This window comes from Embleya sp. NPDC055664 (assembly GCF_053618075.1).
Genome location: NZ_JBSHGZ010000031.1, coordinates 57,672 through 115,342, shown reverse-complemented (window position 1 = coordinate 115,342; position 57,671 = coordinate 57,672). Strand labels below are relative to the sequence as shown.

At 70.5% G+C, this 57,671-nt stretch carries 41 protein-coding genes, 1 pseudogene and 2 CRISPR repeat arrays (2 of these 44 cut by a window edge); of the genes and pseudogenes, 4 read left to right on the top strand and 38 right to left on the bottom strand.

The window, feature by feature from the left end; translation table 11 throughout:
• On the bottom strand, window positions 1–193 hold the start of the coding sequence (locus ACWGR4_RS36015) for a helix-turn-helix domain-containing protein (RefSeq protein ID WP_452131978.1). The gene continues 647 nt to the left of window position 1, outside the view; the window shows 193 of its 840 coding nt (coding positions 1–193); it begins with the start codon at window positions 191–193; its stop codon lies beyond the left edge, outside the window.
• A gap of 465 nt (window positions 194–658) precedes the next feature.
• On the opposite strand from ACWGR4_RS36015, the gene ACWGR4_RS36010 reads away from it, so the two are divergent.
• Window positions 659–2,107: an amidase gene (locus ACWGR4_RS36010; protein WP_452131979.1), complete on the top strand. Its 1,449-nt coding sequence runs from the start codon at window positions 659–661 to the stop codon at window positions 2,105–2,107.
• Between the two features lie 1,053 nt (window positions 2,108–3,160).
• Here ACWGR4_RS36010 and ACWGR4_RS36005 read toward each other — a convergent pair.
• Window positions 3,161–3,913: pseudogene (locus tag ACWGR4_RS36005) on the bottom strand (IS5 family transposase); the annotation flags it as partial.
• 204 nt (window positions 3,914–4,117) lie between these two features.
• Between ACWGR4_RS36005 and ACWGR4_RS36000 the strand changes: the two are divergent.
• Complete coding sequence (locus ACWGR4_RS36000; RefSeq protein WP_452131980.1) at window positions 4,118–5,608, top strand: ATP-dependent nuclease; 1,491 nt, start codon at window positions 4,118–4,120, stop codon at window positions 5,606–5,608.
• A 431-nt stretch (window positions 5,609–6,039) separates the two neighbouring features.
• Here the strand turns inward: ACWGR4_RS36000 and ACWGR4_RS35995 are convergent, their stop codons facing one another.
• The 19 genes from ACWGR4_RS35995 to ACWGR4_RS35905 all read right to left on the bottom strand — a co-directional run bounded on the left by ACWGR4_RS35995 (window position 6,040) and on the right by ACWGR4_RS35905 (window position 28,635).
• The gene (locus ACWGR4_RS35995; RefSeq protein ID WP_452131981.1) at window positions 6,040–6,582 is read right to left on the bottom strand and encodes a hypothetical protein; all 543 of its coding nucleotides are present in this window, start codon (window positions 6,580–6,582) and stop codon (window positions 6,040–6,042) included.
• A gap of 1,249 nt (window positions 6,583–7,831) precedes the next feature.
• The gene (locus ACWGR4_RS35990; RefSeq protein WP_452131982.1) at window positions 7,832–8,218 is read right to left on the bottom strand and encodes a hypothetical protein; all 387 of its coding nucleotides are present in this window, start codon (window positions 8,216–8,218) and stop codon (window positions 7,832–7,834) included.
• 1,391 nt (window positions 8,219–9,609) lie between these two features.
• Window positions 9,610–9,870: a hypothetical protein gene (locus tag ACWGR4_RS35985; RefSeq protein WP_452131983.1), complete on the bottom strand. Its 261-nt coding sequence runs from the start codon at window positions 9,868–9,870 to the stop codon at window positions 9,610–9,612.
• A gap of 33 nt (window positions 9,871–9,903) precedes the next feature.
• The gene (locus tag ACWGR4_RS35980; protein WP_452131984.1) at window positions 9,904–11,358 is read right to left on the bottom strand and encodes a peptidoglycan DD-metalloendopeptidase family protein; all 1,455 of its coding nucleotides are present in this window, start codon (window positions 11,356–11,358) and stop codon (window positions 9,904–9,906) included.
• Window positions 11,359–11,451: 93 nt separating this feature from the next.
• Window positions 11,452–12,087, bottom strand: coding sequence for a hypothetical protein (locus tag ACWGR4_RS35975; protein ID WP_452131985.1), 636 nt, complete (start codon window positions 12,085–12,087; stop codon window positions 11,452–11,454).
• Window positions 12,084–12,653 carry a hypothetical protein gene (locus tag ACWGR4_RS35970; RefSeq protein ID WP_452131986.1) on the bottom strand — a complete coding sequence of 190 codons (570 nt, stop codon included), beginning with the start codon at window positions 12,651–12,653 and terminating at the stop codon, window positions 12,084–12,086. Before ACWGR4_RS35970 ends, ACWGR4_RS35975 begins: the two co-directional genes overlap by 4 nt.
• Window positions 12,650–14,485: a type IV secretory system conjugative DNA transfer family protein gene (locus ACWGR4_RS35965; protein ID WP_452131987.1), complete on the bottom strand. Its 1,836-nt coding sequence runs from the start codon at window positions 14,483–14,485 to the stop codon at window positions 12,650–12,652. The genes ACWGR4_RS35970 and ACWGR4_RS35965 overlap by 4 nt, the downstream gene beginning before the upstream one ends.
• Window positions 14,482–16,065 (bottom strand): hypothetical protein, encoded by a 1,584-nt coding sequence (locus ACWGR4_RS35960; RefSeq protein ID WP_452131988.1) that lies wholly within the window; start codon window positions 16,063–16,065, stop codon window positions 14,482–14,484. The genes ACWGR4_RS35965 and ACWGR4_RS35960 overlap by 4 nt, the downstream gene beginning before the upstream one ends.
• The gene (locus ACWGR4_RS35955; protein ID WP_452131989.1) at window positions 16,066–17,547 is read right to left on the bottom strand and encodes an SCO6880 family protein; all 1,482 of its coding nucleotides are present in this window, start codon (window positions 17,545–17,547) and stop codon (window positions 16,066–16,068) included.
• Complete coding sequence (locus tag ACWGR4_RS35950; RefSeq protein ID WP_452131990.1) at window positions 17,544–19,931, bottom strand: hypothetical protein; 2,388 nt, start codon at window positions 19,929–19,931, stop codon at window positions 17,544–17,546. Before ACWGR4_RS35950 ends, ACWGR4_RS35955 begins: the two co-directional genes overlap by 4 nt.
• A gap of 108 nt (window positions 19,932–20,039) precedes the next feature.
• Entirely contained in the window at window positions 20,040–20,765 is a 726-nt protein-coding gene (locus ACWGR4_RS35945; RefSeq protein WP_452131991.1) for a hypothetical protein, read from the bottom strand.
• Between the two features lie 20 nt (window positions 20,766–20,785).
• Complete coding sequence (locus ACWGR4_RS35940) at window positions 20,786–21,169, bottom strand: hypothetical protein (RefSeq protein ID WP_452131992.1); 384 nt, start codon at window positions 21,167–21,169, stop codon at window positions 20,786–20,788.
• A complete protein-coding gene (locus tag ACWGR4_RS35935) occupies window positions 21,166–22,197 on the bottom strand; it encodes a hypothetical protein (protein ID WP_452134298.1) in 1,032 nt (343 codons plus the stop codon). The genes ACWGR4_RS35940 and ACWGR4_RS35935 overlap by 4 nt, the downstream gene beginning before the upstream one ends.
• A complete protein-coding gene (locus tag ACWGR4_RS35930; protein WP_452129265.1) occupies window positions 22,194–22,541 on the bottom strand; it encodes a hypothetical protein in 348 nt (115 codons plus the stop codon). Before ACWGR4_RS35930 ends, ACWGR4_RS35935 begins: the two co-directional genes overlap by 4 nt.
• Before the next feature lie 82 nt (window positions 22,542–22,623).
• Window positions 22,624–23,457 carry a hypothetical protein gene (locus ACWGR4_RS35925; RefSeq protein ID WP_452129266.1) on the bottom strand — a complete coding sequence of 278 codons (834 nt, stop codon included), beginning with the start codon at window positions 23,455–23,457 and terminating at the stop codon, window positions 22,624–22,626.
• An 809-nt stretch (window positions 23,458–24,266) separates the two neighbouring features.
• Window positions 24,267–24,824 (bottom strand): class IV adenylate cyclase, encoded by a 558-nt coding sequence (gene cyaB / locus ACWGR4_RS35920; protein ID WP_452129267.1) that lies wholly within the window; start codon window positions 24,822–24,824, stop codon window positions 24,267–24,269.
• A complete protein-coding gene (locus tag ACWGR4_RS35915; RefSeq protein WP_452129268.1) occupies window positions 24,821–25,291 on the bottom strand; it encodes an NUDIX domain-containing protein in 471 nt (156 codons plus the stop codon). Before ACWGR4_RS35915 ends, cyaB begins: the two co-directional genes overlap by 4 nt.
• A 24-nt stretch (window positions 25,292–25,315) precedes the next feature.
• A complete protein-coding gene (locus ACWGR4_RS35910) occupies window positions 25,316–26,407 on the bottom strand; it encodes an aldo/keto reductase (RefSeq protein WP_452129269.1) in 1,092 nt (363 codons plus the stop codon).
• A 47-nt stretch (window positions 26,408–26,454) separates the two neighbouring features.
• Window positions 26,455–28,635, bottom strand: a complete 2,181-nt coding sequence (locus ACWGR4_RS35905) for a B12-binding domain-containing radical SAM protein (RefSeq protein ID WP_452129270.1) — start codon at window positions 28,633–28,635, stop codon at window positions 26,455–26,457.
• Window positions 28,636–28,893: 258 nt separating this feature from the next.
• Between ACWGR4_RS35905 and ACWGR4_RS35900 the strand changes: the two genes are divergently transcribed.
• Window positions 28,894–30,210, top strand: a complete 1,317-nt coding sequence (locus ACWGR4_RS35900; protein ID WP_452134297.1) for a hypothetical protein — start codon at window positions 28,894–28,896, stop codon at window positions 30,208–30,210.
• A 35-nt stretch (window positions 30,211–30,245) separates the two neighbouring features.
• On the opposite strand, the gene ACWGR4_RS35895 is transcribed toward ACWGR4_RS35900, so the two are convergent.
• Window positions 30,246–31,262, bottom strand: a complete 1,017-nt coding sequence (locus ACWGR4_RS35895; protein WP_452129272.1) for an NAD-dependent epimerase/dehydratase family protein — start codon at window positions 31,260–31,262, stop codon at window positions 30,246–30,248.
• Between the two features lie 100 nt (window positions 31,263–31,362).
• Between ACWGR4_RS35895 and ACWGR4_RS35890 the strand changes: the two genes are divergently transcribed.
• Complete coding sequence (locus tag ACWGR4_RS35890) at window positions 31,363–32,493, top strand: M20 family metallopeptidase (protein WP_452129273.1); 1,131 nt, start codon at window positions 31,363–31,365, stop codon at window positions 32,491–32,493.
• Between the two features lie 1,211 nt (window positions 32,494–33,704).
• A CRISPR array of direct repeats spans window positions 33,705–35,258; the repeat unit is 29 nt; unit sequence GGGACCATCCCCGCGTGCGCGGGGAGCAG.
• Between the two features lie 259 nt (window positions 35,259–35,517).
• Here the strand turns inward: ACWGR4_RS35890 and cas2e are convergent.
• From cas2e to ACWGR4_RS35810, 16 genes are all read right to left on the bottom strand, one after another.
• Window positions 35,518–35,865, bottom strand: coding sequence for a type I-E CRISPR-associated endoribonuclease Cas2e (gene cas2e, locus ACWGR4_RS35885; protein ID WP_452129274.1), 348 nt, complete (start codon window positions 35,863–35,865; stop codon window positions 35,518–35,520).
• Window positions 35,862–36,815, bottom strand: a complete 954-nt coding sequence (gene cas1e / locus ACWGR4_RS35880; protein ID WP_452129275.1) for a type I-E CRISPR-associated endonuclease Cas1e — start codon at window positions 36,813–36,815, stop codon at window positions 35,862–35,864. The genes cas2e and cas1e overlap by 4 nt, the downstream gene beginning before the upstream one ends.
• A gap of 3 nt (window positions 36,816–36,818) precedes the next feature.
• Window positions 36,819–37,529 carry a type I-E CRISPR-associated protein Cas6/Cse3/CasE gene (cas6e, locus tag ACWGR4_RS35875; protein ID WP_452129276.1) on the bottom strand — a complete coding sequence of 237 codons (711 nt, stop codon included), beginning with the start codon at window positions 37,527–37,529 and terminating at the stop codon, window positions 36,819–36,821.
• Window positions 37,529–38,281 carry a type I-E CRISPR-associated protein Cas5/CasD gene (cas5e, locus tag ACWGR4_RS35870; RefSeq protein WP_452129277.1) on the bottom strand — a complete coding sequence of 251 codons (753 nt, stop codon included), beginning with the start codon at window positions 38,279–38,281 and terminating at the stop codon, window positions 37,529–37,531. Before cas5e ends, cas6e begins: the two co-directional genes overlap by 1 nt.
• Window positions 38,278–39,471, bottom strand: coding sequence for a type I-E CRISPR-associated protein Cas7/Cse4/CasC (gene cas7e, locus ACWGR4_RS35865; protein ID WP_452129278.1), 1,194 nt, complete (start codon window positions 39,469–39,471; stop codon window positions 38,278–38,280). The genes cas5e and cas7e overlap by 4 nt, the downstream gene beginning before the upstream one ends.
• A complete protein-coding gene (gene casB / locus ACWGR4_RS35860) occupies window positions 39,468–40,160 on the bottom strand; it encodes a type I-E CRISPR-associated protein Cse2/CasB (protein WP_452129279.1) in 693 nt (230 codons plus the stop codon). The genes cas7e and casB overlap by 4 nt, the downstream gene beginning before the upstream one ends.
• Window positions 40,157–44,902, bottom strand: coding sequence for a type I-E CRISPR-associated protein Cse1/CasA (casA, locus tag ACWGR4_RS35855; protein WP_452129280.1), 4,746 nt, complete (start codon window positions 44,900–44,902; stop codon window positions 40,157–40,159). The genes casB and casA overlap by 4 nt, the downstream gene beginning before the upstream one ends.
• A 460-nt stretch (window positions 44,903–45,362) precedes the next feature.
• Window positions 45,363–47,955: direct repeats of the CRISPR family, unit length 29 nt; unit sequence GGGACCATCCCCGCGTGCGCGGGGAGCAG.
• A gap of 366 nt (window positions 47,956–48,321) precedes the next feature.
• Window positions 48,322–48,837: an ATP/GTP-binding protein gene (locus tag ACWGR4_RS35850; protein ID WP_452129281.1), complete on the bottom strand. Its 516-nt coding sequence runs from the start codon at window positions 48,835–48,837 to the stop codon at window positions 48,322–48,324.
• A gap of 296 nt (window positions 48,838–49,133) precedes the next feature.
• On the bottom strand, window positions 49,134–49,706 hold the full coding sequence (locus tag ACWGR4_RS35845) for a hypothetical protein (RefSeq protein WP_452129282.1): 573 nt from the start codon (window positions 49,704–49,706) through the stop codon (window positions 49,134–49,136).
• Window positions 49,707–49,923: 217 nt separating this feature from the next.
• Window positions 49,924–54,189 carry a LysM peptidoglycan-binding domain-containing protein gene (locus tag ACWGR4_RS35840; RefSeq protein ID WP_452129283.1) on the bottom strand — a complete coding sequence of 1,422 codons (4,266 nt, stop codon included), beginning with the start codon at window positions 54,187–54,189 and terminating at the stop codon, window positions 49,924–49,926.
• Window positions 54,186–54,590 carry a pilus assembly protein TadG-related protein gene (locus tag ACWGR4_RS35835; RefSeq protein WP_452129284.1) on the bottom strand — a complete coding sequence of 135 codons (405 nt, stop codon included), beginning with the start codon at window positions 54,588–54,590 and terminating at the stop codon, window positions 54,186–54,188. The genes ACWGR4_RS35840 and ACWGR4_RS35835 overlap by 4 nt, the downstream gene beginning before the upstream one ends.
• Window positions 54,591–54,874: 284 nt before the next feature.
• Window positions 54,875–55,321: a TadE/TadG family type IV pilus assembly protein gene (locus tag ACWGR4_RS35830; protein ID WP_452129285.1), complete on the bottom strand. Its 447-nt coding sequence runs from the start codon at window positions 55,319–55,321 to the stop codon at window positions 54,875–54,877.
• Between the two features lie 152 nt (window positions 55,322–55,473).
• Entirely contained in the window at window positions 55,474–55,902 is a 429-nt protein-coding gene (locus ACWGR4_RS35825; protein WP_452129286.1) for a TadE/TadG family type IV pilus assembly protein, read from the bottom strand.
• A 1-nt stretch (window position 55,903) separates the two neighbouring features.
• The gene (locus tag ACWGR4_RS35820) at window positions 55,904–56,116 is read right to left on the bottom strand and encodes a hypothetical protein (protein ID WP_452129287.1); all 213 of its coding nucleotides are present in this window, start codon (window positions 56,114–56,116) and stop codon (window positions 55,904–55,906) included.
• Between the two features lie 60 nt (window positions 56,117–56,176).
• The gene (locus ACWGR4_RS35815; RefSeq protein ID WP_452129288.1) at window positions 56,177–57,067 is read right to left on the bottom strand and encodes a type II secretion system F family protein; all 891 of its coding nucleotides are present in this window, start codon (window positions 57,065–57,067) and stop codon (window positions 56,177–56,179) included.
• Window positions 57,067–57,671, bottom strand: the 3' portion of a protein-coding gene (locus ACWGR4_RS35810; protein ID WP_452129289.1) for a type II secretion system F family protein. 322 nt of this gene lie beyond the right edge of the window; the window shows 605 of its 927 coding nt (coding positions 323–927); its start codon lies beyond the right edge, outside the window; it ends in the stop codon at window positions 57,067–57,069. The genes ACWGR4_RS35815 and ACWGR4_RS35810 overlap by 1 nt, the downstream gene beginning before the upstream one ends.

Below are 57,671 nucleotides of genomic sequence, written 5' to 3'. Positions count from 1 at the left end.
CGTCGGCGTACTCGGCCGTCGCGATGTCGGTGCCGGCGCGGATGCGAAACGGCGCCCCGAGGTTGACGATCAGCAGCGCCGCCGGCATCACCGGCAGCGTCAGCCGGGCGTACGGCGGCGCGCCCTCGAGGTAGTAGAGGTCGTCGATCAGCCCGTCCAGCGGCGGCTGCGGCACTTGGGACACGTACTTCACGCGCACAGCATCGCGGACGCCGCGCCGGCACCGCGCGCCGGGACGGGTCGGGCGCGCTGCCGTCGGCGACGAGGCGGGAACGAGGCGGGAACAAGCCGGCGTCGACTCGGGGCCGATCCTGGACGAGCGCCCGGCCGCGACATGTGTGGGATACGCGTGCGGTGTGGTGTGGGCGTTCCTGCGCTCGACGAGGCCGAGCAGTCCTGGGCGCGCGAGGGCGCTCGGTGGACGTGGGACGTCTGCCGGGTCGGGTGCTTGCGCACGTCTCGTGTGGCGGGCGTGGCCGTCGGCCTCCGGTTGCCGCCCCTTGAGTGCCGGACGAGCTGCCGACAGAAGTGACCAAGGCCACACGCCGATTTGATCGCCTACGCACGTTAGTCTCGGCCTTGACCGGCCCTGACCTGGGCTTTTGTGTCGGCCGCAGTGGTGTGATCGCTGCGGTTCGGGTTTTTTTCGGAGGTTCGCATGACCGATCCGGCATTTCATTCCGCAAGCCGACTCGCCGCCGCCGTCGCGGCGAAGGAGGTGTCGAGCGTCGAGCTGCTCGACCACTACCTCGACCGGCTGGAGCAGTTCGGCCCGAAGGTCAACGCCATCGTCGCCCGGGACGAGGAGGGCGCGCGAGCCGCAGCGCTGGCGGCCGACCGCGCGGTCTCGCGCGGCGAGCCGCTCGGCCGGCTGCACGGCGTGCCCGTGACGATCAAGGACAGTCTCGAAGTCGCGGGCATGCGGACCACCGGGGGTTCGACCCGCTGGGGACATCACGTCTCGACGCACGACGCCGAGTCGGTCGCGCGGCTCAGGAACGCGGGGGCGATCGTGTTCGGCAAGTCGAACCTGCCGGCCGACGCCCGGGACTGGCAGACCCACAACGAGATCTACGGAACGACGAACAATCCGTGGGACCCGGCCCGTGGAGCCGGCGGTTCGTCCGGCGGGTCCGCCGCGGCGGTGGCCGCGGGGCTGACCGGCCTGGAACTCGGCGGCGACACGGCGGGCTCGATCCGGGTACCCGCCCACTTCTGCGGCGTCTACGGACTGCGCCCGTCGTTCGGGATCGTGCCGAGGCACGGCAGCGTCTCGGGACACGCCCCCGGGACGCTGGCGGACTTCGACATGGCGGTGCTCGGCCCGCTTGCCAGGCACGCCGAGGACCTCGACCTGGGTCTCGACGTCCTCGCGGGGGCCGACCACGAACGCGCCCCGGCCTGGCGGCTGGAGTTGCCCGCCGCCAGGGCCCGCACGCTGCGGGAATTCCGCGTCGCGGCCTGGCTCGACGACCCGTTCTGCCCCGTCGACAGCGAGTTGGTCGCCATCATGCGAGCGGCGGTGGATGCGGTGCGGGCCGAGGGCGCGGCCGTGGTGGAGGGCGAGGGGCCGGTCGGGCTGGAGGAGACGATGGCCCTGTATCAGCCGTTGCTGATGGCGCAGAGCGGGTTGGTCGAGTCCGACGAGTCGTATGCCGGGCTCGTGGAACTCGCTGCAGCGGAAGGGATGTTGGGTGGGTTCGCGTCGGACCTGACGCTCCGCTTCCGGGACTGGCACGCGCTCGACGAACGCCGGCAGCACTCCCGCCGCCGCTGGGCCGAGTTCTTCCGCGACGTCGACGTACTCCTGTGCCCGGTGAGCCCGACGGCCGCCTTCCCGCACGACCATCGCCCCGACCCCACCTGGTCGGTCCGGACCCTGCGCATCGACGGCGCCGACCGGCCGTACCGCGAAATGCTCACCTGGATGGCACCTTCTGCGGTCAACCACCTGCCGGCGGCGGTGGCACCCATCGGGGCGACCCGGGACGGACTTCCGGTCGGCATCCAGGTGATCGCACCCTACCTACACGACCGCACGGCGGTCCGATTCGCGCAATGTCTCGCGAAGGCAATCGGCGGGTTCCGCCGCCCACCGGGGTTCTGAGCGCCGCCGAGGCCGCTCGCGGCCGGGAACGACGTAGCGGGACACCGGATATCCGGCGTCGAGGGTGCGGTCGGCCTCGGCGAAGGCCGGGTCCTGGACCCGGGCGTCGAAGCGGCTCAGGGCCTTGTCGACGAAGTCGCCGCTCTCGGCGACTGCAGTGGAACCACGTAGTCGTGGCGCTCATGCCGTGCTCGGCCGCACACTCGCGCAGGGCCGCCAGCTGTCCGACATCCCGTGGTTCCCACCGGGCAGTGATTGCCACAGCAGGGCACGCCACGCCGACCTGAGACAACACGGAGGAACGGACACTCGGGCGGAACCCACGGGATTTCGCGCATCCCCTCGTGGTCCTGAACCGGCCGAGAGCCGTCGCAAGCGATGGAGCAGGACCGGCACGTCAGCGGATCAGCCGCAGGGTGGGACGCCGCGTCACGTCCGTCGGTCCGTTCGGGGTAGCGGCGCGCTCGCTGGGCGGCCTCGGCGAAGTACAGAGCCAGCCTTACAGTAGGGGCGCCGAAGTCGGCAAGGAGCTGCCAACCGCGACGTACGTTTGCGTTGTTGCGGCGTTGACGAGGCTCCAGGCAGGTGCCGATCTTGACGGCTCCGTAGCCGGAGTGGTGGATGGCGTACTAGGCGGCCGGCCGATGCGGAACGAGTCCCATGAACGCAGGCACAGCACTACGACACGTCTGCGCCGCCTGGAGCGAAGTCTTCGTCACGGTTGTCGCAGGTGTCCGGCCACGGTCCGCCGGAGGGCAACGCACGCAGCGTCGCGCCCGCGCGGTACGGGCCGGGGGAGGGCGCCGCCCGCTCGCGGCGGGCACCCTCCCCGAACTCGGATTGGCCATGGGGCGGCGATGCCCCGATGATTTTGCCTATTTGGTCAACAGGTGGGCGGTCAGAAGTACCGTCGTGCCCAGGGTCAGCGGGGGGATCAGGCCGGGGTGGCGATACCCCAGAAACACTGCGGCGGCAGCCAGTGCCAGCAGGACGATCGTGCGCAGGTCGAACGGCGGGGAAGGGGGCGGAGGCGGGTTGTTGGGGGCCGGAGGGGACGTCGTCGCGTCGTTCCCAGTGGATGCGAAGGCGACGGAAACCGTGGAGCCACGACAGGGGTGCGTTCCACCACCCATCGCACTCGTCCGAGGCCGGATCCGTGGGGTTGTCCGCGGCGGGCGATCACCGGCCTGGTGCCTCGTGCCCACACGAGGCGACGGTATTTGTCGTGGTCGTAGCCGCGATCGGCGTGGAGGGCATCGGGTCGATGTCGGGGGCGTCCCACCCGTCCGCGGACGTGGGGAACCTTGGCGAGCAGCGGCAGGAGTTCGGTGACGTCGTTGCGGTTTCCGCCGGTCAAAGACACCGCGAGGGGGATTCCGTGCCCGTCGACCAGGACGTGGTGTTTGCTGCCCGGCCGTGCGCGATCGACCGGGCTCGGACCGCTTTTGGGCCCCTTCGGGCGGCCCGGACGTGGCTGGAGTCGATCACCGCCCGGGACCAGTCGAGCCGTTTCGCCGCGTGCAGTCTCGCGAGCAGGATCGCGTGCAGTCGATCCCACACGCCGGCCTCGTTCCACGACGCGAGACGACGCCAACACGTCATTCCCGACCCGAAACCCAACTCCTGCGGCAGGAACTCCCACTGGATCCCGGTGTGCAGCACGAACAGGATCCCGCACAACGCCCGCCGATCAGGCACACGAGGCCGACCCGGCACCGCCTTCGGCGCCGGCTCGGGCAGCAACAGCTCGATCAAAGACCACAGTTCGTCCGAAACCACCCACGGACGCGACTCACCTCTACGCACACCACGCACAACGACCGAACAAGCCGATAGTCACACCAAACTCATAATTTATTAGGATCTATAAGAGGTCCTCGTTGTCGCTCCGCGTACGGCCCTGATGCCGCGCGCTGTATCCGGCCGGGGCGCGAGAGAATTCGCCCTGCCCTATGGGATCTTCCCTGGAAGGATGGATGACTCAACGCCGGGACGAGGGGGATTCGATCGATGGGCGACTACAAGAGCGAGGTCCGCGACAGCGTCATCCACAACTTGGAGGCGAAGGTCGCGAAAGGCAGCTACGGGCAGTACCTGAAGCGGCTCACTCTGCGGAAAGTCCGCGGCTTCGTCGACCGGGAAGTCTCCTTCGACTTCCCCGTGACCGCTCTCGTGGGTCCCAACGGCGGGGGCAAGACGACTGTCCTGGGCGCCGCGGCACTGGCTTACGCGAGTGTCCTGCCAGGGCGGTTCTTCGCCAAGAGCGGCAAGTACGATGCCAGCATGTTGGACTGGTCAATCGAGTATGAGCTCATCGAGAAGAGGCTCAGCACCCGGCTGCCGGTGGCTCGGACCGCCAGCTTCAAGAAGTCGAAGTGGAGCCGCAAGGCGGTGGAGCGCGAGGTTCTCGTGTTCGGGGTCGAGCGGACCCTTCCCGCCACCGAACGAGCCAAGCTGAAGAAGGCCACCAGCACGAAGTTCACCGCTGTGAAGGAAGCACAACTTCCCGCGGAGGTGACCGAGTACGCCGCGAGGATCCTCGGCAAGCCCATAGACGGGTTCCTGCAATTGGACGTGGATCCTTCCGGGCGCGTGACGATGTTCTCCGGGGTCACCCGCAGAGGAGAGCCGTACTCCGAGTTCCACTTTGGTGCGGGGGAGGCGAGCGCCATCCGCATTGTTGCCGAGGTGGAGGCTGCGGGGGACGGGGCGTTGATCCTGATCGAAGAGATCGAGAACGGGCTGCATCCCATCGCCACACGGCGGATGGTCGAGTACCTGATCGAGGTAGCCCGGCGAAAGTCCTGCCAGGTGGTGTTCACCACGCATTCCAACGATGCCTTGGCGCCGCTGCCCTCCAGCGCAATCTGGGCGGCGTACGGCGGGAACGTGCTCCAGGGCAAGCTCGACGTCAAGGCCCTGCGGACCATCACGGGCCAGATCAACGCCCAGTTGGCGATCTTCGTGGAGGACGCGTTCGCCGAGATCATGGTGACCACGGCCCTTCGCACCCACGGCGGAGTGGAGATGGACGCCATCAAGGTGCACGGCATGGGCGGAGCCCAGCCCGCCATGGACGTCAACGCCCAACACGCGCAGGATCCCACCGCGACATTCCCGTCCGTCTGTCTCCTGGACGGCGACCAGGCCCACCAAGCCGACCCCGCACGAGGCATCCTCATTCTCCCCGGAACGACATACCCCGAGGCTCATGTCTTCGAGAGGGTGCTGGAGCGGTTGGACGAACTCGCCGCCAAACTTACGGTCTCACTCCTGCTGCCCACCAACCAGCAGGACAGGGTCGCACGGGTCGTACGCGACCGCGCCCTGTCGAACATCGACCGCCACGTAATCTGGGGACAGATCGGCGAGGATCTGGACTTCACGTCAGCCCACACCGTGACAAGCGCCTTCCTGGCGACCTGGGCTCAGGCGTACCCCGCCGAGGTGGAGAAGATGGTCGAGGACCTCGGCGACCGGATCCCCCGACGCGAAGCATAGGCCGCCCGACGCCACAAGCTCGCCGCCCCCGGCACCGGGAGATCCGGCGGGACGGAGGGCGGATCAGCTCGTGAGGGTGCGGATGCGGGTGGCGACGTCGACGACGGTGGAGCCGCCCTGGGCGACGTCGACCGCGAGGGCGGCCCATTTCGCGGGGTCCGGGTCGACGGTGATGCCCCGGGGCGTCGAGGTAGGAGGCGGCGACCGCGGCGGCGAACGTCGCGTTGTGGGTCTCCAGCGCCGGGATCCGGGCCAGGGAGTGCAGCAGCGCGGCGGCCCTGGACGGGCGCCTTGGTAGATCTCGGCGCCCATCACAACGCCCTGGTGGCGGGCGATGGCCGCGACGAGCGAGCCGAAGTCGAAGATCGGGGGGCGCCGATCTCCTCGGCCAGTTCCAGGAGTTCAGCGAAGGTGACGTAGCGGGACACCGGTTATCCGGCGTCGACGGTGCGGTCGGCCTCGGCGAAGGCTGGGTCCTGGACCCAGGCGTCGAAGCGGCTCAGGGCCTTGTCGACGAAGTCGCCGGGCTCGGCGGCGGTCGCGGTGGACATGACGTAGTCGTGGACGCTCGTGCCGTGCTCGGCGGCGCGCTCGCGCATGGCCGCGAGTTCGGCGTCGGTGAACTTGATGCCGGTCTCGCTCATGGGCCCACGGTAGTCGTCACGGAGGTCGGGTGGGGAGGCGTTCGTCGGGTCCGGCTCGGGCAGGGCTCGCGCGACGGCCGCGACCCGGTCGGCGCGTTCGTGCCACTCGCGGCCGAGTTCGACGTAGAGCGCGAGCGCCCGTTCGACGACGGTGGGGTCGTCGAACGCCTCCGCGAGGTCCAGCCGGGCCGTGCGATACCCCGCGCGCAGGGCCTCGCGCTCGGCGAGCATCTGGAGTCGGGTGACGCGGGCGGCGATCCGGGGGTGGTCGAACAGCACCCGGTGCCTGCGGTAGTGCGCCAGCGCCGCCAGGTCCAAAATTTCGCTCACCCCGCGCTCGATCCACCCGGCCGTGCCGGGTACGGGCACGCCGGTCGGCCAGTGCGGGGGCGGGGCCCTCGTTCGGCTCCTCGTATGGCCTCGTCGACGGGGCGTCCGTGGCGGCCGTCGCGCGGGTGGCCGCGACGCGTTCGGCCAAGGCTCGGCCGCCGCCGAAGGCGGCCTCCAGCGCCACGGCATCGGTACGTCCGCCCGGATCACCCATATTGGTCATGCTACGCCGACATTGGAACGTTTGTTCTACAACGGGGTATCGGGGCTACTTTCCCGCAGGCCCTCGTCACCTCGGGCAGGTGCGGTCGTCGGCGGTGCGCTCGCCCACCGGGTAGGGGGTCTGTCTCATGCGCTCGCGGACGCGGCCCGGGCGTCGTCGACGGCGTACAGCCGAACCATGTCGGGGATGCGGGCGGCGGGCACCCGTGGCGTTGAGCCGTTTACACAACAGAATGAAATCTCGGGCCGGAGCAAGGCAGCATGTCTCCATGACGAAGGAGTACGGGCAACCCATTCGCACGGTCCGGGAAACAGAGTGCCCCGCCTGCAGGAAGCACACACAACTGATCCACGTAAAATTCACCAACGAGGGCTACACAGACGTCAGGCGCTGCGAACGATGCGATACCGAGGTCGAACTCGAGACTCTCGTTACGGCTCCTCCAAGCGAAGCCACGCACCACAACCTCTACTGACGAGGCATCACGCGCTAGTTCAAAGAAGCGGGGACCCTCGCGAAGAGTGCAGGAGCACACTGCTTTGGCTCGCGCGTGCCGGCGACCTCCGCACCCATGACAACGCTTTGGTGGTGTGCGATGGCGGCCACAGCGAGCCGAAGTCGAAGACCCGTGGGCCCCCGATCTCCTCGGCCGGTTCGAGGAGATCGGGGAACGGGATGTAGCGCTGCAACGGCTACACGGCGGCGTCGTGCGGTCGGCCTCGGCGAAGGCGGGTTCCTGGACCCAAGCGTCAAAGCGGCTCACGACCCTATGGACGAAGTCGCTGGTCTTGGCCGCAGTGGACACGACGGAGTCGTGAATGTTGGTGCCACACTCGGCAACGCGTCAGCGCAGGGCCACGAGTTCGGCGTCGGCGAATCGGGCGGTGGCGCCATGCTGGCTGACGCGCGTGTGCTCGGCGCGTGGGGCTGTTGGGGCATTTGCAGGGACGTCGTGTACTGGCAGTGCACGACCGTCGGGATCGTCCAAAAGCGTGTGCATGTGGAACGCTTCCACCGGGCCGATGTTCAATACACGATCCCCCAGCCGTAAGCGGTGGTTGGGGTCCCGGAAACGGCCCCCCTCGCCTTTCCGGCCAGGAGGTCGCCCAGTCCCGGGGCCTCGGGGTTGGTGAGGACGAACGTACGCGTGTTGCGCGCGGGGTGGATTACGTAGTGCCCTTCGAGCAGCAGACGCGCGACTCGCAGATCGATCCGTTCGCCGAGGGTGAGCGCTTCGGGCATGCCGAACGTCGTGCGGCAGTGGCGCTGGACGGCATCCAAGTCGCTGGCGAGAAGCTCGAGACCGTGTAGATGTTCGTGTGTCGTCGGGTCGTCGGGCGCGGGATCGTTCCAGTCGAAGGAGCCCAGTGAGTTCCCGTCAATGCGGATCTCGAAAGACTCGCGGCCGAGCAACGACCGGGTCAGGGCAACGGCCCCAGCACCTCAGAGGTGGATCGGCGGGCCACGTCGCAGTCGTTCTCGACCTGGTGGGATTCCTCTTGCGTCTTGGGAAGGAAGAACGTCAGGTCGGCGCAGTTGTAGAAGCGTGCCTTGAGGGAGTGGCCCCTCGTGCCCCTGCCGAGATCACGAGGGTGCCCTCATGCGAGCTGGTGGTGCGACCGGCATCGTCGGTGAAGCAAATGTCAACGGGGGCAGCGGGATTCGGCTGCGGGCGTTCGAGGGGCAGGATGAAAGCCTCGACGTTCTGGTGTGTCGCGCTGAGCCAGCGCGTCGGCCGCCAGGATCTGCCTGCGGCGTGCGGTGTCGGCCGCGATGTACTGATCGTCGGCGGTGAAGTTGTTCCGGCTCGGGGTCGTGAGGTGCCGTATGACCTCGTCGACACTGCTGGGCCATGGTTTCCCCTTGGTGCGTCCTGGATTCCCCGCCTCGTACCCGGGATACCCAGGCCGGATCCGGGTCACGGCGAGCGTGGTCGCGCGTTCCGACGTTCAGGCGCCGGTGGATGCGGTCTGTGGGTCGAGGGTGGGGTACAACCGCGCAATATGGATGGTGCGGGCGGGAGTGCCATGCCAGGTGACCCAGCGGACGCCGGACGCAGCGTTGCACTGTGGGCAGGCGAGGGCGAGTGGGCGAGCGCCGCGGCCGACCATGGTGCGGGCCTTGGTGAGGATGGGGGTGTCGCGGATGCGGGTGGGTCGATGAGGGCTCCGGCGCGGTCGAGGTGGCACCAGGTGACTTCGCCGGCCCACCAGCGGGCCTGGGCCCGGTCGACGCGGACCTTCACGGCCCGGTGTGCGGGCCTGTTCTGGACGTCGCCGCCCTGGAGTTCCCCGTCCCAGTAGAGGGTCCGCGAAAGGGCTCGTGCGGCCGTGAGGGCGCCGGTGCGGGTGCGGGTGAGCTGTACCAGCCCGAAGCGGCGCAGGTGCCCGAGATGCCGCCCCAGCGTCGAGTCGACGTACCCCGACTCGACCTTCAACTTGTCCCAGCGGCTCGATCCACGCGATGGTGCCGGATACAAGCAGGCCGATGTCGGCCAGTGCGGGGGCGGGAGCCTCTCGTTCGGCTCCTCGTTCGACCTCGTCGACGGGGCGTCTGCGGCGGCGGCCGTCGCGCGGGTGGCCGCGACGCGGTCGGCCGGACCGGGTCGGCCGCCGCCGAAGGTGGCCTCCAGAGCCGCAGCATCGGTACGTCTGCCCGAATCAACCATGGGAATGTTCGTTCGATAGTGAGGTATCGGGAGTGCTTTCCCGGAGGCCCCTCGTCACCTCGGGCCGGTGCAGTGGTCGGCGGTGGCACTCGCCCACGAGTGAGGGTCTCACGCGCTCGCGGACGCGGTTCGGGGGTCAATTTCGGCGAGGGCGGGTGATTTCTCGGGCCAAGGGGCCGTGGGTGGTGATGAGTTCCTCGAGGCGTTCGGCGTCGGAGGTGGGGAGGGAGCGGAGGGCGTGGGTGTACATGTTGGATTCGCGGGTCCAGTGGGCGATCGCGGGGCGGTCGCTGCGGTGTTGTGCGTCGGATAAATGGGTGCGGGACCAGGCTTCGAGGGCGGTGAGGATGCGGGTGGCTTCGGCTCGGCGTTGCCGTAGGTGAGGGGAATTGGTCATTGCGGGTCTCCTCGGTGATGGGCGGTGGTTTGGTTAGGGTTTCAGGGCTTTGGTCTGGAGCCAGGTGTATGGGTCGATCGGGGCGCCGCCGCCTGGGCGGACTTCCAGGTGTAGGTGGGGGCCCGTCACGTTGCCCGTTGCGCCGACCTTGGCGATGGTTTCGCCGGATTGCACGCCGCCCTGGGAGCGGACGAACGAGGACAGGTGGCAGTACCAGGTCACCGTGCCGTCGGGGTGGCGCAGCACGAGGCGGTTGCCGTACGCGCCCGCCCAGCCCGCCTCGACGATCTCGCCGGCGCCCACCGCTTGGACGTTGGTGCCCTCGTCGGCCGCGAAGTCCAGGCCGGTGTGGTTGTTGGCCCAGCGGTCGCCGGACTGGCCGAAGCGGGCGGTCAGGGTGTACGAGGCCAACGGGAGGGCCCAGCCGCCCTCCCCCTCACCGCCTCCCCCGTTCGCCGGTGGGGCGGTGGCGAGTTGGGCCAGGACCGAAGGGCGTACGACCACGCTCTTGGACCAGTAGCCGGAGTCGCGGAAGTGGGCGTAGCGCACGTTGAAGCCGGTCTTGGGCGCCTCGATGATCGTGTCGTCGCCGAATCCGGGGATCGAGCCGACGTACATGCCCACGTGGCCCGTGTTCGGGAAGACCAGGTCGCCCGGGAGCAGCGGCTGCCCGGTGACCTTCGGTCCGGCGTCGATCTGGCCGTATGTGTCCCTGGGCAGCTTGAGCCCCGCCCCGCGCAGGTACGCCATCTGCATCAGGCTGCTGCAGTCGCAGTGGCGGGCCATGTCGGTTCCGTGCGCGTCGGTGCAGTCGCCGCCGTAGGAGTACGAGGTGCCCAACTGCTGCTGGGCCCAGGCGATGATCGACGTGATGCCCTCGCCGGTCGCGGCGAGCGGTGCGGCGAGTTCGGCCGCGGAGGCCTTGATGATGCGCACGTACTCCTGGGTCTGCGCGTATGGCGGGACGCCCTGGTATTTCCGGACCGCGTTCGGGCCGGCGTTGTAGGCCGCCAGCATCAGGTCGATCGGGTCGCCGGGGATGCCGGCGACCTCCTTGACCACCACGCAGTCGTAGTTGGCCATGGAGTGGATGGCGTCGATCGGGTCGAACGGGTCCTTGCGGCCGTCGCCGTTGCCGTCTACGCCGTAGGAGGTCCAGGTGCCGGGCATGAACTGCGCCAGGCCCTGGGCGCCGACCTCGCTCACCGCGCGCGGATTCCACGCGCTCTCCTGTTTCAGTTGGGCCGCGAGCAGTGCCGGGGTGAGCTGCGGGCACTGCTGGGCCGCCTGCTCGATGTGCGGGCGGTACTCGGCGGGGATCTTGGCGCCTTCGCGCAGGGCGCCCCCCGTACCCGCGAACGCCGTGCCGCCGCCACCGTCGTCGCCGAACAGCAGGACCGGAATCAGCACGATGAACAGCAGCATCCCGGCCAGCACGGACACCACGAAACGCACCACCGCCGAACCCCCGATTCCGTGTGCGAGCAAGCAGATGAGTAAGTGGTCGGGCGGTGGGGTGGGTGACAGCCGCAAGAAGCGGATGAGGGAACCGGGTTCACGCCGCCTTCGGTCCGGTGGCGCTCAGAGGGAAGTGGCCCGTGCCACGCGCCACGTGCCGTCGCTCGCGCGGCGCAGTTCGACGCTCAGCGGCGCCGGGTCCTCCCGGTTCACCTCGCCGTCGCGGGCCATCACCTGCCAGGCGCTCACCTGGACGAAGACCGTGTCCGGGCCGTTCGGCGCGGCCGGGACCACCTGGGCGTGGTCGACGCGGACGGTGACCACGCCGCGTTTGGCGGCGAAGGCCCGCCACCCGGCGTTCCCGCGGGCGGAGGTCGCGCCCGAGGGCGGCAGGCTCCGGAGGCAGGCCTCGGTGGCGAAACGCGCCAACTCGCGCTGCCAGGAGGATGGATCCTGATCCCAGCGGTAGGACAGGTACACCTCGGCGAACGCCGCCGCGACCGCCGCCGGATCCGCGAAGTCCACGCCGGACCGCGCCGACACGGGCGGCGGGATCGTCCTGGTGGGCGGCGGCTCGGACGGGATCGACGCCGGCGGGGCGGCCGTCCCGATGGACTCCGGGGGACGGGTGGCCGCCGGCCGGGTCGTCCCGGCGGCGCCTCCGGGCCCGGTCTCCGGTGTACCGCCCGGAAACGCGCACCCGCTCGCGCACACCCCCGCCAGCACGATCACCGCCGCGACGGCGCGCAGCCCCCTCACCCGCCCACCCCCGCCGGCCGAACCCCCGACGCCGCCGCCCCCGATTCCCGGGCCTGCTCGGCCCACCCCTGCGCCCACACCGCCTGCGCGTGCCCCGCCTTGTGTCGCCCCGCGCCCGCGCACTTGTGCTGGTCCCACATCCGCCACCGCCCGTGAGCCCGCTGCAGCGCCTCCATCCAGCCCAGCGGCGCCCCGCGCGGCGCGTCGGGCACCTCGTAGGCATCGGTGAACGCCAGCTGCAGCGCGGTCAACTCCCAGACCAGCACGGGGTGTTCGTACCAGCACCCGGGCAGCACGTCGGCCACCGGGAAGACCGACACCAGCCACTCCACCCAGTCGATCAGGCGCTCCCACGCCTCCCGGGTCGCGTCCGCGTCCAGCACTCGCCAGTCGTAGTCCGCCGCGACCGGCCCCTCCCCCGCGGCCTCCGCGCCACCCCCGCCCCCGGTCGCCTCCAGTGCCTGCAGCCGCGCCACCACGCTCTGCTGCTGTTCGGCCAACCGCAGCAGCAGGCTCTCGAGTTCCGCCAGATACTCCTCGTCCGCCTGCCCCGCCGCCGCGCTCATCCGGCGACACCCCCCGCGATGCCCATGCGGGCGTACATCGCGTCCCGCGACTCCGCGAGTTCCTTCGCGTCCTCGCGCTCCCACCACGGCGTCAGCACCGTCTCGATCGGCGGCAGGTTGCGGGTGAACAACAGCGCGTGTCCGACGGGTAGTTGACGGATGTCGGACCGCTCCAACACCGGCACCCTGCGCACCGAGCGGCTGAACGTCATCCGGCCCTCGTTGGAGCTGTCGCCCGGGGTGTACTCGTCGAACTGCCCGGACATCTCCGCCAGGTTCCCCAGGTCCGCCGGGTCCGACAGGCCGCCCAGGATCAGCTTGACCGAACACGTCTCCCACATCGCCGCCGCGCCCGCCTCCTCCCAGCGGGCCCGCGCCTGCCAGCGCGACTGCATCGCCGCGATCGTGGTGATGCCCTTGCCGCCGCCGTCCGACATCAGGTTCGGCAACGACGGGATCGGCGCGATGTTCGTGCACTCGTCCAACACCAGCGACAGCGGCGGGTCCAGGCGCGAGCCCACCGAGCGCTGCGCGAGGTCCTGCGCGACGCGCACGATGTCCTCGATGAACGCGCAGATCAGCGGCGCCACCGAGATCTGTGAGCTGCGCGAGCCCAGGATGTACAACGTGCCCTTGCGCCTGAGGAAGTCGGCCGCGTCGAAGGCCTCGTTGGAGGCGACGTCGCAGCCGGCCAACACGCGCGGGTCGGCGAACGCGTCGAACGCGCGCTGCACCACCGCCCACACGCTGCCGCGCAGGCGCGGGTCCGAGGCCTGGAGCTCGGCGAGTTGGTCGGCCCACATCGGCGCCGCGTCCGGGTGCGTGCGCAGGATGCTCACCGGGGTGCGGTCGTCCGGGTTCATCGACCACTCCAGGACCGCGCGCACGGTGCAGCCGCCGAGGTCGGCCGCGTGCAGGTAGGCGCGCAGCACGGCGGTGGCCATGCCGGCGAAGAACTCGCCGTTCTCCACGTTCTTTCCCGCGACCCCCGATCCGGCGACGAATCCGGCCGAGCGCTGGATCGCGACCAGGGGGTCCGCGCAGCCGGCCACCGGGGACCAGCGCAGCCGGTCCATCCCGGAGGTGATGTGTTGCGGGTCGAACACGTACACCGGCCCCAGGCGGGCGCGGGCCGCGTGGGTGACGGGGAGGGTGTCCAGGCGGGTGCTCGTGGTGATCACCGCGCCGGGGGCGCCCAGGATGCGGTCGACGATGTAGAACATCGTCTTGCCCATGCGCTCGGCCGCCACGAGCAGTCCCGACCACTCGTACAGCCCCCACAGCGGGCGCCGGGTACCGGCCTCGCGGCCCAGCGAGTACGCCACCTCCCCCGGCTCCACACCCTTGCGGCCCGCGAGCGAGGGCCGCACCACCGCAGCCTTGGCCAGCACCGCCTCCGTCGAGAGCAGGCCGTCGATGTCGGCGGGACTGGCGAATCCCGGACGCCGCTTGCCGATTCGGGCGCGCAGCCGCCACACCACCCAGCCGAGGCCGCCGGTGATCGCGCCCAGCAGCACCGCCAACACCGCGTACACCGCCGCCGGGCCGCCGACGTCGGCGCGGGCCGCGGCGGGCCAGGCCGCCCGGGGGTCGCCCACGTGGGCGACCCAGCGGATCGCGATCGACGGCGCGCTCCCCGGTCCCGCGTCCGGCCAGGCCCCGCGGGTGAACACGCCCGCGAGTTGCCCGGCCAGCCACGCCGTCCACACCACCACCGCGCCCAGCGCCAGCGTGCACAACCCCAACAGCACCCGGGCCCGGATCTCCTCGGGCTCACCGGCGGTGATCTTGCCCTTGGTCCGGCCCTTCGTCCCGCCCTCGGCCCGGTTCACACGCCCACCCCCGACGCCGTCGACACCGCGTCGTTCCCGTCCGCGCCCGGCTCCGGGGCCTGGCCGTCGGCGGTGTCCCCCACGTGGGTCATCCGGCTGTCCGTCTGGACCATCTCCTTCTCGATCCGGCTCAACCGGTGCTTGACCACGTGATATTGGGTGCCGATGTTCCACACCGCGACCCCCTGCTTGAGCCGCTTGAGCAGGTCGGTCACCACATCCGAGGTGCCCAGGAATTCCCGCGCCTGGGCCAGGCTGCCCTCCGACTGCCGATAGGAGATCCGCACCCCGGTGTCCTCGATCAGCCCGCGCGCCATCCGCACGATCTCGCTGTCCCCGTCGCCGACGGCCGCCAGGTCGGAGAAGCGGTGGAACCCGATCACGTTCGACATCCCGTACGCCCGGGCGATCTTGAACTGCTCCCGCAACCGCCGCACCAGCGGCAGATACCGCGCGATCAGCGCGAACTCGTCGTAGACGACGATGCGCTGCTCCCCGTCCGGCCGGGACAGCTCCGCCTCCAGCCACGACTGGGCGCACGTCATCGCCATCGCGGTCATCTCGTCCGAGGAGCGCATCGCGGACAGGTCGAGCACGGTGCCGTCGGCGGTGAAGTCCAGGTTCGACGTGGACGCGCCGTCGAAGATCCCCGACAGCGGGCCGTGCACGATCCGGTACAGCGCCATCCGCGCGTTGGACGCGTTCTCCAGCAACCGCTGCGGATCGACGCTGATCCGCGCCGCGTCCGTGCGCCACCGGTGCGGATCGCTCATGCCCTCCAGCAACTGCCCCAGCGTCGGGTCGCCGCGCCGCGCCGCGCTGGTGCCGTCGTGTTCGCGGGTGAGCGCGTCCATCCCGAAGGTGACCGCGGTGCGCTCCGCGTCGGTGAGGCGCTGCCCCTTCTCGATCTCCAACAGGCCCTCGACCAGGAGCAGTCGGCGGGTGCGCTGGTGGGCCAGCCACGCCTCCTCCGTCTGGCCGGGCGCGCGCCGCACCCCCTGGAGCGGATTCATCCGCGCGGACAGTCCCGGGCCGACCCGCAGCGGGGTCACCCCGGTCGCCGCGGCCAGCGGCCCGTACTCGCCCTTGATGTCCGCGCTGATCGAGAACTTCACCCCGAACGGCACGTTGCGGAACACCAGGCACTTCAGCAGCGACGACTTGCCCGACCCGATCTCGCCGATGACCACCACGTTCGGGGCGGTCAACAACCCGGCCCGGTACAGCTCGTGCACGGAGAACGTGAACGCGGTCCGGGAGAACACGTCGAACCCGATCAGCGGCCCGTCCACCGCCAGACCGGCGTCGTTGGTGAACGGGAACCACGAGCGCAGGTGCGCGGTGGTGGTGGTGTGCGGCTGCACCCGCATGCGCCGGGCGACCCGGCCCGCCGCCCGGCCGAACGTTCCCCGGCCGTCGGCCGGCGGCGGCCCGGTCAGCTTCTCCCACGCCGACTCGGCGCGCGAGCGCCGCCGTTCCAGCCGCCGGCTCGCCCGCTCTTCGTCGCGGGACTCGGCCAGGCGGCGCAACTCGTCGGCCCGATTGCCCTCGCGGACCAGGCCGCGTTCACCACGCGCCACTCAGATCACCCCCCGCATCGGGGCCAGCCCGTACGCCAGCGGCAACGCGCCCGCCAGGAACGCCTGGTCCTGCTCCCCGTACAGCACCACCGACTCGCAACCCGCCTGCGACAACTTGCGGCGCACCACCCGCATCTCCTTCTCCAGCGCGGCGACGTCCACCGCGGTGACCGTGACGAACATCGAGTAGCGGACCCGGGTGAACCCGGCCGCGACCTCCTCGTCCTCGCGCGAGGCGGCCCGCGCCTCCTGACGCTGTCGGGCGCCCTCGACCAACTTGAGCTTCTGCCGGGTACGCCGGTCGCCCTCGTGCGCGACCATCTGCCGCCGTGACATCGCCTCGGCCTTGGCCGTCGACAGCGGCTGGGCGACCAGCGTCACCGACCGTCGGCACGAGGTCTGGTTGAGCACCGGCGTCAGCCAGTTGCGGCCCACCTCGCGCACCGGCAACTGGTGCACCCACACCGTCTGGGACCAGCCCGAGTCGTGCCGGAAATACGCCCAGTGCGACTCGGTCGCGGCGGGCCCGGCCAGTCGCGGGTCGACGCCTTCGGCGGCGCCCTCCCCGTCCACGCCGCGCGCCTCGAGGGTGGTCAGGTCGCCGGGATCGAACTGGGTGCGCAACACCGCGGCCAGGCCGCGCGGGGACAACCAGCCCTCCGTGCCCACACCCGCGTCCAGCACGCCCTGTTCGAGCGCGCCCAACGCGTCCACCACCACCGCCGCGATCGCCGCGTCGGTCCCGCCGGCCTCCTTGACCTGCGCGGACAACCGCGCCAGGTCGAACCGCACCGCGAGGTACACCTCGTGCCGCAGCGTGGACGGGGCCGAGGCCGCGACGAGTTGCTTCAGCGACGTCGCGGCGAGCGTGTCCGGGCGCACCATCCGGGTCCGGATGAAACGTTGCGCCCGGTTCGCGCCGTCGGGGACGGTGCGCTCCATCACCGACCACGACGCCAACGACTCGTCGTCGCCGAACGAGCGCATCACCGAACCCCAGTCCACCACCCGGCGCTCCTGCAACGAGGAGTCCTCCAGGATGGTGTTGGTGCCCTGGCACCGCAGCACCGCCACCACGTGGCGCGCGTGCCGGTCGTGGATCAACCCGACCTCGCGCTGCCCGTCCGGCGCCCGGGCCGGCAACCACACGCAACCGGCCAACGCCCCGGGCAACTCCATGTGCTCCTGGACGGCGTTGCGCGCGAACGGGCCGCCCCGGTAGACGTTCTGGCGCATGCCGCGCTGGGCGAGGTAGGCCCAGATCACCGGCGCCCAGGCGGTGAGGGAACGACCGCTCCAGCGGGCCATCGCGATGACCAGGAAGATGCCGGTGACGGCGATCCAGACGATTCTCAGCGGCCAGCCATCGGATCTGATGATGGCCACACCACCCAGCAGCGCCGCGACCAGCGCGCCCAGCCTGCCGAGGGTGAACCCCATCAGCACACCGCGCGACTCCAGCGGCGAGAACTTGAACCTCATCGCACCCCCCATGCCTCATTGCCGCTGTGGCTGTCGTGTCCGTTGCCCGGGACCGGGTCCGACGGGGGGTCGGGGGTCGGGGAGGACCCGACGGAGAGGCCGCCGCCCGAACTGCCCATGCCTGCCGAGCCGTTCCCGCCGCGGGAGCCGCCGGCGGCTCCGGCACCGGCACCGGCGAGGGCGACGTCGGCGGCCATCTGCTCGTTCTCCGAGGAGGATCCGGAGCCCGGACCCGCGCCGCCGGTCAGTGGGCCCATCGCCTCGTCCGCCATGTCCCCGCCCGGGTTCAGCGAATCGGGATCGTTCCCGTCTTCCGGCACATCCGGTGATTCGTCGGGGCCGGGGCCCCGGTCCTCCTCCGGCGTCGTGCCCAGCGGGTCGGTCGACCCGTCCGGGCCGTTTCCGGCGGATCCCCCGCTCGACGCCGAACCCTCGTCGTCCGTGTCCATGTCGGTGGCGTCGTCGTCGCCGGACTCGCCGCCCATCCCCGACTCCACGTCCGCCACGTTGGCGTCCATCTGCGACGCGGGCGAGGCACCCGGTGCCTTCTCCCCACCGGCCGGCGTCGCGGGGGTGGAGTCGCCCTCGCTGTCCCCGCCGAACGCCGCCTTCTTGGCGGCGTTCGCCATCTTGCCGCCGACGTCCGAGCCGATCCCGGTGCCCTGCGCGTCGACGAAGGAGAACATCTTCATCAGCGCGAACGGCGAGTAGACCATGATCCAGATCATTCCGATGCCGCTGAGGACCGCCACCAACGAGTCGCCCTGACTGATCAGGTTCCCCGCGAGCAACCACAGGGCCGCGATCACGAACTTGCTCCACGCCAGCGCCGTGAAGTTCCAGAACCACTTGCGCGCCCAGGAGCGGGTGTGCGGATGCGCCTGGCCCACCATCGCGATCGCCCCGAACAGCGCGCCCGCGTACATCTCGATGCTCCGGACGAGCATGATCACCATCAGCGCGATCAGCCCGATGATCGCGAAGATCGACGCCAGCAACACCACGATCGCCATGCCCGAGGTGCCCGCCATATCGCCCAGTTGATCCGCGAACGCCTGCGAACTCCACGTGAGCTTCGCGGCGTCCGAACCCAGGAGCGACGTCGTACAGGCATCGGACAACTGCACCATCAGGTCGGCGACCTTGGCCGCCAGACAGATCCCCAACACCGCGCGGATCAGACCGCCCACCGACGCGGGTAGGTGCCCGAACTTGTCCGAGACGATGTTGAAGAGCACCGCCGCGACGAAGAAGACGAACACCAGCGCCAACATCACGGCGGACACCGCGTTGTACACCCTCATGAAGGCGACGCCCTGCAGATCCGGGGCGGTGGCCTTGAAGATGAACTCGGCCACCTTCGCGAACAACGTCGCGGCGCTCTCCGCCGCCGCCCTGACCAGCTGGTCCAAGCCCTTCTTCATGAGCCAGCCGGCGAAAGCCCCGGGGAGTTTCAACAGTTTGCCCGGAGCCGCGACAATCGTCTTGACGGTGTCCTCGACCACGTCCGGAACAAAGTCCCCCAGGCTGATGTCGACCGACTTGCCACCCTTGTCGAGCAACACCGTCTTGAGCTTGACGGGGTCGCACGTCGACGCCAGCGGATCACCCTTGGGAACCACCTCGCAGTGGACGTTCCCGTCCGCGCCCAACAAACCGGGATACCGGCCATACAAGTTGCAGGTGCTCCAGTCCGTCGACGGCCTCGGCGCCTGTGGGCCGCAGGGCATCACGGTGTCGTCCTTGATCCAGGTGATCGTGGGCCAGGCCTTGCTCAGTCCCTCGAACACCTTGCGCAGCTCGGGTTGCGAACCCGGGGCCACGACATTGGGATCGGTCGTGCGACCACCGGTGATCAGCGCGCGGATGGCGGCCGGATCACAGTTCCCGGCCAGTGCGTGCCCGTCCGGCAACAGTTCGCAGTGCACCTTGCCGTCCCAACCCAGGAAGCCGACAGGCGTGAGCAGACCGTACTTCCGGCACTGGTCGTAGACCTCGGGCGAGGAGCCCGCACAGTCGATCGTGTTGACCTTGATCCACGACACGTCCGGCCACGCCATGTTCAGCGCACTGGCGCGGACCGGGAGTCTCGGGTCCGGCGGCGGCTTGGGCGGCGCGGGCGGCGGCGGGTCGGAGTTACGGCCCCCGGTGATCTCCCTACGGATCGCCTTCGCATCGCACTTCTCGAAGAAAGGCTTGCCCTTGGAATCCTTCGCCTCGCAGTGAATCCGGCCGTCCAGGCCCAGAAACCCACTGCCCTCTGTCTTCTTGCCGTACTTCTTACACCGATTCCTCGTGTCCTTGTCCGCCATCATCTCGCAGTCGATGGGCATGCTCACCAACCAGCCCACATCCGGCCACGCGGAATGCAGATCGGGATGCATCGGGGGATTGGGATCCTCCGGCGGATCCGCCGCCCGCGAACTCCCGCCCCAAGCAGCCCGGCCACCAGGACGAACACCAACAACAGGACCACCCGGCGCAGCAGAGCGTCACGGGCCATCGCCGGCCACCCCCGACGCGGCCAACACCACCGTGAACCGATCCGCTGGGTCCGGCTGCCCCAACGTCGCGGGCACCGGCCCCGGTTGCGGCTCGTTCAACAGCACGATCCGCCACCCGTCGTCCACCCACCGCAGGCGGGCGCCCATCGTCAGCCATGACGACATCGGCGTCATCTCCGGCGTATGACCATCGGTCTTCAACCCGACCAGGTTCAGCCCCCACACCAGCGCCCTGACCTGCCCGTCCGGCTCGCTCTGCGTGACCACCCGCAGGGGCACGAACTGGTTGACCGCGCCCGGGCGATCGCTGGAGAACGTCGACGCGGCGAGCCGCTCGATCTGGTCCTGCGGGGTGCCGGCCAGGACGATCCGACGCGCGTACTCCACCCCCGCCGCGCGCGGACCGGTGCTCAATGCGAAGACGTTGCGCAGGTAGGCGGCCAGGGCCTGTCCCGCGCCTTCGGCCGTGTTCGGGTACGACGGCGCCTGGCTCGTCCGCACGGGTATCCACGGCGCGCCGGCCGGAGTTCCGGCGGTCCCGGGTTTGCCCCCACCGGGGCCCGCCGGTCCGGCGACGTCGGACGCGGGGGCGGCGGCCTGCGCCGAACTGCGCCCCCAGTACCAGGCCCCGCCCGCCAGACCCGCGACAAGCGCCACGATCACCAACACCACGAGCGGACGCGGCCGACCGGCGTGCGCGGACGTGTATCCCACGCCCGTTCGGCGCCCGCCCCTCACTTGGTCACCGTGTCCACGACGAACCCGCAGATCGCCCCCGAGGCCCCCAGGATGGCGACGCCGCCCAGGGCCTTCCACATGAACGTCTTGCCCTGCGCGGACACGTGGTGGCTGCCGAAGATCGGTCCGACCATCCACATGATCGCGCCACCGGCCAGGGCGGCGATGGCCATCGAGAAACCGATCCACAACATGCCGTTGGCGATGGTGTCCAGCACCCCGCTCTTCGGGACCGCGGTCTGATCGGGGTGGAACTTGCCATAGTCGAAGTTCGTACCCGTGCCGGTGCCGCCGCTGGGCGCCGGATTGGGCTTGGGGTCATCCGCCGGATACGCCAACGTGGCGTGCACCCGCAGGAAGGCGTGCGTCAGAGAGTTCATGTCGATTCCTTCGAATTCGTGGGGCCCGCCTGCGCGGACGCGGTCGATTCCCAACCCGTCACCACGGCGGCGGCGATCTCCAACAGGGCGCCGCGGGCGGCCTTGCCCAACGCCATCGGACGCACCGGCTCCGGCTTGGCCAACTCGCGGTCGTAGGGCAGCCGCACCACCGCGCGCACCTGCCGCGCGAGCACCCGCTCCCCCGCCCGCACCTCGCGCGGCGGGCCCGGCGCGACCTCGTTGACCACCACCACCGCGCCATCCACCAGCCGGTCGTGGCCCAGCGAGCGCAACCACGCCAGGAATGCCAGTGCGTGCTCCGTCCCGTCGCTGCTCGCCCGCGCCACCAGCACGGCGGTCGTCGAGCGCCGCAGCGCCTGCTCGCACACGGCGTCGCCCGCGGCCGGGGCGTCCACCAGGACCAGCGGATACGCGCCGCGCAGCCGCGCGAGGACCCGGTACAGCGCGCCCGCGCTCATCGGCGGCCGCGCCCCGTCGCGCCCGGGTCGGGACTCGCCGGCGAGCATCTCCAGCCCCGTCGGGCCGAGTTGCATACAGGCCCGCGCCTCGTGATGGGACATCGCCTCCGGGCCCTCTCGGACGAGGAGGTCGTTGAACGTCGCCTCTCCCGGCGAGCCGACGCGCGTCGGCAGCCCGCTCCACGGCCGGGTGCCGGCGTCGATCGCCAGCGGCGGAGCCGACTCGGGGGCCGCCAGCGCCAACAGCGCGCCGAGCGCGGCGGTGACCGTGGACACGCCCACGCCGCCTGCGGGCGCGGTCAGCGCCACCACGGGGGCGCGGGTGGGCAGGTGGGCCATCGCGGTCCAGACCGCGTGGGTGTGCGCGGACATCGGCAGGCCCTTGGGAACCGGGCGGGTCCCGCCGGCGGGCGGGCCGTTCGGCGATACCTGCACCGCCGGCGGCGGAGCGGGCGACGTCGCGCCGACCGCCCGCTCCGCCGGACCGGTGGCCGCTTCCTCCGGCACCGGTGCGGACCGCCGCCCCGCCAGGGACACCGTCTCGCTCACGACCCCTCCCCCTGCCGTCGGGCACGCCGAACCGAGGTCAGGTCGTCCAACCGGCTGCGCAACTCGCGCTCGTCCCGGCCCGCCACGGCCATGTACGACGCCTGGACCTCGCCCGCGTCGTCGAGGAAGTCCTCCATCACGTTCAACGTCTCCGGCGCGAACGGGTCGGTGACCAACCGATACGCGATCCGGTACGCCTGCCGCCGCGCCCGCGCCAGACACAGCTCGTCCGGGTCCAGCCCCTCGGCACCGTCCTCGACAAGCCCGAAGTCCGGCTCGAAACCGTCGGGTTCGAAGCCGTCCCGCTCGAACCCCTCGGGCACCGACCACGTCGGCTCGGTCATCACCACTCCCCCACTGCGCCGGACGAACACCGACGAAGGTGCGCCCACGCGCGGGGATGTGACCGACCCGCGCCCACCGATCTCAGGCGGCGCGCAGGGCGACATGCCCGGCCTCCCGCAACCGCCGCACCGCGCGGCTGTGCCGCTGCCGCAACGACGCGTACGAAATCCCCCGCGACGCCGCGATCTCCGCCACCGGCGGCGCGCTCTCGCAGTAGTCCTGCGCCAACATCCGCGCCTGCTCCACGGTGAGCACGTCCGCCTCCACCGCCCCCACCAACAGCGCGATCAGATCCCCACGCGCGGCATCGACGGCTTGCACACCCACCAACCGCCACTCCGACAGCGCCGAATCACCCGCGTCGATGACCCCCAACCGCACCGCACGCACCAACGCCGCCCCGGTGTCCAGCCGCGCCTCGACCGCGGGAAACGCCGCCGAAGCCCCGGTGTCGGCAGCCGGATCCGGCGTCAACACGAGCGCGACACGCGCCCGCCGCCCCGACCCGGTCCCGTAGACCACCCGGTGCAGGGTGTCGCAGGCCAGATTCGCCGCCACCCGCCCGGTCCGCCGCCGATACGGGTAGGCACGAATCACCTCGTACAAACACCCGAGCACATGCCCGACCGCGTCGTCGAAGCTCTGCCCCACCACCCGCCGCGCCGACGCCAACCGCACCGCATGCGGCAACATCTGCTGCACCAACACCCGCCCGGCCAGCGCATCCCCGGAGTCCGCAAGCGCCAACAACGCAATAAGCAACGCATCCTGCGCGCCCGGCGCCGCCGAACTGATCCCCCGCTGAAGCGCCGCCAGATCCCCGTACGCCCCCAACACCCCGAACTCCCGAGCCCACGCGGCCAACGCGTCACCACCGCGCACCCCGTACGCCAAGCCGTCCCACTCGTCGTTCAACCGCCCAACCAGCCCCGCCCGCAGCCGAGCAGGAGCCTCCGAAGCCCCGTCCCGCAAGCCGTTCCCCGCGCGGCCCGACATCTCGTTTCGCGTCCGCCCTCGTGCCTCGATCACCGCTGCCCCTCCCGTAGCCGATGCCGAGAACACTGGCTCCGCCCCCTCGCCCGATCCCTGGCCCAACCAGGCATCAACCCAGGTCAGGGCCGAGAAAGGACCACGGGCAACGCCAGGGCGAGGAACCGGCAAGGCCCTGTCGGAAGCACGTCGAACAGAAATGGACCGCACGACCGGGGCGAGGAAGCCACCCGAGAAGCGACAGTGCAGTAACGACGAATGGGCCGACACCGCGTGCCGCGCCCTTGCGGCGCCCGTGGCAACCGGAGCGGCCGCAGATGCGTCGCCGTCCGCTACACCACCTCATGCAAACGGCAGCACCACACCGGATCCTGTCGCTCTGCGCAGGATCTGGAACCCCTTACCTTCCAGGTGACCAGCGAGCCTGCCTAACGCCGATCAACCAGGCCCGTGGGCCCATGAGAGCCTGCAGCCGTTGAAGCACAACCCTTCACGCGCGTCGAGACGAGAGCGGCGCCGGGAAAGGCTCCGGAATCGTCCTCTGGGGAATGAAGGCGGTGACGAGAGAACGGCGTTGGTGCGATGGGCACCCGGCGGCGGCACCTTCGACATCACAGGGCTCGGCTGTGGTTGGGCAGCCCTCGGTCGATGCCCGGCTGCACCGGTCTTCGCTGGAAAAGCGCAACCAGGTCCGCCCGTAGGTGGATGGCTGCGCTTTTCCGCGAGTGGGCTCGTCAGTGTTGGCGGCCGAGCAGGATGTGGGGATAGCCGCGGTGGACGCGGTCGCCGAGCGTGGACTTGAGACCTTCGATGAAGGTGTCGATGCGTCGGGTGGCCTCTTCGACGGAGTCGGCTTCGCCCTTGAACTCGAACTCGACGTAGGAGCCGGCCCCGGCGAGGCTGTCGATGCCGATGGCGAGGTCGTCCGTGGTCCATTCGCGGCGGGTCTTGTCCACGGTGACCAGTTCGGTGAAGTCCAGGGCGGCGAGGGTGCGCTTGACGGCTTCGGGATCGGCGATCGAGGTCTCGTACTCGTCGCAGTGGGTCTTGACTGTGGCGTCGAGGGGCAGCCAGCGTTTGAAGTTCAGTGAGGCCCTGCCGTCGTCTTCGATGCGGACCCGCAGCCAGTCGGAGACCACGTCGGGGGCGAGGAAGTCCTTGTGGGGCGCGTTGAAGTACGCGTCGATCTGCCGGGTTTCCCGGCCGCGCTCGGCCCCCAGCGCGTCGAGTTCGTCGATCAGCGAGCGAGGGTCGGGGAGTTCGTATTTCTGCTCGACCTCGGTGTATTTCATGCGGGCACCTCCGGGCGCCATCCGTGGAGTGAGAAGGGGTCGTTTTTGAGGTGGAGGCGGATGATCTCGGCGCTGTAGTCCATGAGCGGCCGGGGAAGGCCGTCGACCGGGGCGAAGATCATGTCCGTGCAGTAGCGTGGTTCGGTGTTGGTCGGGGTGCCGGTCCAGATGCGGGCGATGAAGCCGAAGCCGACGCGGGCGTCGCCGTGCGGGGGGCGGTGATGGGTGACGCCGACGAAGTCGAGGGCTTCGAGCGGGACGTCGAGGCCGGTCTCCTCGTGGAGTTCGCGGGCCGCGGCGGTGAGGACGTCTTCCCCGTCCTCGACGTGCCCGCCGGGCAGGCACCATTGGCCGCCGGCGTACATGTCGCCGGCGCGTTGAAGCAGCAGGAGCCTGCCTTCGGTGTCCGGGACCAGAACGAGGACGTCGACGGGACTGCGGTGCCTGTGTGGGGTGAGGTTGTTCACCCCGGCAGATTAGGCGCGTCGAAATCAGCCGTCGGCCGCCTGACGCAGTCGTACTGCGAGTTCGGTTCGCAACGCTCCGAGGGATTCACGCACGAGGGTGAAATCGTCGGGGTCGAGCGGTGGGCCGAGGCAGTGCACGTCGGTCTCGATCTGGGCGGCGGAGCGGAAGCCGACGAGGACGGGGGCGTCCGGGGCGTGGGCGAGGACGTAGCGGAGGGCGACGCGGGCGAGCGCCTGGGTGGTGTCGCCGAAGCGCTCCCGGATGGGGGTCAATGCGTCGTGGACGAGCCGGAGGTTCTCGGAGAGGAACCGCGGGTCACGGCTGCGGTGGTCTTCACGACTGAACCGTCGTGAGGCGTCGGGGTCGTGGGCTCCGGTGAGCAGGCCCTGCCCCAATGCCTGCTTGACCACGACACCCACCCCTTTTTCTTTGGCGAACGCGAAGATGTCGGTCTCGTCGTTGCCGTAGAGCGGGCTGAGCAGGTTGTGGCGCACGGACAGCACGTCGGGGCGGATCGCCTCGAATCGGTGCAGGAAGCGACGGGTCTCCTCGGCCCGGTGGTCGTCGCCGTGCGCCCATTCGACGGCGAACTCGTGGGGCGCCCGCATGCCGATCGCCTTGATAAGGCCGTCTCGACGAAAGGTCTGCATCTGCCGGACGGCGTGGGTGAAATGCATGTCGTTGGGACCGAAGTCGTCGCTGTGCAGGAAGTAGAGGTCCAGCCGATCGGTGCCGAGGTTTCGCAGAGTGGTGCGGAGCTGGTGGTGCATCTGTTCGGGTTCGTAGGGGTGTGCGCCCGTGCCCGCGAAATACCCGACCTTGCTGCCGACCGTCACTCGATGACGGGGGACCTCCGCGAGCAGATGGCCGAGGAAGCGTTCGGATCGGCCGAGTCCGTATACGTCGGCTGTGTCGAACAGGGTGATACCCAGCTCGTACGCGCGGACGAGAGCCGCGTACGCGGACTCCGGGTCCACATTGTCCCAGCCGATGGGGACGCCGCCGTTGATGGCGCGTCCGCCGATGGTCCAGCAGCCGGCGCCGAGAGCGGAAACCTCCTGGTTCAGGCCGGGGAGGTGCCGCCGCTCCAACGGAGTGGGCGGAGTGGGCTTCATGTGCGGTTCCGTTCGGTCGGGTCCTGTCGGGGGCGAGATCGCGGTTGTCAGGTGCCGCACGGATCCGAGGCGTTGATGAGCTCCCATCCCCTGGCGGACCGCCATCGACGGTGCTCGGCTTCGAGTACGGTGGCGTGGATCTCTGCCAGGTCGGCGCCCACCTGCGGGGCGGCGACGGCCATCCGCCGCTGCAGCAGAGAGAGTTCGGCATCCACCAGGCGGCGCAACCGGTCGTCGAGCAAGTCTCGGGCGGCGGGGGTGCGGGTCTGTCCCGTCTCGCGGGCCGCGTCGAGCATGCCCCCCAGGACTGTGTACGCGGAGTTCTTGATCACCGATCGTGCTCGTCGAACCGCTCGGCGGGGGTCACCGTCGAGGACCTTCTCCAGGGACTTGAGCGTGTAGTCGAACGCGAAGTTCCGATCGATCCACAACTGCGCCCAGGTGCTGCACAGGCCGATGCGCCAGTCGGCGAACTCGGCGTCGCGTCGGCCCATGGAGGGGCGCACGGCGCCCGCGAGTCCGGCCTTGGCGACTTGGTGGGTGTACGCGGCGCCGATGAGGCACTCCATCGACACGAGCATGTAGGAGATGCCGCTGTGGAAGGGGCGGCCGGTGCTGTTCGCATCGACGAACGCCCGATCGCGGACGGCGTCGACGATCTGTTCCGGGGTCAGGTGCGGCTGTGGTCGTAGCAGGAGGTCGGTGCGGCCCTGGAAGGCATGGGTGGCCTCCAGTTCGGCGAGGGTCATCAGGTGGTCGAAGGTGATGTAGGTGTAGCGGGTGGGGACCCCGAGGGCCGACAACGTGCGAATCGCCAGAGCGTTCTGCTCGCCGGTGGTCTCCTTGTTGAAGCGGGTCAGGATGCTGTCGACACCGGACTCGACACCGAACAGGCAGCGTCGCAGTCCACGTTGGACGAGCGTGCGCCACATCGCAGCGCGTTCGGCGTGCCAGCCGACTTCACGGCCGGGGTGGACGACCTGGTCGACGCGGCAGCTCGTTTCCCAGGCGAAGTCGGCGTCGTGGAGTACCGATGCGGTGGCCAGCGCTCGCGGAACGGCGTCGGCGCCCCGGCCGATGAACTCCTCGTCCACCAGGTACAGCGTCCTGGAGACGGACGGGTGGCGGCGGAACACGGTGTCGATCTCGTCCAGCATCCACGGCAGGTCGGCTGGCTCCCCGCCGGCCCATTGTCCTTTGTGGGCGCGGGGGCAGAAGGAGCAGAAGTTCGTGCAGCCTCGGGAGGCTTCGAGCTGGACGACGCCGTGGCTGCGCAGGGTCGCGTCCAGGAGGTCGAGCTCGGGCAGGAAGTCGTCCCGGAGCCGGTTCGGGCTCGCCGGGGTGTGCCGGTGCGGGCCCTGCCGGCCGATGATCATCGTCCCGTTGCCGCGGGACGCGCCCACATAGCCGATGCCGCGTACCCGGTCGAGGGTGAGGTCGTCGTGCCAGTGCGCGATCAGGTCGGCGATGGTGCTTTCGCCGGCTCCGCGGCCGATGAGCAGGTCCGGGTAGCGGTCGAGGAGAAGGGCCTCGTTCCGGGCGGTGAGGCTGCCACCGGCGATCACGCGGGGCGGATCGGGCAGGGTCGACACGGTGTCCAGCAGACGGATCATCAGGTCGTGTTGCCCGAAGGTGGCGGAGATCCCCAGGATGTCCGGCCGGCCCTCGCGGATCTCGGCGACGATGCCGTCGAGCGTGGCACCCAGCTGCATGTCCATCAGGCGCACGTCGCCGAGCAGGCTCCGCCGTGCGGCGCGTGCCAGGTCGGAGATACCAAGCGGGAAGCGCGGCAGCGGGAAGTGCTCGGGGTGGTAGAGGGCGACCAGGAGCACCCTGGGCCTGGCGAGCCGGTGTATGGCGTGCTGATTGACGGCGGCCAGGGACAGCCAGGAGCTCGGGTTCTCGATGTGCAGGTTGCCGTGGACCCACGCGGGCCATTCACGGCTTCGGTGATCGTTCCCGGAGAGGTCGGCAGCCACCCAGCGCTGATCGGTCCGTTCAACGAGGACCAGGCGCCGGTCGAGCGAGCCCCCGACCACGACGCGGCCGACCCGCCCAGCGAGGTGTTCCTCGATGTGCGCGCGTAAGCGCGTGGGGTCGGTCAGGTGACGGGTGGCCGTGACCGCGAAGGCCGCCGCCAGCTCGGAGTCGCCCGGTGCCGCCAGTGCGGCCACACGCATCAGGCGTTCGGTCTTGATCGATCCGACATCCGGTGCTCGAACACTCATGGATGCGCCTCCGCTCACGGTTGGGCTGATGGACACGACCCCGAATGCGCGGTGGGGTGCAGATCAGCTTGAGGTCACCTCGGCGGCACATCTACGGCGTTCGGCGGTCATTCACCGGCCACTTCGAGCCTCACTGGACAGCGCCGCGGACACCGGCCGGACACCTGTCGGCGGATGCCCGAGAACGGTCCGATTCGGTGGAGGAACCGGTCGTGAGCGGTGCACTCTGAAACCGACAACCTGATCAGGGGGGCGGAGTTGACACACGCAACGCTGCTGGCGCAACTGGCCGAACACCAAGGTCTCGACAGATACACCGAGTTCGCGCGGGCGTACAAGAAGGCCGCGTGCGAACTCGCCAACCTCGACCGGAACGAGCGCCTGCGTCGCGAGGAGGTCACCGAACGCACGTGGCGTCGCTGGCGCAACGGCGACGTCCACAACACCGGTGACACCGCCGCCCGCATCCTCGTCCACATGTTCGGGCGAGCCATTCGGGAGTTACTGTCCGCACCGGCGGCCGATGCTCCTGCTCCGTCCCTGATAGACGAAGGCGAGCTCTTGATGACCGCGCACGAAGCATCCGAACACGCCGGGAACTTCGCCGGGCGCCGTATCGCGGGCGCCCAACTCGACCAGATCCAAGACGACATCCTGCAGCTGGCCGGCGCCTACTCGCGTACCTCGCCGCTGCACGTCTACACCGAAGGCAAACGGCTGCACGCGACATCCTCCGCGCTGCTGGACCGCACCGCCGCACCCGCCCAACGCCGTGATCTCCATCTGGCCACCGGCACCGTGTGCGCCCTGCTGGCCCAAGTCGCCTTCGATCTCGGCTCACGAGCGGCCTCGGCCGAGCTTGCCCGAGCCGCGCGTATGCACGCCGAGATCATCGACCACCACCCCCTCCTCACCTACGCCGACTGCACGCTCGCGCTCATCGCCTACTGGCAGGGACGCCCCGGCGTCGCCGTCACCCTGGTCGAAAGGGCCGAGCACTTCCAGGTCGGGGGCACCGGCACCATCCGCCGGGCATCCATCGCTGCCCGCGCCTACGCCCACACGGGAGACCTGGCCGGCGCCGAACGCGCGCTGCGCACCGCAGCACACACCAGCCGCGACACGCGAGACGACCTGCACGACGGCATCGCGGGCGAATTCGCCTTCGACGACGCACGCCGAGCAATGTCCGCCGGGACGACACTCCTGCTGATGGGCGAAGCCCAACGTGCCGGCAGGGCCTCCGGAGAAGCGCTGGACAGCGTCCGCCGCCTCCCCGTGGAACAGCAATCCGCCAAACTGCTCGGCGAGGCCGCAGCCGACCAGGCCCACGCACGCCTTCTGGACGGCGACCTGCCGGGGGCGGGAGCGTCGCTGCAGGTGGTCTTCGACGTACCTCCCGAGCGCCGCGTCGAGGGCATGGTCCAACGCCTCCACCCGGTACGCGCGGCGCTGTCCGGAGCCAACTACCGGGCGGCGACCGGATCACGCGACCTGCGCGACCGGATCGAGTCGTTCACCCTCACCAACGCGCCCGCCTTGTTCGGCTCACCCGGCCCGGCCGGCCTCGCCTAGCCCTTCGCGCCTCCCGAAGAAGGCGGCCCCGCAGGTCACGCGAGCTGCGACAACAACGCCTGCTCCTTCACGGGATCGATGCCGTGAAGAGCGGCCCGGGCGTGATCGACAGGCGTCCCGCCGGAGTGCAGCCATGCCCAGGTGTCCGCGACCGTCTCGGCAAGCGGGCGGCAGCGCAGCCCGTCCTTGACGGCTGCGGTCGGATCCACGGACCACACCCCGGCGTGGGTACGCCACAGGGGCAGCTCCGTCCACTGGGCCACGTCGTGCTCGACCAGGAACTCGGGTTCCGCCCACACCGGCGTCCCGGTGCCTCCGGTGACGGCCAGGCAGGCGGCCAGGAAGTCGGCGAAGGTGATCCCGTGCGGATGGGCGACGTTGTACGTGGCGGGCACCCCGGTCCGCGCACGGTCCAGGGCGAACCGCGCGACGTCCCGCACGTCCACCGGCTGGATCACCGTGTCCGCCGGGGCGGGAGCCAGCATCGGCCCGCCCCGTGCCGCCCGCGCCAACCACCACGGCAGCCGCCCGACATACTCACCCGGCCCCAGGATCACCCCCGGCCGCAACACGGTGGCCCGACCCTCGAACGCCTTGTGCACGGCGTTCTCCACACCCGCCTTCTGGAAGCCGTACTTCGTCGGCGAGCCGTCCGCGCCGGTGTACCCGAAATCGGAATCCGCGTCGTACGCGCACTCCAGCACCGCCGACTCCTCCGTCAACACCTCGTGCGGCCAACCCGCGTACACGCTGACCGTGGAGATGTGCACGTACCGAGCCGCGTGATCCGACAACAGCGACGACCCGGCGAAGACCTCACGGGGCGACAACTCCGCACTGGAAGTGTCCACCACCGCATCCCACGGACCGAACTCCCCCAGACGCCGCACGTCCTCCACCTTCGTGCGGTCCCCATGCACGGCCCGAACGCCGGGGACATCGTGGCCGGATCGTCCGCGGTTGAAGGTCGTCACCGCCCATCCCCGCGCGAGGGCGTCCTCCGTGATCGCACGGCCCAGAAACCACGTCCCACCCAGCACGAGAATCTGCATAACCCGATCCTGCCGGGAATCTCCGCCGGGCGCATCGGCGCTGGCAAGTCAAGTCGTCCGTCCCTTCCGCGTCATCGAATGACTCGGCGAAGATCGAGGCATGACCGAAGACAACGAACTCCGGCAGCGGGCACAGGCACAGGCTGCGAACATGCTCGATCTACTGGGCGAGTTGGTGACCTGCGAATCCCCGACCGGCGACACGAAGGCCCTCGGACGCTGCGCGGACTTGCTGACCGAGGCGGGCACGGCCGTCTTCGGCTACGCACCCCAGCGCGTCATCGGCGACGGAGGTCCCCACCTGCTGTGGGCGGGCGAACACCCCGAACCGGTCATGCTGCTGGGCCACTTCGACACGGTGTGGCCCATCGGCACGCTCGACGAGATCCCCTTCGGTGTACAAGATGGCATCGCGCGAGGCCCTGGCGTCTTCGACATGAAGGCGGGCATCGTGCAGATGCTCACCGCTGCGTCGTTGCTCGAAGACCCCACCCACGTCCGACTCCTGCTGACCTGCGACGAGGAGACGGGCTCCCGCACCTCCCGTGACCTCGTGGAAACCCAGGCCGGCACCAGTCGCGCGGTCCTGGTCGGCGAACCGAGCGCCGACGGCGGCGCGGTCAAGACCGCCCGCAAGGGCACCGCCAACTACGAGATCACCGCGCACGGCCGCGCCGCCCACGCCGGCCTCGAACCCGAACTCGGCGTCAACGCGGGCCTGGAGATCGCCCACCAGTCCATCAACCTGGCCACCCTCGCCGCATCCGAAGACGGAACGACCATCACCCCCACGGTGATGACGGCCGGCATCACCACGAACACCGTCCCCGAAGCCGCCACGCTCCACGTCGACGCCCGAGCCTGGACCCGCACCGAACTCGAACGCGTCGACAAAGCCATCCGCAAACTCGCGCCCCACCTCGCCGACGCATCGCTAACCATCACCGGCGGCATCAACCGCCACCCCTTCGAACCGGAAGTTGCTCGAGCCCTCCTCGAACACGCCCGAGAGGCGGCCCGATCCCTGGGCCTACCCGAACCGGACGCGGTGCGCTCGGGCGGCGGATCCGACGGCAACTTCACCGCCGCCTTCGGCATCCCCACCCTCGATGGCCTCGGCGCCATCGGGGCCCATCCCCACGGCCGCAACGAACACGTACTCATCGACACGATGCCCGACCGCACGGCCCTCTTGGCGCGCCTAACGAGCTTCGTGCTCTCCGCGTCGTGATCCTATGCAAAGCGTGACTTGAGTTGCCGACTCGCCGTGCGCTACCCGTCAGAAACGATAATTTGACAAAGCCGACTGAACTTTTCGTATCGTGCCAAAAAGGCCACTTCCATCGCAATGAAGCCTCTGGGCGCTTTCGTCCTAACCGGCCATGCAACGGTGCAGGTGCGAAGTAGCACGTCCACCAAGTGCCTTAAACCACGCGACCCGATGTTCAATCGTGGGGACCGAGCAACGCGCGAAACGACGTATCAGCTCCCCCAAGAAAATGTGCCTCAGGTACAGCAATTGCTACGGCGTCAGAACTCTGCGAAGCCCGAGTAAGTACTGCCGGAACACGCTCAGCACATTTGAGATAAAACCGGTTCGCGGGCACTGAGCACTGCACTCGCCATCCAGCCACCGGGTACTGTCCTGCTCGGCACCGCAGGGCAACTCTCTGGCCTTGACTTTAACGGGATGCCCATGGGCGTCTTTCTCACAAAACGACCCCGTCAAGAGTTCCACCCATCGATGGACTGATTACGTCGGCCGCCCCTATCAGATCAATCAAGCCATTCGCAAATCCGCAGGACGATATATACGAATCGAATCCCGCTCATTGTTCGAGCGATAATGAACCTTGATACCCCCCCTCTTCCCTCTTGGGCGACAATGCCCCTCGGTCGCCTTATTGTAGTCAAAATATGGAGCGGCTTCGATTGCCATTCAGGGCGCGCACCGAATCGAACCATCCTATTGCCCACTTTCCTCTGCCCTGACGCGGGAACAATTTGAGCAATTATCCCCGCATGCGCGAGGAGCATGTAATGGACGACCATCCACGCCACCTTGAACCGGGGGGCATCCTCCAGAGGGAGGAAATGAGTGGCAGGCCATTGAACAGTAAATACTGTACACCAGGAATCATCGACGCACGACCAGCTCAGATAATCACATAAAAGAAGTTGGACAACCATCCACGCTTTCCTTTAACCGGTTTGCACCGGCATCGGCGCAGAAAATCAAAGTACTCATGATTATCAGATTTACTTTGACACCGCGTTCTCCTTGACTACCGCGCGCTAGTTAACGCTTGTCAGCCGGGGCATTCCGATCCTGCGCGCATACTGGGAGCACTCGATGGACGACGGCCCCGCTTTCGGCGGCATAGGCCAGCCTCACGTGCGCGGGGAGCAGTCGCGGCCGGCCAGGTGTTGGAGGACCGAGTCGGGACCATCCCCGCGTGCGCGGGGAGCAGCGTTGAGCGTCGCGGCCGAGGGCCGCGCGCATGGGACCATCCCCGCCTGCGCGGGGAGCAGGCCATGAATTAGGCACCACTCGATACCGGCGAGGGACCATCCCCGCGTGTGCGGGGAGCAGGCGCCCAGGTTGACGGAGGCGCCTCCGGACATGGGGCCATCCCCGCGTGTGCGGGGAGCAGGCGCCCAGGTTGACGGAGGCGCCTCCGGACATGGGGCCATCCCCGCGTGTGCGGGGAGCAGCAGTCCGGCTCGGGATCGCCGGCACCGATGCAGGGACCATCCCCGCGTGTGCGGGGAGCAGCAGGCGATCGCCCTGTTCGTGAGGGCCCAGACGGGACCATCCCCGCGTGCGCGGGGAGCAGTCATCCACCCGCGTACGGGGGCCGGCGCTACCGGGACCATCCCCGCGTGCGCGGGGAGCAGCCAAACAGCCGATGTTGTAGACGTTCCATGTCGGGACCATCCCCGCGTGCGCGGGGAGCAGTGGGGCTTCAAAGCGAGTGCCTTTCGTTGGCGGGGACCATCCCCGCGTGCGCGGGGAGCAGGGCGGCTCCCAGCGTCCGGCGCACATCCCGCTGGGACCATCCCCGCGTGCGCGGGGAGCAGAACCCGAAGATCCGCGCATCGCTCGAACGCATGGGACCATCCCCGCGTGCGCAGGGAGCAGCGGCCTTGGGCACGTCGACCGCGAGCGCGACACGGACCATCCCCGCGTGCGCGGGGAGCAGATCACGGGATCCGCTGTTGATCGGCGACCGGTGGGACCATCCCCGCGTGCGCGGGGAGCAGTACGCATCGTGGTCACCGGCCGATCGTGGTCTGGGACCATCCCCGCGTGCGCGGGGAGCAGGACGGAGAGGTGGGACCGGCCCCGGAACGAGAGGGACCATCCCCGCGTGCGCGGGGAGCAGGGCCTCGATGTCGGCGCGCCGGTCCGGCTGGTGGGACCATCCCCGCGTGCGCGGGGAGCAGGAACCGTTGTTGGAACCGTTCTGCCCGACCCCGGGACCATCCCCGCGTGCGCGGGGAGCAGGGCGGCCTCGCCGCCCGGCCGCGCGTGATCCGGGGACCATCCCCGCGTGCGCGGGGAGCAGGCGGCCCCGACTGCGGCAGCCGAGCCGCTCGCGGGACCATCCCCGCGTGCGCGGGGAGCAGGGCCCGATCACGTTCGACCGGCTGCGCGTGACGGGACCATCCCCGCGTGCGCGGGGAGCAGATCCGCACCTGGCCCACGTAGGCGCCGGCCGCGGGACCATCCCCGCGTGCGCGGGGAGCAGCCCCCCGGTCGGAGAGCCAGGTACCGCGTGTCGGGACCATCCCCGCGTGCGCGGGGAGCAGTGTCCAGCCGGCTGATCGACACCCTGACCACCGGGACCATCCCCGCGTGCGCGGGGAGCAGCAGATCTCCGCCGACCACTCCGGATGCATCATGGGACCATCCCCGCGTGCGCGGGGAGCAGAATCCATCAAACACCAGGGCCGGGCGCAGGTCGGGACCATCCCCGCGTGCGCGGGGAGCAGACTCGATGACCTGCATGTTTAGTTCTGAGAACGCGCGTTTTTGAGTAGTTTCACTGAAACGGTCATAGCGCTATATTCATTGCTTTTTCGTCCCCGTTCTTCCTTGTGGTGAGGCGAAGGAGGAACGAGGGCCTTGCGAACGGGGATTTCTCTACGAACGTTGAGAACCCCCGCCCCGTCCATGCGGCTTCCGTGTGATGATCCCCTGCGGATCGGACGATCCGCAGGGGCCTCGGGGCGGCACGTGCAAGGGCGGCTTCTAGCGACTGCCGAAGCGGCGGCGTTTGGAGGCCTTGCTCCAGCCCTGGGGCGGCGGCGTGGGGCTGTGGGACTGCTCGTTGGGGCGGCGGATCAAGGTGAGGCCCTCGTGGTCCGTCGGGTGCCATTTGTGGTCGTGGGTCTCGAAGGTGAAGCCCTGTTCGTTGTTGGTGCTGTAGGCCATCAACGCTCGTCCGTTGCCCGCGTATTGACGTACCTCGTCCCACAGCGCCTGGCGAATTCGGGCGCTGGGACCGCCGATGAAGACGCCGGGGGAGATCTCGAGCAGCCAGCGGGTGAGGAAGCCACGTAGGCCGATGGGGCATTGGGTCAGGACGATGACGGTCACCACACCACCCCGTCGGCGTAGTTGCGGCCGGACTCCATCTCCAGCCCGCGGTCGGACTGGAGGGTGACGCGGTCGTCGAGGTCGCCGACCGGGGCGTCCGGTCCCAGGTCCGGGAGCAGCAGTCCCTTGATGTCCCTCACGCATCGTTCCAGCAGGCCCACTTCGTTGACGCGGTCGCGGATCGCGCGTCGGGTTCTGGAGCCGACGTCCTCGTCGCTCTCCGCCGCGACGTCGAAGGCGATGGGGATGCCGATCTCGGTCTTGTAGAGGTCCGCCACGTCCAGGACGAACGACAGTTCGTGGCCGGAATGGACGAAGCCGAGCCCGGGAGCGCATCCCAACGCCGTGACCACCGCCTGGGCGATTCCGTACATGCACTGGGCTGCCGCGGTGACCGCCTGATTGGCCGCGTCTCCGGAGTCGAAGTCGCCCGGGGTGAAGCGGCGACCGCGCCACGGGATCCCCGTTCGGGCGGCCTCCTTGCGGTAGCAGTCCTTGACCCGTGAGCCCTCCCGGCCGAGGAGTTCGTGTCGGGTGCAGCTTGCCGGGTCCTCGTCCGGGAAGCGCAGGTGGTACATCGCGCGCGCGACATGCAACCGGCTTCGGCGGTTGGCCCATTGCACGGCCTGGGCCTCGACCAGCGCGGACGAGCGCGTCAACGCGCGGCCGCCCGCGTAGAAGCGCACGCCGTGTTCCCCGACCCACACCACGCCCGCACCGCTCTCGCCCAGGACACTCATCGCCTGGTGCGTGATCCGGGTCCCGGGGCCCAGGAGCAGGGTGCCGATCGTGGCCGAGGGGATGTGGGTGGTCCCCAGGGCGTCCTCTGCGGTGATGGCGTTGGCGTCGCGGTGCACGACGCACCGTTCCAGGTAGACGAAGGAGAGCCGGTCGCCGACCCGGGTCAACTCGCGTGGGGTGGACAGGCTGCGTTTGCCGATGGTGGACACCGCTCACACCACCGGGGCGAGCGTCATCAAGCCGCAGCCGTACGCCTTCGCCTTCCCCAGGCCCGACACGAGGGTGCGCCGCAGTGCGTCGGCGTCCACGACCTGCAGTCGGCCGTCGAAGGTGGCGACGGTCAGGCTCACCCGCCCACCGGCCCGCCCCGCGGGGCCGCCGGGCTTGCCGAAGGAGAGCCCCTGCCCGCTGTGGACGGACAATTCGAACTCGTCGCCCTCCGAGGTGAGTCGCCGTTCCACGGGTTTCGTCAGGATGCGGAAACCACACGCCTCCTGGCGTTGCAGCAGCCAGCCCATCTGGTGTCGCGGCGTGCGGTGGCCGGTGCGCTTGGTGGGCTCGTCGTCGGTGCGCCGGATGTGGTGCACCGGGTTCGCGGTGAGTCGGAACGCCCAGGTGCCGCCCGGGCTGAGCCTGTCCAGGAAGGCGGTGTAGTCGTACGTGTTCCAGCCGGGCGAGAGCGTCGGCCAGCCGGCCTGTTCCACCAGGTGCGTGAGATCGGGACGAGTGGGACCGACGATGTAGAGCAGGACCTCGGCCTTGGCATTGTGGTCGATCCGCCACAGCACCCTGGGGGTCTCGGCCGCACTCGGCAGGATGTCCGCGAAGGACGACATCACCCCGGCGTGCAGCACCTGCGGCGACGACAACAGGCGACGCGCGCCGGCGCGGGCGGTGTTGACGCGAAAACGAGTCAGGTACATCAGACGCCTTTCAGCCCGTGCGTCGGATCGTGTTCGGCCGCCGGCGAAGGCGAAGCGGCGCCGGAGGAGCGTGGTTCGGACCCGGTTCGCGGAATGGGCACAGTGGTCGTCCGAATCGTGCGCAGCGCGTATCGGCGATGGCGCGGGTCGAAGCTCAACGGTTGATCCCGAAGGGTATCGCCGTCCACATCGCTGGTGCCGGTGTCGACCTCGGTGAACACCGTCAGTTCGGTGTGTGCCGCGTGGCGGCGGCGCCTGCGGTACCAGCTCGACGCCTGCCAGTCCTCGTCGGCCAGGGCCACATCGAGCGTCGTGTCGGTGTGGACGCGCAGGTCCACCGGCCCGGCGGGCGGGCACGATCGGCGCCCGAGGTACGGCAGGTACACGGGAGCGCGTACCGCCTCGTACAACGTGTTCACGAGCGTGTCCTCGCCCTCGACCGCCGCGACGAAGACGGCATCGGCGAGATAGAAGCGCTCGGACAGCGGCATGGACTTCGCGGTGTCGGCGTGCTCGGCGCTCTGGTAGTCACGGATCCGGGTTCCGGGTTGGTCCACGCGCACCCCGAAACGCAGGGCCGCGAGGGCGGCCAGGTCGGCGTCGGCCGTGCGGTCGAGGCCTCGGGCCGCGGCCAGCATGCCCAGGACGCCGCTCTTGGTCGGCGCCGACTCGGTGGTGCGGCGGGCGAACCGGGCCGAGGCCCCCCAGGATTGCAGGGGGCCGGCCAGGCGCAGGGTCAACACACTGCTCACGTGCCCTGCCCCGCGCGCTCGGTCACTGCCGCGCCGACGGCGGTGACGAGTTCCGGCAGGGTCACCTCCGTACCCAGTGCGGCGAGCGCGGTCGTGTTGGGTCCGATCCGCAGAACCCAGGTGTTGGTGCCCTCGTCGGCTCCGTATGCCTTTTCGGTCTCGGGGACGGACTCCGCGAGTCGTTCGCAGGCGCGGCGCACGTATCCGCTTGCCGAGTCCGCGGTGATCGGCTCCTCGAAGGCGCCCACGAAGCTGATCGGTCGGGTGGTGCGGAGCTTGACGACGACCGCGTCGGGGAGGGTGTGATTGCCGAAGGTGTTGATCTTTCCGGTGGGCAGGGACTCGACGAACCCGCGTACGAACGCCTCGACCGCGCGGCGCACCGGTTCGTCGAGCGGTTCGTCCTCACGCAGGCCCGCACCGAGGTTGCGGCGCAGCAGGTCCACGTCGACGGCCGCGTAGCGGTACAGCGTCGCGGAGTTGAAGTCGACGGTGCCGATCATGCCCGCGCCGGGTTCGGCGTCGGTGTTGCGGTCGTCGACGGCGGTGTAGTAATCGGTCTCGTTCTCGACCGCGTGGACGCTGATGGCGTGGGCGACCTGGGCGGCGGCGTCGACGTTGATGTCGGCGGAGTCCGCGACCATGCGTCCGAACAGGGCGATGTCGACGGAGTGTCGGGTGTCGGCGATGCGTTTGGCGCGGGCCTTGTTGTCCTTGTCCTTGAGGAAGGTCTTGATGTCGGCCGAGCCCTCGACGGCCAGCCTGGCCAGGCCGTCGAACTGCCGGTAGCCGAGGAACATCAGGTAGGAGGATTCGGGGGCCGGCTCTTCCTCGCCCTTCTTCCTGGCGGCCTCGGCGCGGCGCTTGGGCACCTCGATCTTGGCGCCGGTGGCGGCCTGGATCGTCTCCGTGGCCAACAGGAGGGCTTCGGGTTCCTTCAGCGACGGGTCGAGTGCCGTGATGCGGTCGGCGAGGATTTCGACGACCCGCTTGGTACGCACTCCCAGGTCGGCGGGGTCGAGCAGGTCCCCGAAGGAGCGTCGAGTGGCGCGCTTCCACGCCTGGCTGGAGACGCGGGCCCGGCGAACCCCGCCGTAGACGGCGGTCTTGGGGGAGCCGGTGTCATCGCGGTTGAGGTTGCTCGGCGGCACGGTCTGCAGCACGTGTACGTCGAGGATGGTCCGGCTCACGAAACGTCGTCCTTGTCGGTGGAGGTGGTGTCGCCGTCCGTGTTCTCGGCGTCGGTGTCGGTGTCGGTGCGGGCCGGGAGGGTCCTCGGCGGTTTGTAGGCGTGGAAGGCGGTGCCCCAGGACCGGCGGATCTGTTGTCTTCCGCCGGGTTGCTGCCAGCGGTGGAGCTGATCGGCGAGGAGCCCGTAGTCCAGCGGGACCTCGTCCCTGCGCAGCAACTGCACGATGTCGCGGAGCCGTTCGGCCAGCGCATCCTTGTGTGTAGCGGAGCCGGCGCGGACGAATCGTTTGCGGATGGGTTCGTCGATTTCCGTGCCGGGCATCAACCGGCGTACGGCGGCGCCGAGTTCGGGTCCGCCCGGTACGTGCATGCGGTACAGCCGGTGGGATTGCTGGTGCAGCGCCCATAGGGTCAGCGCGATGTAGGCGGCCTCGGCGGCGCGGATCGTGTCCGCCTCGGACAGCCGTCCGGGCTCGTAGAGCGGATCGGTGCCGAGCAGGCCCCACAGGTCGGGCACGTCCTCGGAGGGTTTGCCGGCGCCGCGCCGGATGCGGGCGACGGCCGCGACGGCGTCGCCGCGGTCGTCGAGGTAGCCCTTCTGCAGGCCGCGGATGTGGTCGGAGACGGTCGTGCCGACCAGGCCGAGTGAACGGCGTCGTCGGGCCGGGTCCCTGGTTTCGGTGGTCATGCGTCGGCCTCGGGTGTGTGTGTCGTCTCTTCGGCCGAGATCGGGGCGAAGGGATGGCTGAGCGCCTTGTTCAGGCGCGTGCGGAAGCGCAGATGGGCCAGGGACGCGGTGAGCCATTGGGGTCCACCTTTGCCGTCGACCATGCGGCCCTCCCACGCGGCGTCGCCGGCCGCGGTCACCAGGTCCTCACCCAGGTCGGCGATGATCCGGTGTGCCCGGCGCTGCCACTCGCGGCGGCTCGCGATCGGATCGTCGCTGTCGCCGAGGTGCTGCAGCCAGTGGCGGAAGGCGCGGTCCAGGGAGCCGAATCCGAGATCGCGTGCGGTGGCCCGGCGCGGGTCCGGTTCCTCGCCCGCGGCCTGGGCGAGCGCGGTGGCCAGATCTCCCAGGGCCATCACCGCGCCGTCCGCGTCGGCGACCGCCTCCACCGCCGCCCGACCGAATCGGCGATCGCTCTCGTGGAGCAGGACGACGGCCATCGTGACGCCGTCGTCGACGACCTCGTCGATGACGGATTGCTGGGTGCCGTACACGGCTCCGACGATCCGCGCCCGGATCAACTGTCCGCCGTCCAGAATGCCTTCGGTACTCAGGCGCGCCACCCAGTCGAGCACGCGCGGTGAGATCACCGAGGCCGCGTCCTGGCGCTGTTCGGCCGTGCCCTGTTCCCTCCCCGCCGGAAGCAGGGCGGCGAGGCCTCGCCACGCCGCGCGGGTGGGGTCGTGCTCACGTGGCAGGTAGATCAGCGGACGGCCGAGTTTCTTCTCCTGCGCGGGGCTGCGGCGCCAGCCCGTCATGGGTTCGCTGACATGCATGTTGCGCGCCACGAGCGGGTCGCCGTAGGCCAGGACGACACCGTGGACACCCTGGGCGTCGTGGTGCAGGCGCACCCGTCGGGATTGCCACGTGTACAGGTCGCGCACCCCGGAGGGCCGCGACGCGAGGTCTTCGGCGTCGGTCGCGGCCGGCCCGCAGTGGTCGCGTCGCCAGGCGGGGCGGTCGTCCTTGTCGGCGCGTACCGTGTCGGCGTCGCCGGCGATCAGATTGAGCAGGAGTGTTCGGCGGAGCGTGTCGCCCTCGGCGTGGACGCCGCCGAGGTTGCCCGCCCAGGCGACGCCCTGCGGATAGCCCTTGCCGCCCTTGACCCGGGGGTCGCCCACGGCGCCGGACTTGATGCCCGAGACGTCGAACGCGTGGGTGTGCACGAGCCATCGGGCGGCCTCGGCGAAGCCGAGACGTTCCACGCCGGGCATCCGCATGGCGAAGAAGGGATCTCCGTTGGGGACATCCGCCACGATCCGGTTCAGCGACGCGACCTCGTTCTTCGCCGTGTGCAGGTCGGCCACTTGGTAGAAGGGGGTGGAGGGGTGGAGCAGGTCGAATCGTTCGCGGTGGCGGTCGAGGTAGGCCGGTACGGCGGCGAATGGATCCTCGCTGTCCCACAGGTCCGCCCAGGCGTCGATGTCCTCGGGGCCGTCGAGCGCGTCGTGTGCGATCGCCAGGAGGAACCTCAGTAACGCGAACTCCTGTGTGGGCACGTCCCCGACGAGCCGCCGCAGGTCTCCCGCCTGGGCGAAGACGTCCTTCAGGGACAGTTCGTCCTCGCTTCCGTCCTTGCGCCGCACCGGCAACCAGGGGCGGGTGAGCAGGTCGAACGACGGCGGGGCCGCGCGGGCCCGCGAGTGGTGCGTCTCGTGCTCGGACACGTTGCCCACCTTGAGTCCGTCCGTGGGGCTGTAGGAAAGGTCGAACCCTGCCAGGCGGGTCCGACAATCCTCGTCGAGGACGAGGATCAGCTCTCCCGCGAGCCAGTGGCACTCCTTCACCTGCCATGCGGGCACGCACAGTTCCTCCAGTTCGGCGATCGCCCGGTCGAGGATCCACGGCCTGCTGAACTGGTGGGGGAGCCGAAGGCCGCACGAGGCGACGGCTCTGGCCAGGGCGGGCGAAGGGACGGCGTCGGTGGGGAGTTCGCGTCCGCCGAAACCCTTGCCCAGCCACGGCAGGGTGGTCAGGACGCCGTCGGCGCGGCGCCGGGCGACCAGTACCTCCAGACTTTCCTTGCCGTCGCGCACCTGGGCACGGCCCGCCCGGGTGTCGTCGGCGTCGCCGACGCCCGCGTCGATCCAACCGATGAGGGGGCGGCCGTCCTTGCGGACCTCGTCCAGCCTGAAGGCGTCGGCGTCCCTGCGCTGACCGGCCCGGTGGACCTCGTACTCGACCCGGGCCTCCTCCATGACGGCCGCCCACGCGGGCGGGCCCTGTGCGGTGGTTCCGTAGGCTCGCTGGACGAGGTCGCTGATGTCCTCCGGCAGGCGCAGGCGGCGTGGGTCGGGGGCGTGGCCGTGGTCGTGGTCGTGGTCGTGGCCGTTGTCGTCGTTCGGGTGCAGTTCCAGTACGGCCAGGGAGCGCAGGAGCGCGTACATGCCGTAGACGGCGCGGGATCCGTCCACCGGTTGCGGTGGAGTCGCGTCCCAGTCGACCCCGACGACCAGGCAGCGGGCGACGCGCAACCGGTGCGGACGCCGGTCCTGGCCCTCGCCTCGCGGGTGTCGGTGGAGCCGGCCCATGCGCTGCAGCATCAGGTCGACCGGGCACAGATCCGTCACCAACAGGTCGAAGTCGATGTCGAGCGACTGCTCGGCGACCTGGCTGGCGACCACGATGTGCGGGCCGCGGGGGCGTCGTTCGTCCGGTTGCGGTGTGTCGGAAGGCTGGTCGCCGCTGCGGTCCGGAGGGCCGAACCGGTCCAGCAGGTCGGCGTCCTTGTTCGCGCGGTCGACGTCGACGAAGCGGGAATGCGCGACGGTGACGTTCTCGGTGCCGAATGTCCGGCGCAGGACCTCGGCCGTCTCCAGCACACGGTTCACGGTGTTGTGCACCACCAGGGCACAACCGCCGTCGGCGAGTTCGTGGGCCAGACGAGCGGCGAGCCGCTCCGTGCCGTCGTCGAGGCGTTCGAGGAGTACGTCCGTGCGGCGGCCCGAGGCGGTCGGGCACGCTGTCTCGGGGGGCGAACCGGGGGTCACCGTGGTCAACAGCGGGTAGTTCTCGACCGATCCGAGCGCCGCGAATCCGTCGGCCGGTGTCTGCGCGGCGGTCGATGCGGGGTCGGATGTCGCTGTCGTCGTCGCTGCCGGAGCCGGTGCCGGGCCGGCGTAGGCCTCGGCCAGTTCGCGGCGCCGGGCCGCGGGCAGGGTCGCGGACAGCACGATCACCGGTACCCGGTAGGCGCCGAGCCAGGACAGGACCCGGTCGAGATAGGTGTTCATGTAGGCGTCGTAGGCGTGTACCTCGTCGATCACCACGACCTTGCCCGCCACGGCGAGGTGGCGCAGCGCGAGATGACGGCTCTTGAGCCCGGCCATCAACAGTTGATCGATCGTCCCGACCACGAACGACGCCAACATCCCCTTCTTGCGACCACGCAGCCACTGGTGCGCCACCGACTCCGCCGAACAATCCCGCACGTCGGCCGACGGCCGCCACACGTCCCGCGACCCGAACTGGTCGACTGCGGCGACGGTATGCCCGGTCCTGCCCATCAGCCCCGCGTACTGCTCGTTGAGCGCCGCCTTGGAATGGGCCAGGAACACCGAACGCTTCCCCGACGTATCGCCGTCGACGGGCAGCCGCTCCAACCAGTCCAGCAGCCGGGGGAACATCGCGCTGCCGGTGGCCATCGTGGGTAACGCCACGAAACAACCGCCCGCGCCGGAGCGGGCCGCGAAGATCTCGGCAACCGCGAGCGCCGCCTCGGTCTTCCCCTCCCCCATCGGCGCCTCGATCATCATCAGACCGGGTACGGGCATCGCCCGCGCCAGCCGTACCGCCTCATCCTGCACCGGCCGTACCGACGCCCCGGGCGGGAGCGCGAAACGCGACGCGAACAACTCGGCCACCGAGCCGGTCGGCTCCCGTGCGCGCCACGGCGGGGGAAGCCTCAGTCCACGCCACGCCGCGTCGACGCGCTCGGCGTCGGTACGCGGATGCTCCTCGGGGAAGTACGGGAACAGGTCGGGGTTGCTCGCGATCCAGTCGGCGACGATGACCAACCCGGTCAACAAGGCCTGCACGGGCTGCGGCAGCTTCACCCCTCGCCAATCGGAGAGTCGGTCCCGCACCCCGTACACATCCGCGCAGGCATCGAGGAACTCCGTCTGAACCCCGCCCCAGACGGGCTCACTCACGCCGGGAGTACGCAACAGTTCGGGATGCGCGGCGAGATCGTGGATCTGCTTGTGCGCGGGCGGTACGCCGTGATGCCCCCCGGGCACGATCCCGAACTGGACCGCGGCCCGGCCCGACCAGCCGTGCCGGTCGACCAGCCACTCCTGCAGGAGGAGTTGACCGGCCAGGCCGTGCGGCGCCATCCGTCGATCCTCACCGAACTGCTTCGGCAGCGGCATGTCGAGCCCGGCAACCCGCATCCGATCCGCGAGGGAATCCACCTGACACGCGAACGCCGGCGTCGCCTTCCCGACGTCGTGCACGGCGGCCAACCACACCGCCAACAGACGAGCGTCGTCGATGTCCCCCGGCAACGCCTCGCCCACCAGCCGCCTGACGTTCCCCGGTACCCATCGATCCCACAACAACCCCACCACGGCCGCGCTGTCAGCCATGTGCCGCCAGAGTGGCAACCAGCCGTCCGTCTTCCGATCGTGCTTGGCCCACACCACCCGCGCGGCCCCCGACAACCCATCCCCCAGGCACGAACCAACGCCCCGCTCACCACTCATGCGTGCATTGAATACGCGAACGAGGCCGGTCAAACGTTTATCGCCATATCCGTCCCGGGCGATCGCCGATGTGATATGCCAACTCCCGGCATGAGCCCACGCCTGACGATCCACACGAGTACGCAGCAACCTCGTGTACACAGGAACGGCCTCGCACGACATCGCGGTCCACAAACGTGTTCGCCTAATCCCCACACATACGTGGGAACAGTGCCAACCGGCACGGTTGCAGGAGGCCGTCGATGTGCACATGGATCAATCCCGACGGCCTCCCACAGCGTTATCCACTCTCGTCGGTGGTGACGGAAGACGGCTCAGCTCAGTACTTACTGCTCAATGCACGCAACAATCGCCACGAACAGGCCCAGGGCTGCCAGGACACCTGCCACCGGCCGGGTCCTGTCCATTTTGAGCCTGGCTCCTCACAGCGTGGGTGTCCACGCGGGGCCTTGCGATGGTCGGGACCATCCCCGCGTGCGCGGGGAGCAGGATCGGCCACCCCGAGGTTGGGGTAGTGGCCTGGGACCATCCCCGCGTGCGCGGGGAGCAGGTACACCGAAGGTGGCATCGCGCATATCGCCGTGGGACCATCCCCGCGTGCGCGGGAAGCAGTCCGTCCGCCGCCCCGCGGTTGCGTTGCGTGTGGGACCATCCCCGCGTGCACGGGGAGCAGGCATTCACGGTGCTCGGCCAGATCACGAGCACGGGACCATCCCCGCGTGCGCGGGGAGCAGGGCAGCCGGGAACCCCGCGGTGCGGACCGGCGGGGACCATCCCCGCGTGCGCGGGGAGCAGTTCGCGGCCATCCAGCCGTAGCCCTCGTCGCTGGGACCATCCCCGCGTGCGCGGGGAGCAGCTCGGCGACACCACCACCACGCGCGCGGTCGGGGGACCATCCCCGCGTGCGCGGGGAGCAGTCGGAGGAGGACCACGACCGGTGGACCGACCCGGGACCATCCCCGCGTGCGCGGGGAGCAGACGCGCCGGGGGTCTTGAGTAAGTAGAGAAAAGGGACCATCCCCGCGTGCGCGGGGAGCAGTGGGAGGTGATGGTCAGGATGCCGCCTGCCCGGGGACCATCCCCGCGTGCGCGGGGAGCAGGGAAGCGCCGAACGCGGGTTCAGAGCCCTGGCGGGACCATCCCCGCGTGCGCGGGGAGCAGCGGGCGGGCATGGCCTGGGTGAGGATGGTCCGGGGACCATCCCCGCGTGCGCGGGGAGCAGGATCTGGCGCGGGATGCCGTCCGAGAGCGTCGGGGACCATCCCCGCGTGCGCGGGGAGCAGATGTCCAGGGCGATGCGCATGAGTTCGGCGGTGGGACCATCCCCGCGTGCGCGGGGAGCAGCGTCCCCTTGATCTCGGCATCGCGCTCGGACTGGGACCATCCCCGCGTGCGCGGGGAGCAGCCGCAACGCGCTGTTCGCTTCGTTCGCGGCGCGGGACCATCCCCGCGTGCGCGGGGAGCAGTGGGTCGCCCTGCGGGCGGAACCCCCTCGGGAGGGACCATCCCCGCGTGCGCGGGGAGCAGTTGTTGGGGACGTACATCGGTTGGTTCATGTCGGGACCATCCCCGCGTGCGCGGGGAGCAGAGACACCGACAGGAGAGCCCCGTGAGCTACCCGGGACCATCCCCGCGTGCGCGGGGAGCAGAAGCTCGGCTTGCGACCAGCCGCGCTTCGCGAGGGACCATCCCCGCGTGCGCGGGGAGCAGCAGGAGGCGGTGACGCTGAGGCTTCCGCTGACGGGACCATCCCCGCGTGCGCGGGGAGCAGGATCATCCTCGAACCGGCTGCCGCCGCCGCGCTGGGACCATCCCCGCGTGCGCGGGGAGCAGACCCCGAGCGCGCGTTCCGCGTCCACGATCGCGGGACCATCCCCGCGTGCGCGGGGAGCAGCCTGCCTCATTGACGATTTCGCTCGACCAGCAGGGACCATCCCCGCGTGCGCGGGGAGCAGTCTCGACCGAGGTCAACGAGCTTCCCACCGGTGGGACCATCCCCGCGTGCGCGGGGAGCAGTCGTTTTTTGACGAGCATCCGCGCGGGCAGCCGGGACCATCCCCGCGTGCGCGGGGAGCAGCCGACAGGGGAGCCGAAAGCGGCTGGACGAATGGGACCATCCCCGCGTGCGCGGGGAGCAGTGTCGACCGATTCGGTCGGTCTGCGCTATGAGGGGACCATCCCCGCGTGCGCGGGGAGCAGTTGACCCGCGTTCTCGGTGAACGTCGTAAGCTGGGACCATCCCCGCGTGCGCGGGGAGCAGTCTACGCCCCGGAATCGGTGACGAATGTACGGGGGACCATCCCCGCGTGCGCGGGGAGCAGGCTTCGTCGGCATCGATCGGCCGGCCGCTGTCGGGACCATCCCCGCGTGCGCGGGGAGCAGGCGAGATGGTGTGAGTCTCGGTGCGGCCTTCGGGGACCATCCCCGCGTGCGCGGGGAGCAGCGTCTCCAGCCGTGATGCCCTGGCCCTGGTGTGGGACCATCCCCGCGTGCGCGGGGAGCAGCGGAACCCGCTACGGAGCGGACGCACGGGCCTGGGACCATCCCCGCGTGCGCGGGGAGCAGGGGCCGCCCGCTCCGGCGATGATGTTCGCCGCGGGACCATCCCCGCGTGCGCGGGGAGCAGGCCCCCGGTGCACCTGGGGCGCCGTTGGTTCCGGGACCATCCCCGCGTGCGCGGGGAGCAGTGGTGGAGTTGCTGAGCTTCCAGCCCTCCGCCGGGACCATCCCCGCGTGCGCGGGGAGCAGCGGATTTGCCTGTTGCCCCCGGGCTGCCGGGAGGGACCATCCCCGCGTGCGCGGGGAGCAGTTCTTCCATTTCGTCGGATCACCGGATTGCATGGGACCATCCCCGCGTGCGCGGGGAGCAGTGCGACACCGTGGGCGACGTCCCCGCGGGCGAGGGACCATCCCCGCGTGCGCGGGGAGCAGAACCGGCCCCAACCCAACTACTGCGGCGACGCGGGACCATCCCCGCGTGCGCGGGGAGCAGTCGAACATGAAGTCGACGCTGGTCGGCGGCACGGGACCATCCCCGCGTGCGCGGGGAGCAGGCTTGGTGACCTGCGGTTTTAGTTCTGGGCGAAGGTGTTTCCGAGTAGTTTCATCGAGTCGGTCATCAGTAATGTTTCATTTCTAATGGGTGAATACGGCACATAGGTATCTGTCGTATCCCAGGCAGCAGCACTGACCGCGGTTATGATCTCGGCTCTTCGTACATCGCGATCAGCAACATAAGCAGCTCAACTCCCTTACTTGTGCGGGGACTGGGGTCGGCTGGCAGCGGGCGCCGACCGCAACGCGTACTGCGGCGCCAGCGCCTTCGTGCGCGGGCGGGGCCGACATCTTTCTGCGTCCTCTCGTCCTGGGCATCGAGGCGTTGTGCACTCCAGGCCCGCCGCCTGCTCTTCTCGGCCATTTCAGGAGGTGAGCGCCTGCATCTCGCCGGTGCGGATGCCGGGGATCGTGGTGGTCCGGGTGGCGGCGAGGGTGCCGGTCTGGCCGCCGCCTGACCAGGTGATGGTCCAGTACGTGGTGGCTGTGACGGTCCGGACGCCGGGGTGGGTGTAGGTGTGGCCGCAGTTGGGGCTCGGGTGGGCGCCTTCGGCGGCGGTATAGGGGGTGCCTGGGGTGGTGCAGGTTACGCGGGTGCCGTCGCCCATGTCCCAGACGATGTGATCCACCGTCGCGATTGCGGTGACCGACAGGCCCGGTACGGCGGCGGTTGCGGAGGTTGGGCCCCACGATGTCGGGGTGGCGTCGACCCAGAGCCAGGTGGGGAGTCCGACGAGGCCGGTTTTGCCGGGGCCGGGGGTGAGGTGGACGGTGGGTGCGTCGAGGAGGATTTGTGCGGAGGCGCGGGCGCCGAGTTCGGCGGGGGTGGGCGGTGTGGGGGCGGTGCCCGTGCCGCCTCCGCCGGGGTCGATGGTGTTCATGCACGAGGTCGCGTCCAAGACGACGGCGGCGCCTGGGCATTGGGTGTCGTTGGGGTCCCTCGGATCCACCGGCGTCGGAGCCGGACCACTGCCGGTCCCCGCCGGCACGGTCGAACCCGCACCGGACGGCTGCCCACCGGGCTTGCCGGGAGTTGAGGCTCCCAGGTTCAACTCGCCGCCGTCGCCCCCCAACTCGACCTCCACGCCAGGTGGGCGCGGCGGTGGTGTCTCGGTGGCCCAGGCGTGGGTTCCGGAAGCCATCAAGAGGAGCGCCGCAGCCGCGACAGGGCGCACGGTCAGCATGTGCGGTCCCTTTCCGAGCGCATGTCAGCGATAACCCACGGGCTTCCGGGGTTTGGCTGCTGGGCGATGAACGTCTTGATGTACCGGGGGGACTGCGACGGTGCGGAGAACGGCTTCCCAGTGTCTCGATACACCGGAACCCGCTGGCTGGTGTCGATGCAGTCCTCCACCGTGACCAAAGGCGGTGTCCCCGTCAGTGACGTCGTCACGACTTTCGGGGTCCTGGCGCCTTGAGGTCCGCGAACCACGACACCCTGGTTGTTCGCCTCCGTCACCACGCCCCGCAGGAGCGCGGCGGCACGGCCCGTCGCGACCTTGCCCAGAGCCTCCTCGTCGAGGGGATCGCCTCCCTCCAAAGCGGCTTGGAGAGTCCTGAAGCGGTCATAGACCTCAAGTACCTGGGTCTTAGCGCCATCTTCGGCGGTAGCCGACGGCGTGACCTGACTTGAGGGCCGACTCGATTCCGAGTGCGCCTTCGGCTTCTCCTTGTCGGCTCCGGTGCACCCGGTCAACACCACTACCGCAAGCAGCGAGGCTATTGCGACTGTTGCCGTCCTCCGGCCCACACACCCTCCCCCGTCAGTCCAATCACACACCGTACAGAGGAGGTGTCCCACTGCCTATGCCTGTGACTTGTTCAAGCTCACAACCTCATGCGTCGCCCCCGCGAACCCACGGTCCGGGCGGTCCGCAGGTGTCTGGTCACCAACTACGAGGAGTGGAGGCGGTCCTGGGCGTCAGGCGAGGCTTGGGCGGCGGCGATTGTTGATCGGGGGTGGGTTTCTATCCCGCTGCGCGGGAGTTGGGGGCTTTGCGGCGGGCGTCGAGGAGGGAGCGTAGGAGGTGGATTGTGTCGTCTTCCATGTCGCAGCCGAGGTCGTCGAGGAGGCGGTTGAGGCGGGCGGCGTAGGCCTCGAGTTCGGCGATGTCGCCGGACAGGTAGGCGGCGCGGAACATCAGGCGGTAGAGCATCTCGGACTCGGGGCATACCTCGAGGCCCTTGCCGAGGGCGAGTTTGGCGCCTCTGACGTCGCCGTCGCGCAGGCGGAGTTCGCCCAGGCGGGCGGCGACGTCGACGATCGAGGACGTCATGTCCTGGCGTAGGTATTCGGCCCAGATGTAGCGGCGCGGGCTGGTGCCGCCGAAGGGGCGGCCGCGGACCATGGACAGGGCCGTGGTCAGGTCGGGGCCGCCGAGCGGGCCCAGGCGCATGCCCTTGCGGGCCAGTCGTTGGAAGCGGGTCCAGTCGCAGGTCACGCCCGGGGCGAAGCGGTATCCGCCGTCGCCGATCATCGGCAGGTAGGGGTCGCCGTGGGGGTCGTGGCCCAGCCAGCGGCGGAGTTTGCTCATCGCGGTGTGCCGGTTGGTCGCGGAGGCGCTGTCGGGCCAGATCGCGCTGTCGACGTCGTTGTGGCCCAGGCCGGGGTTGAGGACGAGGAAGGCGGCGAGTTCGGTGAGTCGGGCGCGCTTGCTGGCCTCGGCCGGGTCGCCCACGCCGACGATTTCGACCGGGCCGAGGACGCGGATCTCCGGTCCGGCGTGACGGGCGGTGGGTACGCCGGTCAGCGTCGATTCTCCGTCGGTGCGCGTGGGCGTCGATGTGGATGTGAATGTGGTCGCGGGCATCGCGGACGTGGATTCGGCGGGTGCGGCGGAGTCGGTCGCGGTGGGCGTGTTCGTCGCGGGCAGGATCGTGGATGACGTTGCCGCCATCGTCTCCTCCCAGGCTTGGGCCCAGGCGGCGTCCTCGTCGTCGGGCGCCGGCAGGGAGTCCAACCAGGCGGTGACGTCGGCGTGGTCGCTCGGGGTCGGCGAGGTCGCCGGAGCCGCGTCGAGCGACCCGGCGTCGTTTCCGGCTTCGGGTTCGGCGGAGCCGAGGAAGGACCTGAACGGCGCGACGGATGGGACGGGCGGAACGGATGGCGCAGCGTGCCCCGGGTCGACGTCGGTGTTCGCCTCCGGGAAGCCCGCTTCCTCGTCCGATTCGGTGTCGGTTTGGGGGTCCGCTTCGGGAGTCGGGTCCGCCTCGGGTTCCGGGGCGGGTTGCGCGGGCTCCTCCGCCGTCGTCTCGACGGCGGATTCCGTTGCCTGGTCGGCCTCGTGGGTGACGGCCTCGGCCGCGTCCACCGGTGTCGATTCGGGCTCGGGCTCTGTAGTCCCTGCTCCGTCGGTGGTGATGATGTCGTCGTTCGCAACGGGTGCCACCACGCCGATCGTCGGCTGGTGGGTGGGCTTCGTGGGTGGGGTCGATGTGGTGAGGCTCACCGGGATCGGGAACGCCGGTACGGCGGTTGGTGCGCCCGGTGTGGTGGTGATTTTTCGGTCGGGGACCGGTTCGATGTAGGTCGTCACGGTCACGGGGCCCCGCTGGGACGCGGCGGGCAGGGCGGGGGTGGCGGGCTTCCCCGGTGCGGTCCCTCCGTCCGGTGTCGCGGCGCTCGATGCTTGCTCGTCCGGCTCCGCCGGGACGTGCCCCTTCGTGTCGGCCGCTGCGGTGAAGATGCCCACCAGTGCGGCGAGTTCCTCGTCCGGCAGGCGGTGGACGGTGACGTCGCCCTCGACGCCCGCCAGCGCGGTCGGGTCGGGGCCGGTGGGCAGGGTGTACCAGTGTTCGGGGGTCTCGACACCGTCCGCCGCCGGGGCCACGACGGTCCACGCGGTGCGGACGCCGTGTGCCTCGAGGCGGCGCAGTGCGGCGATCGCGTCGGCGTCGAGGGGTTCCCCGGACAGCACGATCTCCGGCGGCCACGTGTCGGGCGCGGCGCCGATCGTGCGGGCGGCGCGGGCGGACGGGGTGTACTCGCGGGTCAGGACCTCCGCGCACGCGTCGTGCCAGCCGGCCAGCCGGGACAACGCCTCGGTGAGCGACGCGGCGCGGGAAATCCGCTGTCCCGGGAGGGATTCGAGGGATTCGAGGTCGTCGTCGAGGCCGACGGCGGTGACCGAGACGTCCTCGCCGCGCGGTCCGGTCAGCAGGGCCACGGCCAGTGTGCGCAGGATCTGCCGCCGCTGCTCCGGGGTGCCGTCGAGGACGGTGACGGGGCACGACTCCAGGTCCAGGAGGATCTCGCCCACGCCCGTACGCCCGACCGGGGTCAGGGTCGGGCAAGGGGCGGGCAAGGCTCGGGCGCGGTCGGCGCCGACCAGGGGCGCGTCGACCGGGCAGAACCAGCGGGTGGTGTCGCCGTCGACGGCGTTGAACGGGGCGATGGGCGGTTCGGCGGTACGCAGGCGCAGTTCGAGGCCGGCGACGGTGAGGTGGCCGGTGGTGAAGGCGGGCATCGGACGGCCGGCGTCGGCGAGTTCGATGCCCACGGTGCTCAGGGCGAGGTCGAGGAACTCGGCGCCTTCGGGGCGTTCGGCCGCGCGCAGGCGCTGTTCGTACTCGGCCGGCCCGGAGGCGGGCACGGTGATGCGGTGGTGGGCTCGGCGCTGCCGCTGCTGGAGGCGGCGGCGCACGCCGACGGCGGCAATCAGCCCGGCGCCGGCGAGCGCGCCGACGCCGATGCCGATCGGGAGCAGCGCCGACTCGTCGTCGCCGTCCTCGCGGTCCTCGTCGACGGTGGTCGGGGTGCCGGGTGCGGCCGGTGCGGCCGGGGCCGTCGGTGCCGCCGGGGTGTCGGCGGCGGGCGGGTGGGTCGCGGGTGCCTCGGCGGGCGGCGGTGCCGGTGCCTGAGCCGTGTCGTCGGGAGCGGGCGGCCGTCCGGTCGGATCCTGCGCGGGCGGCGCGGATGCCTGGGCGGGCGGGGGCTGTTCGGCGGTGGGCGCCTGACCCGTCGGTGCCTGACCCGTCGGCGCCTGACCCGTCGGTGCCTGGCTCGTCGGCGTCTGCGCGGGTGGAGCCTGCCCGGTGGGCATCTGATCGTTCGACGTCCGACCGGGCGGTGTCCGCCCGGCGGGCGCCCCACCCCCCGCGTCCTGCCCCGCCGGCGACCCACCCGGCGCCGTCGCCGTGTCCGGTACCGCCGGGGCGGTCGGCTTGTCGGGCGTCGCGCCGGGGTCACTCGCCGGGGGCGCCGGCGGCACCGCGGGTGGAGCGTCCGCGTCGGTCCGCGCACCCGGGGCGTCCGGCGTCGGCGCGACCCGCGTGTCCGGGGCGGCGGCAGGCACCACCAGCACCCAGCCGGTCTCGATCACGTCCGGATCGGACAGGCTGCCCCCGTCAGCCTGGACTCGCCCCTTGTTCGCCTCGAACAGCGGCGTCCAGTCGGCGTCGCCGAGTTCGCGGTGGGCGATGTCGGAGAGGGTGTCCCCGGCGCGCACGGTGACGGTCCGGGGCGCGTCCTCGGCGGGAGCCCGCGCGGGAGCGACGGGGTCGGCGGTCGTCCCCGTGGCGGCGGGCGGCGCCGTGGTCCGGGCCCCGGCCGGCATCCGCAGGATCCAGCCCACGTCGATGTCGTCGGCGGCGCGGAAGGTGTGGCCGTCGGTCATCACCCGGCCGTCGTTGAGGGAGGCGATCTCCTGCCAGCGGGCGCCGTCGCCCAGGGTGCGTTCGGCGATGTCCCAGAGCGTGTCGCCGCGTTGCACGGTGTACGTCGGCCCCTCGGCGGACGCCGCGCCGGCGCGCGCGACGACCGGCGCGGCCGGCGCGCCCGAGTCGACCCCCGCGGGCGCGGACACCGCAGCCACCGGAGCGGCGTGCGAGGCCAGCGCGGGCCCGGCGGACACGGTCAGCGCCAGCCCGCCCAGCAGGAAAGCGGCCAGGCGCTGGCTCCACCGAAATCCCCGAACCGCCCGCCGGGTTCGCCCCCGCAACGCGGCCGGGATCTCCCACAGCAGCGACCCGGCCACGATCACCCACGCCAGCCAGCCCACCGCGAGCACGACGACGTAGGCCACGCCGGCGTCGGCGGGGCGCTCCAGGAGCGCGTCGAAGGTGAGGTCGTCGCGGTCGGGGAAGCGGGAGGACAGCGTGCGCGTGGCCAGGAACAGGACGGTGGGCATCGCGGCCAGGACCGCGACCAGCGCCAGCAGGCTCGCGAGTGCCCGCAGCGGTGCGGCGGGGCTGCGGCGCCGATGGTCGGGGGTGGGACGGCGGGTGGCGGTCATGGTGTGTTGCCCTCCGGTGCGAGAACGCCGTGGACGAGGGTGACCCGGGCGGTGGCGGAGACGGATCCGTCGGTGAGCATCCCGCTGAAGACGGGGTGGAACGGGACGGTGACGGTGACGGTCAGCGTGACGCGGTCCGCGCCGACCGAGACGGTGCCGCTCGCGCCCGCGCGGGCCAAGTAGGCGCGGGCGGTGGCGGCCGGCACGGCGGGGTCCGGGACCATGTGGATCGCGCCGTCCTGGATCGCGGCGGCGGGATCGATGGACTGCGCGGCGGCGCGGGCGGCCTCGGCTGCCAGGCCGTCGGCGCGTTGCGCCGCGCGCAGTCGCCCGCCGCCGTCCACGACCAGCGCGATCAACAAAAGGACGGCGATCGCGACACCCGCGAACAACAAACTCACACTGCCCTCGTCGCGCGGGCCGCAGATCCGCCGCGTCCCGGAAAACCGTCCGGAGTCGCGCCCTCCGGTTCGTCGCGAGCCCCGGCCGCGCCCCGATCCCCCGGCGGGTTCCGGGACTTCGGTACATTCCCGGACTTCGGCGTGTCCGGGTGCTTCGGACCGCTCTCGCGCCTCGGAACTCCTGCGGACGCCCAGCCACGACATCCGGGCGACCCGGCCTGCGTCGGCATCCGCGACGCGACCACGCCGCGTCCCCCGTCCCCGGCGCCCCGGGTCGACGCCGCTCATCCGCGTGCCCGATAGGTGTCCAGCGGCGACACGAACGTGGATGTCATCGACTTGGTCCCCAGGTTCGGCAGGCCGGGCGCGGCGAGGTCGCCGAGCGGGAGGCGGCAGGTGACGGTCGCGGTGACGGAGGCGGCGGTGCCCACCGGCGCGGCGAACCCGGAGGTGTCCACGGTCACCGACGTACTCGCGCAGTGCAGCCCCTGCTGCGACAGGGTGGCCCCGGCCGCCGCGGTGGCCCGGCTCTGCGCGTCGCCGGGCGTACGGGCGGACGTGGCGGCGCGGGCGGCGGCCTTGGCTGCGGCGTCCACGGCCGACCCGGCGAGCGTGACGCGGCCGGCCAGTACGCCCAGGATCAGGAGGGCGAGCAACGCCGGGACCAGGATGGCCACTTCGAGGGTGACCGAACCCGCGTCCCGACGATCCGCGACACGGGCACACCGCATGGGCGCCGGCGGCGGCGCGGGCTTCGCGCTCTCACAATGGCCTTCGGGTCGCGGACGGGAATGTCGGTTCGACATGGGCGTGGTCCTCCTCTCCACAAGACGGCTCGGCAACAGGTCTCCGGATTCAGGGCTCAGGGCTCGGGGCCCACAACTCACGGCCCGATCGGGCTCCACCGCTCCACCGGTGCCTGCGCGTCCTGCGTGATCGTGATGTCGGGCAGCAACGGCACGATCGACAGGCACCGGGCGGTGACCCGCACCCGCACCGTGTCCGCCGTGCTTCCCGCCGTGGACACGCTCGGATTGCGCAGCCCGAGGTTGTCCGCCGCCTGCCGCGCCCGTTCGGCCGCCGTCTGGGGTGTGCCGATCCGGTACGCGCGGCCCGACTCGACGCCCTCTCGGGCCGCCGCCAGGGCGGCCTCGCGGGCGAACCACCACAGGCAGCCCTGGAGAGTGACCAGGATCAGGACCAGGACGACCGGCATCAGGATGGCCAGTTGCAGCGAGGTGGTCCCCGAGTCGGCGGGCAATTCCCGATATCGCCGGCGCAGTCGACCGAACGGGCGGAGCAGGCGGGACACGTCAGAACCCGCCGATGATCGAGATCTTCCCGTTCACGACCTTGGTGATGACCGCGATCAGTCCGACCGCGAGCACCCCCACGCCCGCCGCGATCAGGGCAACCTCCAGGCTGGTGAGCCCGGCGTCGGAGCCTTCCTCGTCGGCCTTGCGGCGGTAGCGGTCGCGCACGTTCAGTGCCACGGTCAGGACAAAGTGGAGCGCGGCGTCGTACATGGTTCCCTCCGGTGGTTGTTCGGTGGTCCGGGGTCCGGGTCGTGGCGATGCGCGGGGGGTTCAGATCGCCACGATCTGGAGGATGGCGGGCATGCCCAGGAAGATCGTCAGCAGGATCACCAGGACGGTGCCCGGCACCACGAGGCGTTCCGAGTCGGTGTTGGCGCGTTCGTGTTCCGCCGACAGCAGTTCGGTGCGCAGGGCGGCGGCTCGGGCGCGCAGGGTGCCGTAGACGGCGGCGCCCTCGACGCCGGCGAGTTCGATGATGTCGGCCACGTCGGCGAGTTCGGGCAGGTCCAGGTCGCCGGCGAGGTCGCGCAGCGCCTGCCAGGGGTCGGCGCCGTGGGCCCGGGCGCGGGCGAGCGCGTCCTGGATGCGCAGGAACGCCCATCCGTTGCCGACGCGGGCGGCATTCTCCAGCGCCTCGGCGGGTCCGGCGTCGCCGGCCCGTTGGAGTGCGACCAGGTCGAGGTAGGTGGCGGCGGCGTGTTGGAACTCCACTCGTGCGGCCTTCGCCTTGACCGCGAGTTCGCGGTCGGGCGTCTGCCACATGACCACCGCCAGGACCAGGCACGCGCCGACGGGGACGACGAACGGCAGCGTGATGCCGAGCATGCTGACGGCGGTGGAGAACAGGATCGGCAGGAGGATGCCGAGCAGGCCCATCGCCGCCTTGGTCCGCAGGTGGTCGCCCGCGCTCTGGCCGACCAGGGCGAGGCGGGTGTGCGGGACGGACACGCCCGGCACCCGCTGGGCGAGCCGGGCGAGCGCGTCGCCGAAGGCGCTGTCGGTGCCGGTGTCGCGGGCGGCGATCGCGGCGGCGGTGGGCCGTCCGGTCAGCCGCTCGGCCGCGGCGGTCAGGTCCGGTGGCGCGGGCCGCAGTTCGCGGATCAGCAGCGCGATGCCGGCGCCGACCAGGGCTCCGGGGATCAGATACCAGGTGTCGATCATCACCGTGCCGCCTCCGGTTCGGCGATCGGGGTCACGACCGTGACGACGCTGCGGTCGTCGTGGACCAGGATCCGCGGCGCGGGCTTGTACGCGGTCACCGACCGCATCCACAGCAGGACGCCGGTGAAGCAGGCCATCAGCACGATCAGGGACGTCTGTCCGACCGCGCTCGCGTAGGGCTTGGCGTAGTCGCGGTTGAACGCCATCAGTCCGCCCATCGCGACGGTGAGGTAGGTGATCCACCGGACCGTGGCGCGGGCGCTGGCGCGGTCGGCCTCGATGGAGCGTCGCTGGCGTACCTCCTCGCGCACGGTCGTGGCGAAGTCCCGCAGCGCCACGGCCAGTCCGGGCCCGCGGTCGTCCGCGCGCAGGATCAGCGCGGCGGCGATCTTGTCGGCGGTGGCGTCGCGGAACGCGTCGGCGAAGCGGTACAGGGCGTCTGCCGGGCGCCATTGGGCCTGCAGTCGCGAGACCAGGTCGCCGACCTCGGCCTCGATGGGCGCCGGGCAGGTGCCGCGGGAGGTGAGGATGGCGTTCTCCAGGCCGGCGCCGAGTTCGACGAGGTCGGCCAGGCGTCGGGTCCACTCGGCGAGCGCGTCGAGCC

Bases quoted from the DNA above. Each gene is read 5' to 3' on its own strand.
- ACWGR4_RS35830 (WP_452129285.1), bottom strand. From the start codon at position 55,321: ATGCGGTGTGCCCGTGTCGCGGATCGTCGGGACGCGGGTTCGGTCACC.
- ACWGR4_RS35815 (WP_452129288.1), bottom strand. From the start codon at position 57,067: ATGATCGACACCTGGTATCTGATCCCCGGAGCCCTGGTCGGCGCCGGC.
- ACWGR4_RS35890 (WP_452129273.1), top strand. From the start codon at position 31,363: ATGACCGAAGACAACGAACTCCGGCAGCGGGCACAGGCACAGGCTGCG.
- ACWGR4_RS35950 (WP_452131990.1), bottom strand. From the start codon at position 19,931: ATGCATCCCGATCTGCATTCCGCGTGGCCGGATGTGGGCTGGTTGGTG.
- ACWGR4_RS36010 (WP_452131979.1), top strand. From the start codon at position 659: ATGACCGATCCGGCATTTCATTCCGCAAGCCGACTCGCCGCCGCCGTC.
- ACWGR4_RS35895 (WP_452129272.1), bottom strand. From the start codon at position 31,262: ATGCAGATTCTCGTGCTGGGTGGGACGTGGTTTCTGGGCCGTGCGATC.
- cas6e (WP_452129276.1), bottom strand. From the start codon at position 37,529: ATGTACCTGACTCGTTTTCGCGTCAACACCGCCCGCGCCGGCGCGCGT.
- ACWGR4_RS35905 (WP_452129270.1), bottom strand. From the start codon at position 28,635: ATGAGTGTTCGAGCACCGGATGTCGGATCGATCAAGACCGAACGCCTG.
- ACWGR4_RS35985 (WP_452131983.1), bottom strand. From the start codon at position 9,870: ATGACCAATTCCCCTCACCTACGGCAACGCCGAGCCGAAGCCACCCGC.
- ACWGR4_RS35820 (WP_452129287.1), bottom strand. From the start codon at position 56,116: ATGTACGACGCCGCGCTCCACTTTGTCCTGACCGTGGCACTGAACGTG.
- ACWGR4_RS36000 (WP_452131980.1), top strand. From the start codon at position 4,118: ATGGGCGACTACAAGAGCGAGGTCCGCGACAGCGTCATCCACAACTTG.
- ACWGR4_RS35970 (WP_452131986.1), bottom strand. From the start codon at position 12,653: ATGAGCGCGGCGGCGGGGCAGGCGGACGAGGAGTATCTGGCGGAACTC.
- ACWGR4_RS35955 (WP_452131989.1), bottom strand. From the start codon at position 17,547: ATGAGGTTCAAGTTCTCGCCGCTGGAGTCGCGCGGTGTGCTGATGGGG.
- ACWGR4_RS35840 (WP_452129283.1), bottom strand. From the start codon at position 54,189: ATGACCGCCACCCGCCGTCCCACCCCCGACCATCGGCGCCGCAGCCCC.
- cyaB (WP_452129267.1), bottom strand. From the start codon at position 24,824: ATGAAATACACCGAGGTCGAGCAGAAATACGAACTCCCCGACCCTCGC.
- ACWGR4_RS35930 (WP_452129265.1), bottom strand. From the start codon at position 22,541: ATGACCGAGCCGACGTGGTCGGTGCCCGAGGGGTTCGAGCGGGACGGC.
- ACWGR4_RS35940 (WP_452131992.1), bottom strand. From the start codon at position 21,169: ATGAACTCTCTGACGCACGCCTTCCTGCGGGTGCACGCCACGTTGGCG.
- ACWGR4_RS35850 (WP_452129281.1), bottom strand. From the start codon at position 48,837: ATGAACACCATCGACCCCGGCGGAGGCGGCACGGGCACCGCCCCCACA.
- casB (WP_452129279.1), bottom strand. From the start codon at position 40,160: ATGACCACCGAAACCAGGGACCCGGCCCGACGACGCCGTTCACTCGGC.
- ACWGR4_RS35910 (WP_452129269.1), bottom strand. From the start codon at position 26,407: ATGAAGCCCACTCCGCCCACTCCGTTGGAGCGGCGGCACCTCCCCGGC.
- casA (WP_452129280.1), bottom strand. From the start codon at position 44,902: ATGAGTGGTGAGCGGGGCGTTGGTTCGTGCCTGGGGGATGGGTTGTCG.